The following is a 54,158-nucleotide window of genomic DNA, read 5'->3' as shown; positions in this document are numbered from 1 at the left end:
CGCCGGCGCCAGCGGGTTCGTCGCCTCGGACTTCCAGCAGAAGCTGCACCGCATCGGCCGCATCGCCTTCTACTTCCCGGACGTACACACCGCGCTGACCTCGGCCGCCCTGCTGGGCCGGGGTGACGTGGCGATCGGCATCTCGCACACCGGCACCACCTCCGACGTGATCGAGGTGCTGGAGCAGGCCCGTACCCGCGGTGCCGCGACAGTGGCGCTGACCAACTTCCCGCGCTCGCCGATCACCGACGTGGCCGACTTCGTGTTGACCACGGCGGCCCGGGAGACCACCTACCGTTCCGGCGCGACGGCCAGCCGGCTGGCCCAGCTCACCGTGGTCGACTGCCTCTTCGTCGGGGTGGCCGCCCGCAACCGCGCCCGGGCCCGCAAGGCCCTGGAGGCGACCGCCGAGGCGGTCCAGTCGCACCGGGTGGGTGCCAACCGGAGGCGGGCATGACGGCCGGTGCGGAGATGCCCGCACCGCCCGCCCGCCCGACGGTAAGGGTCGGCGCCCCCACCGAACGGCGTAACCCGCTCAGCGTCGACCTGGACCTGATGTCGACCCGGGACGTGCTCACCGTGATCAACGAGGCGGACCGGCGGGTGCCCGCGGCGGTCGCCGCGGTGCTCGACGAGATCGCCACCACCGTCGACCTGGCGGTCGCGGCCCTCCGCGGCGGTCACCGGGTGCACTACTTCGGCGCCGGCACCTCCGGCCGGCTGGGCGTGCTCGACGCGGCCGAGCTGGCCCCCACCTTCAACTCGCCCCGCCACTGGTTCTGCGCGCACCTCGCGGGAGGCCCGGACGCCATGTGGCGGGCCGTGGAGGACGCCGAGGACGATGACCGGGGCGGCGCGGTCGAAGCGGCCAGTTGTGTACGGGCCGGGGACCTGGTGGTCGGTCTGGCGGCCAGCGGACGCACGCCGTACGTCCTCGGGGCGCTTGCGTCAGCTCGCGCCAAGGGCGCTTCGACGGTGCTGCTCTGCGCCAATCCGGAGGCGGAGGCCGCCCGGTCGGTCGACGTGTTCATCGGGGTGGACACCGGACCCGAGGTGGTCACCGGGTCGACCCGGATGAAGGCGGGCACCGCACAGAAGTTGGTGCTCAACACGTTCTCGACCGCCGTCATGGTGCGCCTGGGGCGGGTCTACTCGAACCTCATGATCGATATGGTGGCCACCAACGCGAAACTCCGCGGACGAATGATCTCGATTCTGGTCGAGGCCACCGGCTGCTCGGAGGAGATCTCCCGGCAGGCCCTCACCGAGGCCGACGGAGACCTGAAGACGGCGCTCGTCGCGCTCGTCTCGGGCGCCGAGATCGACGCTGCCCGGGCCGCGCTGGCCCGCTCGGCCGACCAGGTGCGCGGCGCCCTCGCCCTGCTCGCCTCCTAGCGCCACCTGCCCCCGGGAAGCGAACGGGGCCTCGGATTGTTCATCTGGCCGGGGGGTAATACCACCCCCGTGGATGAACCGACCGGCCCACCGGTGCGTATCTGGCAGTGACCAGGATCGCATTGCGGTGGTGACCCGGGTCGCTGTGCCCCCGCGGCGGGCGGTGTTGCCATGGTGCGTAACCCGTACGTGGTGCCCAGTGACGAGCCACCCGGTGGGGTGCTGACAGCAAACATGGACCGTGCTCTCAGCTACTACTCAGGCATTCGTGACACTTTCGACTCACGACGAGGAATCCCCGACACGTCTCATCTGTTGTGTAGGTGTCAGCACCGATGGGCACAGCAGAAGTTACCAGGGGCTGACAGCTGTGGGGAATGGCAAGGAACCGGGCAACCGGCGCGAGCGAGGGGACCGTGGGCAACGTGGACAAGAACATCGGCATGCGAACCGACGAGGTTGCCGAGGAGCGCGACCTGGTCGGCGTCTACCTGCACGAGATCTCCCGGACGCCACTGCTGGACGCCGCCAAGGAGGTCGACCTCTCCAAGGCGATCGAGGCCGGCCTCTACGCCGAGCACCTGCTCGGTGAGGAAGCCGTTCCCGCCGGTGTCGACCGGGCCGACCTGGAGTGGCTGGTCGTCGAGGGCGAGCGGGCGAAGGACCTCTTCATCCGCGCCAACCTCCGACTGGTCGTGTCGATCGCCCGACGCTACGTGCGCTCGGGGATGCCCATGCTGGACCTGATCCAGGAGGGCAACACCGGCCTCGTCCGGGCGGTCGAGAAGTTCGACTACGAGCGCGGCTACAAGTTCTCCACCTACGCCACCTGGTGGATTCGTCAGGCCATCAGCCGGGCGATCGCCCAGCAGGAGCGCACCGTCCGTCTGCCGGTGCACCTGGTGGAGGACGTCAACCGGATGCGCAACGTGGCGCGGCAGCTGACCCGTGAGTTGGGCAGCGACCCGGAGCCGGAGCAGATCGCCACCGCCCTCGGCGTCACCGTCGAGCGGGTGAACGAGCTGCGCCGCTGGTCGCAGGACACCGTTTCGCTGGACACCCCGGTCGGCGACGACGGCGACACGAACCTCGGTGACCTGGTCGCCGACAGTGACGCGCCGTCGCCGGAGGACATCGTCCTCAGCGGCCTGGAGCGGCAGCGCATCGAGGGGCTGCTCAACCACCTCGACGACCGGTCCGCCGGGATCATGCGGGCCCGCTACGGGCTGGAGGACGGCCGGGAGCACTCGCTCACCGAGGTCGCGTCCCGGTTCTCGCTGTCCCGCGAGCGGATCCGGCAGTTGGAGATCCAGGCCCTCGGCCGGCTCCGTGAGCTGGCCCGGGCGGAGGGGCTGCAAGCAGCCTGACCTGCTGGTAACAACGGCGAACGGCCGGCGTCCGATAGGGGGACGCCGGCCGTTCGCCGTTACCGATCGTGGTTAGCGAACCCGGCCGTAACCCTGGATGGACATCATGTTCATGCCCCGCTTGAGCACGTTGCGACCGGCGCTGGGCGCGTCGATCACCTGGCCGTCGCCCACGTAGAGGGCGACGTGCCCGAGCCCGCTGTAGAAAATCAGGTCACCGGGGCGTAGGTCGCCCCGCCCGATGTGGGAGACGGCGCTCCACTGCATCCGGGTGTTGTGTGGCAGGGACTTCCCGGCCGCACGCCAGGCCGCCGAGGTCAGCCCGGAACAGTCGTAGCCGTTCGGTCCGTCGGCTGCCCAGACGTACGGCTTGCCGATGGCGCCGAACGCGTAGCGCACCGCCGTGCCGGCAGCACCGGACACGGCGGGCACGTTCTTGGCCTCGGTCGTCGCCGCCTTGGGCTCGGGTCGCTCGGTGGCGGCCCCGTACGCCTGCCGGCGCAGCTCGTACAGCTTGGCCAGGTCCTGTTCGATCTGCTTCTTACCCTTGGCGAGCTGGCGAGCCTGCGCGGCCTGCCGGGTAAGAGTGGCGTTCAGGCTGGCCTTCTCGTCGAGCAGCCGCTGCTGGTCGGCCGTGAAGCCGGAGATGCGCTCCTGCCGCTGGCGGGTCAACTGCTCGATCGTGCCGAGCCGGTCCAGCAGCGCGGCCGAGCCGCCGGGACGCAACAGGGCGTCCGCGGTACGCAGGCCGCCACTCTTGTACGCGGTGGAGGCGAGTTCGGCCACGTCGGCCCGGCTCTGCTCGACCTGCTGTTCCAGCGGGCCGATGCGGGTCTGTAATCGGGCCACGGCGGCCTCGTTTGTCTTGATCTCCTCACGCAGTTTGTTGTACGACTCGACGACCCGCTCCAACTCGGCCGAGGACGTCTCGATCCGGCGGGTCAGGTCGGCGGGCGACGGCTCGGCCTGGGCCACCGCCGTCGGGGCGATCAGCGCGGCCGACATGCCGACCAGCGCCACGGTGCGCAGCAGATTTCTCAGGGATGACAAGAGCGGAAGGCCCCTCTCCCACGGCCGTCAGGGGCTGCTGACGCCCTCGACGACACCGGCCGGGGCCATCCGGGCGGACGGCACTGGGCCGGACCGGCTCGCCCAACCTAACCCGGGACGGATGTCGCTCGCAGTTGAAGCAGGGGCGAAAGTTGGAAGAGTTGCGGGTCGTGCCCCTGGGCTGGGTGGCGTCATCGTGGCTGATGACGCCTCAGAACGAGGGCACATCGTCCTTTTCGCGCAATCCTGACGGATATACGACTTTCGTCGTTCCGGGCGTATGCCGCCGGAATCCTGGTCGGCATAACCGATAAAACCCGAAATGGATGCTGTTTCTCGGCGATGTCACCCGGGCGTGGGGAGCTGTCGGAAGCCGGTAAATGCCCAGGTCGACTGGCGGTGCCGCAACACAATGAGGGCCGGAGCCGGGAATCCCGTCGACAGGTGGCGATGACTGCCACCGACGGGCTCACTCGGCCAACCGTCCCCCGCGGGAGGAACCGTGAATCGTGAAGGCGCACAGACGCGACCGCCGCGAACGGTGCCGGGTGCCCGGTCGACCCTGCTGTACGCGCGGCCCGGCATCATCGTGACCGTCGACCGGTTCACCGTCGGTCGAAACAGTTACCGGGTCGCCGACCTGACCCATCTGCGTACCACCCGAGGCCCGCACGACCGGATCGCCGTCCGGGCCGTCGTCATCACCGCCAGCATGCTCGGCGGTGTCGGGGTGCTCCTCGGCTTCACCGGCGGTCTGCAACGCCTCACCGCCGAGGCGTACCTCATCCTCGGCGCGGTGTTCCTGCTCCCGGCCGCCCTCGCCCTGGTGGGAGATCGCTGGCGCCCACCGCCGCACGAGCTGTGGGGGTGGTACCGAGGATCGGAGGTGCTGTTGTTCAGCGCCGACGACGAACGGCAGTTCGGCCAGGTCACCCGGGCCCTGCTGCGGGCCCGGGAGGTCAACCGCTACGGCAGTTGGGTCGACCCGCTCGCCTCGGCGGACCCATGGCGGCCCCACCGCTGACGCAAGGGGCCGTGGGCCGGCGCCGGGGCGGCGTCGGCCCACCGGCCGATCGGCAAGCTCAGCTAGCTACCGGCTCCGGAGCCCGTTCCTCCTGCGGCGCGGCCACCCAGGCACTGACCCGGCGCTCGGCGTAGAACGAGACGAACGGCACGGTGCCGGCCAGCATCACCAGCAGCATCCGCTTCAGCGGCCAGTCGGCACGGCGGCTCAGGTCGAACGCGGCCACCAGATAGATCATGTAGAGGAAGCCGTGCGCCGGCCCCACCGTCTCCACGACGACCGGGTTGTCGAACGCGTACTTCAGGGGCATGCCGATCACGACCAGCAGGATCAGCACCACGCCCACGATCCAGGCGATCACGCGGTACCGGGTAAGGGCAGCGCCCACCTTCGTCCGTCCTTCCGAGCCCGGCTCAGCCGGGATAGTCACCGGGCCGTGCGCCCGGATTGGCGTTCAACCATGACAGGTAGTGGTTGTAGGCGGCCAGGTCGGTGTCCTCGACGACATCGCCGGTGGCCGGCACCCGGGACACCCGCACCGGTCGGCGTACCACCGGTCGGGACCCGGCGGTGACCACCGGGGCCGGCTCGACGGCCGGGTCTGCCGGCGGCGCGTCAGCCTCCGCCGCCCTGCGGCGGGCCAGCTTCACCTCACGCCACCACACGTAGACCACGAAGCCGGCGAAGATCGGCCACTCGACCGCGTACCCCCAGCTCAGGCTGTTGCCGGCAGCGGCCCGGCTGATCTGCCACCAGCCCAGCCCGAGGAAGCCCACAACCAGCACGACCATGGCCACGTGGCGCGCGATCCACGCCGGGGTCCAGAGCCGCCTCATGGCATCGAGGGTACCGGGGCCGCCGCCGGTCTCCGACACCGTGTCGTAGTTGTCGCCTCGCCGGCATGGTTTGGCAGCACCACGCCTGGGCAATCGTCTAGACGCCAGCCCAAACGAGATCAAGGGGGGCGATCATGACCGGATCGGTACGTGAGGACGGCTTCGCGTCCGGCGGCAGCGCGGATATGAGCCCGGAGCAGCGGGTGCCCGAGTGGGGCGGCGACCAGGTCGCCGACCCGGCCGGCGCTCCCGGTCTCGACGGCGATCTGCTCGGCATCGACCCGACGGAGCTGACCGACGAGGACCTGATCCGCGAGATGCACAGCCTGCACCGCACCCGCCTGGACACCCTGCGGCACGCGGCGGACTCCGCGCTCGCCAACCACCTGCGGCGTACGGCCGAGCTGGAGACCGAGTACCTGGCCCGCCACCCGGGTCGCGAGGTCGATCCCAGCCGCCTGCGGGACGCCTGATGCCGGCGCGGGCCGTGCGCGGCATGTCCGCGCCACCCGAGGTGGTCTTCAGCACGGCCACCGACCCCGACCGGGCCTCGGCCTGGCTGCCGGAGCCGCTGCGGGGCGACGGCAGCCCCGCCGCGGAGATCAGTGGTGAGGAGCTGCGAGCCCGGTGGGGCGACGGCGACGCCGACGACTGGTCCGCCGAGATCCGGGTCGAGCCGGCGGATTCCGGCGGCGCCCGGATCCAGCTCGACCTGGCCGACGGGTCGGACGGACCCGGTCCGGACCAGCTGGCCGACGAGGCCCTCGCCAATCTGGTACGCGAGGTCGCCGACAACCTCCAGGCCGGCTGAACCGGCAGCGCGGGACGGTTCCCGCACCACCACGACATGTGAGGAGATCGGGTGAGCGACACTGGCCTGCGGCAGAAGGCGGCCCGGCTGCGCCGGGCGTACGCGCCGCACGAGCACCGGCCGCTCGGCGGCTACCTGGTGGCGATGGGCGCCTACGCCGGGGTGACCGGGGCTATCGCCGGGCTGGTCAAGGCGACCGGTCGGCCGGTGCCGGAGCGTCCCGCCCCGTCCGACGTGGTGCTGCTCTCCATCGCCACGCACAAGCTGAGCCGGTTGCTGTCCAAGGACGCGGTGACCAGCCCGCTGCGGGCGCCGTTCACCCGCTACGACCGGCCCATTGGCAGCGGCGAGGTGATGGAGCAGGTCCGCGACTCGGGCAGCCCGACCCGGCACGCCATCGGCGAGTTGCTGAGCTGCCCGTTCTGCCTGGCGGTCTGGGTGGCCACCGGGCTGACCGGTGGCCTGGTGCTCGCGCCCCGCCTCACCCGCCTGGTGGCCACCGCGCTCACGGCGGTCGCCGCGTCCGACTTCCTCCAGATGGCGTACGCGACGGCGCAGCAGGCCGCCGAGGGTGGGCACGACGACGACTGACGAGCAGGACACGCGAAGAGGGGGGCCGGCAGACGCCGGCCCCCCTTTCTCGTACGCCTCAACGCTGCATGCCGGACCAACCGTGCGGCGACTCCGGCTCCCGCTCGTCCTCGTCCGCCCCGGTGACGATGTCCCGATCCACCGCCGTACGGTCGTGCTCGTTGGCGAAGTCCGGCTCGGGCGTGGTGTCCCTGCCCTTCGGGGGCTGACCCAGCGCTGGCACCTTCTCGTCGTGGTCCTCGTGGTGCGTCATGTCGGTGTCCCTCCTGCGGTCATTCACGCGATGGTGCCGCCCAGGTCGCTCACCCGATGGAACCGCCCAGCAGGTCGCTGGCCTCGTCCACCGAGTACTCGCCCTCGGGAAGCGCGTCGATGCGGGCGAGCAGGTCCGGCGGGAGCTCGGCGGCCACCGCCCGGCGATAGATCTGCGCCTGGGTGACCCGCTCCTGCGCCCGGTAGATGTCGTCGAGCAGGTCGTCGAGGGCCTGGGTGTCCGGCTCGCCGGCCACGGATGCGTCGTCGGTCACCTCGATCAGCTACCCGGGGCGGAATCGGTCAAACGTCACCCCAGTCGGCCCACCTGCCCACGGCGGCGCCTGTTCACCAGGGCAGTTCCCCTGCCTCGTCCTGGAAGGTCCCCGTCGGTCCGCCGGGGCCCAGGGTCGCCAGGCGCACCACCTGCCGGGCGCTCTCCGCTACTGGTCGCCCGATGCCGAAGGCGGCGGTCATGTCGGTGGCGGTGGGGCCCGGTTCGAGGGCGTTGAACTTGATGCCCGGCTGGGACTTGGCGTACTGCACGGTCAGCATGGTGGCCGCGGACTTGGACGCCGAATACAGCGCGACCGGTAGACCGAACTCCGGCCGCTCGGGATTGGTCACCGCCCAGAACGATCCGGCGCTGCTCGAAATGGTGACGACGTTGGGATTGGCTGACCTGCGGAGCAGGGGGAGCGCCGCCTCCGTGACGCGCACGATTCCCACCGCGTTCGTGTCGAAGGAGCGCAGGGCTGCAGGGCCGTCGAGTCCGGTTTCCAGGATGCCCGCGTTGTGCACCAGGACGTCGAGTCGGCCCTCGGCCGCGTCGATCGTCGCCAGTGCGCTGCGTACAGAGGCATCGTCGGTCACGTCGAGCTGGACGAACCGCGATCCGAGCGCCGCCGCGGCCTTCTCACCCCGCTCGACATCGCGCGCGCCGATGTAGACCTCGTGCCCCAACTCCAGAAGCTGTCTGGCGGTCTCGAAGCCAATGCCCTTGTTGGCCCCGGTGATCAGTGTGACGGTCATGTCCCGAACGCTAGCCACGGCCGGTCGACGTACCCGGAGCCCTCTTGAGACGGGGGTCTGACAGGACCCCCTCTGATCGCCCGAAGGTGCGATCGGCACCGTTTCAGGTCCTGGCGAGCTGGCCCGCCTGTGGCTCGCGGATGGCGGGTAGGCCGGCGGAGGCAAGGAGCGTCAGCTTCTCCGCGTCACTGGAGCCGGCGTCGGCGTGGTACACGACGAGCATCAGGCCCTCCGCTCCGGCGATGCCCAGCCGTTCGCGGTTGAGGGTCAGCTCCCCGACCTGCGGGTGGTTCAAGCGAATGGGCGTCCCGCGCTGTCCGCGTACCTCGTGGCGTGCCCAGAGCTGGCGGAATCGGGCACTCGCCAACGAGAGTTCTCCGGTGAGTTCGATGAACCGGGGGTCGTCGATGTCGGTGCCCACGGCCTGCCGCAGGTTCGCGACGAAGCACTCCGTCATGTTTTCCCATTCCGGATGCAGTGCCTGCTCGGCCGGGTTCAGGAACAGGTCCCTGAGTTGGTTGCCCCCCTTGGCGAGGCCCGGCGAGAGAGCCTGGGCGAGGCTGTTCGAGGCCAGGATGTCGAAGTACCGGCCCTCGATGAAAGCGGGCTGAACGAGGGAGCCCAGGAGCTTGAGCGCACCGGCCGGAACGGTTTCCCTGCGCGGTCGGCGTCTGCGCTTTCGAGTGGAGCCCGTGACAAGCGTCAGCAGGTAGGCCAGGTGCTCCTCGTCGAGCTGCAGTACGCGTGCGATGGACTCGAGCACCTGCACGGACGGGTTGCGGTCACGACCCCGTTCCAGGCGCAGGTAGTAGTCCGCACTCAGGCCGGCGAGCATGGCGACCTCCTCACGCCGCAGGCCTGGCACGCGTCGTACGCCCCCGTGCGGGATGCCGGCCTGCTGCGGTGTCACCAGCGCTCGGCGAGCACTCAGAAAAGCGCCAAGCTCGTTCGACATCTCACCCACAAATCGATCGTATGACCGGGCCGGACGGATAGCCGGGGTCCTGTCGCACCCTCGGCTCCCCGCTGCTGGCCCGCCTACCGACAGCGCCGCCCCCGACCTTGTGAGTCGGGGGCGGCGCCGGTGTCGGTGTGCAGGTCGCCTCTCGGCGAGTGGCACTACGCGGCTCCAGCCGGACGGTATTCCGCGAAGGCTATTTAGGTGAGGCCCGGGGACACTGGACACACCGACACCCCTGTCAACGAGCCGACCCCCGCTCGTGTTCCGTGGGCCGCGGTGTCGGCGGTCACACCGTCGTGGGCAGGGTGGCCCGACGGGCCCGGACGGCCGAGGCGAGGTGGTCGAGCACCTCGGCGGTGTCGTCCCAGCCGAGGCAGGCGTCGGTGACCGACCGGCCGTACTCCAGCTCCCGGGTCGGGTCGAGCTCCTGCCGGCCGGGCAGCAGGAACGACTCCAACATCACGCCGGTGATGCCACGCTGGCCGGCGGCCAGTTGGGCGGCCACGTCCGCGGCGACCAGCGGCTGGTTGCGGTGGTCCTTGCCGCTGTTGGCGTGACTGGCGTCGATCACCAGCCGCTCCGGCAGGTCGGCCGCGCGGAGCAGGTCGAGCGCACCGGCGACCGACTCCGCGTCGTAGTTGGGCCGGCCGCCCCCGCCGCGCAACACCAGGTGCCCGTCGGTGTTGCCCCGGGTGTGCATGATCGCCGGGGTGCCGGAGAAGTCGATGCCGGGGAAGACGTGCGGCACCCCGGCGGCGCGGATGGCGTCCACGGCCGTGCCGATGCTGCCGTCCGGGCGGTTCTTCATGCCGATCGGCATGGACAGGCCGGAGGCGAGTTGGCGGTGCACCTGGCTCTCCACGGTGCGGGCACCGATCGCGCCCCAGCCCACGGTGTCCGCGATGTACTGCGGGGTGATCGGGTCGAGGAACTCGCAACCCACCGGCAGGCCGAGGCGGAGCACGTCGAGCAGCAGCGCCCGGGCCAGCCGCAGACCGGTGTTGACGTCCCCGCTGCCGTCCAGGCCCGGGTCGTTGATCAGGCCCTTCCAGCCGACCGTGGAACGTGGCTTCTCGAAGTAGACCCGCATGACGATCAGCAGGTCGTCGGCGAGCCGGTCGGCCGCAGTCCGCAGACGCTGCGCGTACTCGAGGGCGGCGGCCGGATCATGCACCGAGCATGGGCCGACCACCACCAGCAGGCGGTCGTCCTCGCGGTCCAGTACGCGACCGACCGCGCGGCGGCCGGTCAACACGGCCGCCGCGAGCGGGGCGTCCAGGGGCAACTCGTGGTGCAGCAGGGCGGGCGTGGTCAGCGGTACGACACGGTCGATCCGCTGATCGCTGACCCGATCGGTCTCCGGAGTCGTCACGGTGGGCATCCTTCCGCCGACCGTGCCCGGGGCCGGTGCCCGGGACGAGCCGGCTGCTCGTACGCAAAAGGGCAGGAACGACAGCTCCTGCCCAGCCGGCTCGATCCGTGGTGACGTCAGTTCATGGTGAAGTCACCGGCGTGCGAGCCGGCTGCCTAAACCATCGATAGGAACGCGTCACCGGGCCAGCTTACCCGACCGGGCGCGGTGACCGGCCTGTCGTCCCAAGATGCGGGGCGAAGATCGCGTGCCGCGGGTGCGGTCGGGGTAACAGGGGTGCCATGACACACGAGCAGAGCGATCAGGACCGGGTGGAGTCCCGGGCGCACCACCTCCTGCCCGAGGAGACGGCGGTGGGTAGCGACGACCCGGAGGCGCAGGCCGAGGCCATCCTCGCCGACTCGGACATCCGCGAGGCGGACCAGAACGCCGCGCCGGACACGGTGCTGGAACGTCGTACCTCGGATCAGACCGTGGTCGCGGTCGAACCGCCGGACTGAGCGGTCGCCCCGCGCGCCCGGCGCGACCCCCGGTAGGTCTGGTCCCGCAGCCAGGCCAGCGGACCTGCCATCCGCAGTTCGGGTGGCAGGTTGCGCACCGGGTCGAACGCGAGCGCCGCGTCCTCCTCGGCGCCGAGCTGGGCACCGAGGCTGACCTGCCCGACCAGCCGCCAGGGCCCGACGGCCGACGCGACCGCGAGCACCAGGCGCGGGGTGTCGGTCCGGGTCGCGGCGGCCGCCGTGGCCAGGCTGCGACCGAGGTCTGCCGAGTCGGGGTCGGCCAGCGCGGCCAGCCAGAGGCGGCGTCGACCCGCGCGGTAGGAGGTGATGGTGCTGTACGTCCCGGTGAAACGGCGTCGGGGCAGTGGCAGGTTCCGCAGCACCGGAGCCGCGCCGCTGGAGCTGACCAACAGGTCGAACGGCCGGCCGCCGTCGCGGTGCAGGCGCAGGGCGAGGCCCAGCACGTCGGGCCAACTGCCGGGCGTGGGCGTTCCCTTGGAGAGCCGGATGGTGGTCCGGTACCGGCCGGGGTGGTCCAGCAGAGCGACCCCGGTGGGCGGTCCGGGCGTACCCCAGATCACCGTCTCACCGACGAACGAGCGACCGGCCGGATGCAGCAACCGGCCGCGGCGCAGCCGGCCGAGTGCGGTGCTGGCGCGTTCGACGGCGGTGGCGGCCCGGCCGGCGGACCGGGACGGAGGCGGGGTGACTGTCATTCCTCCCCGGTACCCCGAGCGGCGGCCACGATGCGGCCCTGGTCGGCTCGCCGACCGACCGCACGTCACCTTTCCGCCCCCGAGATCGGATAGCGTCGGGGCATGCCCGACAGCGGTTACCCCTGGCCCATTCAGACGTCCCGACTGGACAACGGCCTGCGCGTGGTGGTGAGCGAGGATCGCACCGCGCCCGCCGTGGCCGTCAACCTCTGGTACGACGTCGGCTCCCGGCACGAGCCGGCCGGGCAGACCGGTTTCGCCCACCTCTTCGAGCACCTGATGTTCGAGGGCTCGGTGAACGTGGCGAAGACCGAGCACATGAAGCTGATCCAGGGCTCCGGCGGCTCGCTCAACGCCACCACCAACCCGGACCGGACCAACTACTTCGAGACGGTCCCGGCCGAGCACCTGGAGCTGGCGCTCTGGTTGGAGGCCGACCGGATGGGCGGCCTGGTCCCCGCCCTCACCCAGGAGACGCTGGACAACCAGCGGGACGTGGTCAAGAACGAGCGCCGGCAGCGCTACGAGAACGTGCCGTACGGCGACGCCTGGCTGCGGTTGCTGCCGCTGCTCTACCCGCAGGGGCACCCCTACCACCACGCGACGATCGGCTCGATGGCCGACCTGAACGCCGCCGACCTCGCCACCTTCCAGGCGTTCCACCAGACCTACTACGCGCCGAACAACGCGGTGCTCACCGTGGTCGGCGACGCCACCGCCTCCGACGTGTTCGCGCTCGCCGACAAGTACTTCGGCGCGCTGCCCGCCCGCGACGACATCCCGCCGGCACCGGACGGCCGCAACGTCCCCGCCACCGGGCAGACGGCCGTCGAGTCGGTGAGCGCCGACGTGCCGGCGCCGCGGGTCTACATCGCCCACCGCAGCTACCCGTTCGGCAGCCCCGGGTACAACGTGATCACCGTGCTCGCCACAGTCCTCGGCAGCGGCCGGGGCAGCCGGCTCTACCAGCGCCTCGCCGACGGCGAGAGGATCGCGCAGCCGGACCTCGTCGGGGCGTACGGGGTGGACCTCGCCCACGCCCCGGCACCGCTGATCGCCACCGCCACCGCCCGCCCCGGAGTGAGCGCCGAGCGGCTCGCCGAAGGGCTGGCCGACGTCGTCGACGAGCTGGCCACCGTGCCGGTCACCACCGCCGAGCTGGACCGGGCCAAGGCGTTGCTCAGCACCGGGTGGTGGCGTCAGCTGTCTACTGTCGACGGCCGCGCGGACCTGCTCGGCCGGTACGCCACGCAGTTCGGCGACCCGGCCCGCATCGCCGACCAGTTGCCGGGCCTGCTCGCGGTCACCGCCGAGCAGATCGCCGAGGCCGCCGCCGACGTGCTCGCCACCGACCGGGTGACCCTGACCTACCTGCCCGAGGAGACCTCATGACGCTGATCGCCGACCGTCCCGGCCCGGGCGCGGCCCGCCCGTACCGGTTCCCGCCGGTGGTCCGCCGCGCCGTGGCCGGTGGTCAGGTCGTCGCCGCGCACCTGCCGGGGCAGAACCTCGCCGTGGCGCTGCTGCTGCTCGACGTGGGCGCGGGCCAGGAGCCGGTCGGCAAGGAGGGCCTCTCCGGTGTGCTGGCCAAGGCGTTGGAGGAGGGGACCGCACAGCGCGACGCCGCCGCGTACGCGCTCGCCGTCGAAGGGCTCGGCACCGCGTTGTCGACCGGTCTGGACTGGGACTCGTTCCAGGCCAGCGTGGTCATCCCGGTGGACCGGCTGAGTGCCGCCGTGGAGCTGCTCGCCGAGGCGGTCCGGACGCCCAAACTCGACCCCGCCGACGTACGCCGGGTCCGCGACGACGAGGCGACCGCGCTGCGGATGGACTGGGCCAATCCCGGCCCGCGTGCCGACGCCGCGCTGCGCGCGGAGCTGTTCGGCGCGCAGAACCGCTGGGGGCGGCCCATGCACGGCGACCCGGAGTCGGTCGCCGGGTTGGACGTGGAGGACGTGACGGTCTTCCACTCCGAGTGGTTCCTGCGCCCGGGCACCCTGATCGTCGCCGGTGACCTGGACCGGATCGACCTGGACGCGCTGGCCGCCGCCGCGTTCGCCGGCACCGGTGGTGGCCCCGCCGAGCGGGGCAGCCCCATCGAGGTGCCGCTGCACAACGGTCGGCGGATCATCCTGGTGGACCGGCCCGGCTCGGTGCAGTCCACGCTGCGGCTGGGCCACCCGTCACCCCACCGGGCGCACCCCGACCACGTGCCGATGACGCTCGCCGGCACGGTGCTCGGCGGGGCGTTCACGTCCCGACTCAACCACCTGCTGCGCGAGGTGCACGGCTACACCTACGGCATCCGGGGTGACTTCGCCGCGTCCCGGCGGTTCGGTCGGTTCGCGGTCAGCTCCGGCGTGCAGACGGCGGTCACCGCGCCGGCCCTGGTCGAGGCGGTCGGCGAGATCACCCGTACCCAGGCCAACGGGGTGACCGAGGACGAGCTGGAGGTGGCCCGCTCCTGGCGGGCCGGTCAGCTCTCGGTCGAGTTGCAGAGCCCTCGGGCGATCGCCTCCGCGCTGACCACACTGGTGGTGCACGACCTGCCGGACGACTACCACGCGCGGTTGCGTGAGTCGCTGCTCTCCGCCGACGTGGAGCAGGTCTCCGCGGCGGCAGCCACCCACCTGCACCCGGAAGCCCTCACCCTGGTCATCGAGGGCGACGCCGCAGCAATCCGCGCAGACCTGGAGTCCGCAGCCCTAGGAACCCTCCTCCCCTAACCCCCTTTCTCCATCACATCACGGCGTTCGCGCTACCTGTCGCGCCGTTGATCATGAAGTTGTTGTCACTCGCCGCGGCGTGTCGCGGCAATAACTTCATGATCGACGGGAGAGGGGTGGGGGAGCCGGGGTTGGGGGGAAGGGGGTGGGGTGTGAGGTGGGACCCGGGGGGTGGGAAAGGGGTCCCGGTTTCGGGGGTGGGGTCGGTAGCCTCGCGGGCATGAGGATCGGCATTGTGGGGGCCACCGGCCAGGTCGGTGGCGTGATGCGGCAGGTGCTGGCGGAGCGGGAGTTCCCAGCGGAGCAGGTGCGGTTGTTCGCCTCGGCGCGGTCCGCCGGGCGGGCGCTGCCGTGGCGCGACGGCGAGGTGACCGTCGAGGACGCCGCGACCGCGGACTATTCCGAGCTGGACATCGTGCTCTTTTCCGCCGGTAAGGGCACCGCCCGGGAGTTGGCACCCCGGGTCGCCGAGGCCGGCGCCGTGGTGATCGACAACTCGTCGGCGTTCCGGATGGACCCGCAGGTGCCGCTGGTGGTCGCCGAGGTCAACCCGCACGCCGCCCTGGACCGGCCCAAGGGCATCATCGCCAACCCCAACTGCACCACGATGGCCGCGATGCCGGTGCTGCGTCCGCTGCACGCCGAGGCGGGCCTGGTCGGCCTGGTCGTCTCCACGTACCAGGCGGTCTCCGGCGCCGGGCTGGCCGGTGTCGCCGAGCTGGACGAGCAGGTCCGCAAGGTGGCTGAGCACGCGGCCGGGTTGGCCTTCGACGGTTCGGCAGTGGAGTTCCCCGCGCCGCGCTCGTTCGCCCAGCCGATCGCCTTCAACGTCCTCCCACTGGCCGGTTCGATCGTCGACGACGGCTCCTTCGAGACCGACGAGGAGCAGAAGCTCCGCAACGAGAGCCGCAAGATCCTGGAGATCCCCGACCTGAAGGTCTCCGGCACCTGCGTCCGGGTGCCGGTCTTCACCGGGCACTCGCTCCAGATCAACGCCCGGTTCGCCCGGCCGCTCACCCCGCAACGCGCCCACGAACTGCTGGCCGACGCGCCCGGGGTGGCACTGACCGACGTCCCGACGCCCTTGCAGGCCGCCGGTCAGGACCCGACCTACGTGGGCCGGATCCGCGCCGACGAGACCGCGGAGTACGGGCTGGCCCTGTTCTGCTCCAACGACAACCTGCGCAAGGGCGCCGCGCTGAACGCGGTGCAACTCGCCGAGCTGGTCGCCGCCGAACGCCGCTGACCGGCGCGGTCGCCAGCACACCAAGCGCTCGCCGAGCCCTCGCCGTCCGTCGGCGGGGGCTCGGTGCCGTTCCGGGGCGGTCGCCCTGCCGTTCCGGGGCGGTTGCCCTGCCGATCCGGGCGGTCGCCCTGCCGTTCCGGGTTGCCCTGCCGTTCCGGTGGTCGCCCGCGGCGGCCGGCCGGTCGTGCTTGGATGGGTTGAAGACGATCGTCCAACCTGGAGGACACCATGCCGGATGACCGCACCCAGCAGGCGTTGACCGACCTGGTGGCCGACCACTCGATGGGCGTGCTCGCCACCATCAAGCGGGACGGGCGTCCGCAGCTGTCCACGGTGCTCTACTCCTTCGACCGGGACGCGGGCGTGATCCGGGTCTCGGTCACCGACGGCCGCGCCAAGACCGCCAACCTGCGCCGCGACCCGCGGGCCAGCTTCCACGTCAGCAGCGAGGACGGCTGGGCGTACGCGGTGGTCGAGGGTCGCGCCGAGCTGACCCCGCCGGCCAGCGAACTCGGCGACGAGACCGTCGAGGAGTTGGTGGCGCTCTACCGGGGGCTGAGAGGCGAACACCCCGACTGGGACGAGTACCGCCAGGCCATGGTCGACGAGGGGCGGATCGTGCTGCGCCTGCACGTCGAGCGGCTCTACGGGATGCCGCCCCGGGGCTGACGCCAGCGCTGCCGACGCGTGCCGCCCGTGGGCGGGTGTGCCGCTCCGTGGACGGTTACAGCGCCCTGCTTCACCGTCGTGGGAGACCCTTGATGGCGACCGGGCGGACCAGCGGACCGGCGTCGCCGCCTACGGTCTGGTCGGCGTGCTGGTCACGGTGAGCTGGCTGGGGCTGTACCACTACCTCGCTCGGCATCACGATCTGCTGGACCAGGCGGTGCCGAGTCGGTTCTTCCCGGCCGAACGGGCACGGGCCGCGATCGGCCTCGGGGGGTACGCGCTGGCGATCCTCGTCGGATTCCTGGCCAGCCCGCTGTTCGCGCTGGTGATCCTCCTTCTGCTGCCGCCGTTCTACAGCCTGACCAGCAGTGGTGTACGAGCTACGACGCCTGCGGCACCCGCGCGGATAGGCCGGGGCCGTGGGCGTTACCCCCTCCCGGGCGGCGGGTAGACGGGGCGTGCCGAACACCGAGAGGGGAGCACCATGACAACGGTCGGAGAGTTCATGACGACCCGGTTGGTGACGATGGACGGCAATGACACGCTCATCTCAGCCGCGCAGGAGATGCGTGACAGCGCGATTGGCGATGTGGTGGTGACCGATGGCGACAGCGTGGTCGGCATCGTCACGGACCGGGACATCACGGTCCGGGGTGTCGCGGAGAACATGGACCCGGGCTCGACCCGGTTGAACCAGATCACCACTCGCGACGTGATCACGGTGAGTCAGAACGACGATGTCGTGGCCGCCGCGGACCTGATGCGGACGTACGCCGTACGCCGACTTCCGGTGATTGACGACGGGCGCCTGGTCGGCCTGATTTCGATGGGTGACCTCGCGGTCGAGCGCGAACCGCAGTCGGTTCTGGCCGACATCAGCGCCGACGACCCGAACAACTGACCGTCCGCCGCGGGCACGCGCCGGCCCTCCCCCTGGGGAGGGCCGGCGCTGCGGTGTCCCCACCCCCCAATCCTCGGGTTGATCAAGAGGTTCGCGTCACGACACGCCGAAGGCGATGACGCAAAGCTCTTGATCACCGGCGCGGGGCGGGGCGGGGCGGGGCGGGGCGGGGCAGGGCGGGGCGCAGGGCGGGGCGGGGCGGGGCCGGGGGCTGCTCACCCGATTTGGGCGAGGTTGGTTGGGGGAGCGGCGGGGACCCGTGCGGGGACGTGCAACGCCGGCCGTCCGCGCGACGCGAGCGCGGTGGGTGGGATCCCCGGCCCGGCAACTGGGAGGAGTGGACCCGATGGTGGACGCGACCACGAGGTTCTTCGAGGACCTGGACCGGCGGGGGTACGAACCCCTGCTGGCCAAGACCTCCGGGACACTGCGGATCGACCTGCACGAGGGGGCGCAGACCCGGCACTGGCTGCTGAGGATCGATCACGGCCGGCTGAACGTCAGTCAGGAGGACCGGGAGGCCGACACGGTGATCGGCGCGAGCCCGGTCCTCTTCGACGACATCGCCTCCGGGCGCGAGCACGGCCTGGCCGCGCTGTTGCGGGGGGACATGACGGTGACGGGCGACGCTCGTCTCGTCGTCCAGGTGGAGCGGATCTTCCCGGGTTCCCCGGACGCCCGTGGCCCGCGTCGGCGTTTCGCCGGGGAGGTGCAGCACTGATGGGGCAGAGCAACACGGTCCGGATCCTGGACGGCAACACGTTCGTCGTCTGCGAGGACACCGGTGACATCGAGGCGACGCCGAGCGAGCCCACCGGGCTCTTCTCCATCGACACCCGGTTCCTGTCGACCTGGGTGCTGACCGTCAACGGGGAGCGACTCAACTCGCTCTCCTTCGACGACCTGCAGTACTTCGAGTCGCGGTTCTTCCTGGTCCCGGGGATGGCCACGCACTACGTGGACGCGAAGCTGTCGATCATCCGGGAGCGCGCGGTGGGCGGCAGCTTCTGTGAGCAGCTGACCATCCTCAACCACGACGAGAAGCCGGTCGACCTGGAAGTCCGGATGGACGCGGCGTCGGACTTCGCCGACCTGTTCCAGGTCAAGGACGAGATCCTCAACAAGAAGGGCGAGATCTACACCGAGGTCGAGTCGGACCGGCTGCGGTTGGGGTACCGGCGGGGGAACTTCCGGCGGGAGACGGTCATCTCGTCGTCGATGTCGGCCCGGTACGACAGCAAGGGCTTCGCGTACACCGTCCACCTGGAGCCCAACGAGCAGTGGAATGCCTCGATCGACGTCCAGACCCGCGCGGTCGGGCCCGGCGGCCGGGACCTGCGTTTCGGGCTACGCACACACGGCAACGAGCGGCTCGCCCTCCAGCACGACCTGGAGAAGTGGATCGCCGACGCACCCAAGGTCAACAGTGAGCACGGGCGGGTGGCCAGCACGTACCGTCGCAGTCTGATCGACCTGGCGGCGCTGCGCTTCTCGCCGCTGTCGCTGGGCGGCGCCACCCTGCCGGCCGCCGGCCTGCCCTGGTTCATGACCATGTTCGGCCGGGACAGCATCCTCACCTGTCTGCAGACACTGCCGTTCACCCCGCAGTTGTCGAAGACGACGCTGCGCATCCTGGCGTCCCTGCAGGGCAGCCGGTTCGACGACTTCCGGGACGAGGACCCGGGCCGGATCCTGCACGAGATGCGCTACGGCGAGACCGCGGCCTTCGAGGAGCAGCCACACTCGCCGTATTACGGCTCGGTGGACGCGACGCCGCTGTTCATCGTGCTGCTCGACGAGTACGAGCGGTGGAGCGGGGACGTCGCGCTGGTCAAGGAGTTGGAGCAGGAGACCCGGGCGGCATTGAGGTGGATCGACAACTACGCCGACCTGGTCGGCAACGGCTACATCTGGTACGAGCGACGCAACACCGACACCGGCCTGGAGAACCAGTGCTGGAAGGACTCCTGGGACTCGATCTCCTACTCCGACGGCACGCTGCCGCCGTTCCCGCGGGCCACCTGCGAGGTGCAGGGGTACGCGTACGACGCGAAGGTCCGCGCGGCGCGGTTGGCGCGCGAGTTCTGGGGTGACCCGGAGTTCGCCAACCAGTTGGAGCGGGAGGCGGCAGAGCTGAAGGAACGGTTCAACCGGGACTGGTGGGTGGAGGACGGCGAGTACTTCGCCCTCGCCCTGGATCCGGACGGCCGCCAGTGCGACATCCTCAGCTCCAACATCGGCCACCTGCTCTGGAGCGGGATCGTCGCCCCCGAGCGGGCGGAGAAGCTCGCCGCGCACCTGGTCGGGCCGCGGCTCTTCTCCGGTTGGGGGGTCCGCACGCTCGCCGAGGGGGAGACGCGGTACAACCCCATCGGCTACCACAACGGCACGATCTGGCCGTTCGACAACTCGTTCATCGCCTGGGGTCTGCGCCGCTACGGCTTCGCCGAGGAGGCCGCGACCATCGCCAACGGCATCCTGGACGCGGCCACCTACTTCGACGGCCGGTTGCCGGAGGCGTTCGGCGGCTACCCGAGGGAGCTGACCAAGTTCCCGGTGGAGTACCCGACGGCGTGCAGCCCGCAGGCCTGGTCGACGGGCACGCCGCTGTTGCTGCTGCGCACCATGCTCGGTCTTGAGCCGCACGAGGGTCACCTGTCGGTCGAGCCACGGCTGCCGGTGGGCATGGGTCGCATCGAGGTGCTGGACATCCCGGGTCGCTGGGGTCGGGTGGACGCGTTCGCCCGGGGTCGGCTGGACCTGAACAGACTCTCCGACTGACCGACTCGACCGCCGAACCGGCGGTGTCGCGCCGCCCGCGTCGCCGCCGGTTCGCCACCCAGCCGATCCCCAGCCCGGCAGGGTAGATTCTGCGGATGCCGGAGCTCGTGTACCCGCCCGTTATCGCCGCCGCCAAGACCCTGTTCCGGGTCCTCGACCTGAAGATCACCATCGAGGGCGCGCACCACGTACCCCGCACGGGCGGGGCGGTGCTGGCCAGCAACCACGTCAGCTACCTCGACTTCATCTTCGCCGGTCTGGGCGCGAATGCGTCGGGCCGGCTGGTTCGGTTCATGGCCAAGGACTCGGTCTTCACACACAAGATCTCCGGCCCGCTGATGCGAGGGATGCGGCACATTCCGGTGGACCGGCAGGCCGGTGCGGCCTCGTTCCGCGCCGCCGTGGGCGCGCTCAAGCGGGGCGAGGTCGTCGGCGTCTTCCCCGAGGCGACGATCAGCCGGTCGTTCACCGTCAAGGAACTCAAGAGCGGCACGGTCCGGATGGCCCGTTCGGCGAAGGTGCCGGTGCTGCCGGTCGCGTTGTGGGGCACCCAGCGCCTCTGGACCAAGGGTCGCCCGCGCACCCTGACCCGCCGGCACACGCCGATCACCATCCTGATCGGCGAGCCGATCAACCCGGCGGACTTCCCGGACCCGAACGTGTTGGCCGCCGAGCTGACCACCCGGCTCAGCGCCCTCGTCGACCGGGCGCAGCGGGACTATCCGGACACTCCGGCCGGCCCGGAGGACACCTGGTGGCAGCCCGCGCACCTGGGCGGCAGCGCGCCCACGCCGGAAGAGGCAGCCGCTCTGGACACCGCCGCCGAGCAACGCGCCCCCAGCGCCTGACGCCCAGGGCGTGTGTCGAAGTCCTCGCCGGGCCGTTGTCTGGCCCCGCCGCAGGCCGGCCAGGGGCTTCGGCACACGCCTGGTTGGCCGGATCGTTCCGCACCCGGGCAGAATGGTGTCTGCCGGCGCGCACGCCGTCCGACCAGGATCGACGTCATGAGCAGAGCAGCACTCGTCGTGATCGACGTGCAAGAGTCCTTCCGTCAGCGCCCGATCTGGGCGTACGGCTCCAACCCCGACCTGATCCGCCAGGTCGACCGGTTGGTGACGGCCGCCCGGCAGCGCGGAGACCTGGTGGTCTGGGTCCTGCACGCGGAGCCCGGCACGGGCGGGTTGTTCGACCCCGCCCTCGGCCACGTGCGGCTGCTCGACGGGCTGGTGCCCGCCGAGGGTGAGCCGACGCTGGTGAAGACCGCGCACAACGCGTTCACCACCACGAACCTCCAGCAGCTACTCACCCAGGCGGGCAGCACCGACATCACCGTCTGCGGCATCCGCACCGAGCAGTGCGTGGAGACCACCGCCCGGGTCGGCGCGGATCTCGGCTACCGGATGACCTTCGTCAGCGACGCCACGCTTACCTTCCCCATCCCACATCGGGACCTGCCGGAGACCGCCACGGTCGCGGAGATCCTCGCCGACCCGCGCACCCTGACGAACGAGGAGATCGTGACCCGCACCGAGTACGCGCTGGCTGGCCGCTTCGCGACCATCCGCAGCGTGGACGAGGTCGTCGGCGCGGCCCTCGCCGGGGGCTGACGTCGTGACCCGGGTCGTCTTCCTGCTGGTCCCACAGCTGCACCTGCTGGCCCTCGCCGGGCCGGCCCAGGTCTTCTCCAGCGCCGCCGACCTCGGGTACGACTATCAGCTGCACTACGTCGCGGAGCGCGAGCAGGTGCCCACCGTGCAGGGCGTACCGCTGGTCGCCGACACCCGGTGGCCCGAGCTCGCCCCGGACGACCTGCTGATCGTGCCCGGTTGGCGGCCGGCGGCGCACGGGCCGCAGGGGCCGGTGTCGCCCGGCGACCTGCGGCGGCTCGCCGACCACCACGCGGCCGGGGGCACGGTGGCCAGCGTCTGCGCCGGGGCGTACGCGCTCGGGCGGGCCGGGTTGCTCGACGGCCGGCGCTGCACCACCCACCACGAGGTGCAGGACGACCTGGCGCGCCGGCACCCGGCGGCCCAGGTCGTCCGCGACGTGCTGTACGTGGTGGACGACCGGGTGGTCACCTCGGCGGGCATCGCCAGTGGCATCGACGTGGCGTTGCACCTGGTGGCGACCCGGCACGGCCCGGCGACCGCCGCGAAGATCGCCCGCACGCTCGTCGTCTACGCCCGCCGCAACGGGCACGAGCCGCAGGCCAGCGCGCTGATGCGGCACCGCTCACACCTCTCCGACTCGGTGCACCGGGTGCAGGATCTCATCGACAGCCGGTACGCCGAGCCCCTGCCGCTGGCCGAGCTGGCCGCCGCCGGCGGGGTGGCCGAACGGACCCTGACCCGGCTGTTCCGGGCGAGCACCGGCCTCACCCCGCTCGGCTACCAGCAGTTGCTCCGGGTGGAACGGGCCGAGCACCTGATCGGCCACGGCACCACCGTGGAGGCCGCCGCGCGGGCCGTCGGCTTCACCGATGCCCGGATGCTGCGCCGCCTGCGAGCCCGCCCCACGAGGTCGGATCCGGTCTTGAGCGGTAGTAGTCGTCCCGGGAGTGGAACTCCACCGGCAACGAGCCGGGCAGCGTGATCCGGGTGTCGCCGGCGAGCAGACCGGGGCCGGCCCGCAGCAGCAGCACGTCGCGCTCCTGGGCCGAGAGGTCGACCAGTTGTGGACGATTGAGCCGGAACATGGCCACCGCCCGGCGGACCTGCCGGGCCAGCGCCACGACCTCGGCGGCCGCCCCGCTGAGGGCCAACGCCGGCTGCTGAATGGTGCGCAACGCGTCGCAGACGATCAGCAGCTGCGCCGGGGCGTCCTGCTCGGTCGCCGGCAGCTCCAACCGGGACGGCCACTGCCAGCGGATCTGACCGCTCATCAGCCCGTTCAGGCGAGCGGGCGGCCGGGCCCGGTGCGTGCCGTCGGCGACCAGCGACAGCTGCGAGCCGCTGCCCACCCAGCAGATCCGCTGATCGGTGACGGTCACCGCGACCGGCTCGGGCAGCTGCCAACGGCATCGCACCTCACTCGGCCCGAGCAGGTAGCCCGCGACCAGCAGCCGGTGTCGCCCGAGCACCCGCTCACCGGGCCTCGGTCGCAGGTTGTAGCGGCGGTCCAGGGCCGGGCCCACGTCGTCGTCCGGGGCGTCGAACCGGTGGGGACCGATGAAGAAGGGGGACGCGTCGGCGTGCATCGTCACGACCTTCCGGTCAGCTGGGCTGTGTACTGAAGCCTGGCGGACCGGAGCGCCCCTGTCATGACGCCTGTTAGGGGGTCGTCCGGTCGTGTGTCGCCTGTGACCGGTAGATGCCGATCTCCTCCGGGCGGACGAGACCGTCCTCGATCGCACGGGCGAGGAGTGCCGCCTTTGTGGCGGCTGGCCGCCCCGCCCGGGTGTACTTGATCCGCGCCCGGTCGACGTACTGCTTGACGGTGTGCTCGCTGATCTGCATCCGCCGGGCCACCGACGCCTTGGACATCGACTGGAACCAGAGCAGCAGCGCCTCACGCTCCTTGTCGGACAGCATCGGCCGGTCCGGCCGCGGGTCGCCGACCATCGCACCGGCCAGCGCCGGCGGCACGTACGGGCGGTCGCTCGCGGCGGCCAGCACCGTTTCCACGCAGTGTTCCCGGCCCTCGTGCTTGGCCAGGAACGCCACCGCCCCGGCGTCCAGCGCGGCGAGCATCGTCTGCGGGTCGGTGTGCTCCGAATAGACCACCACCCGCCGCCCGGCGGCGCTCAGCTCGGCCAACTTGTCCAACGCCATCCGCCCGTGCAGCCGCAGGTCGAGCAGGACGACGTCGGCGTCCGGCGCCGCCCGCAGCACCTCGTCCGGGTCGTCGCCGGTGGCGAGCACCGTCAGGCGCGGCTCGGTGGCGAGCCAGGCGCGGACCCCCTCGACCACCACCGGGTGGTCGTCGACGATCGCCACCCCGACCGGCCGATCGCCGGTCACCGCCGCCACCGGGTCTGCGCCCATCTGATGTTCCCGTCCCGTTCGTAGAGGTACTGCACCGGCCCCCCGTCGTCGTGCTCGCCGGGTGGCGGGCCGGTCGCCTCCGGCCCCTCCCGGTCCGGGGTGACGAGGCTGACCACCACCTCGTCCGAGCCGGAGACCACGGTCAGCCGTGCCCATCCCCGGGCGTCGGCGAGGGTGCCGGTGAGCGGGTCGGCCAGCTGGCGGCGGACCTCCACCGGCAGCGGGGGCGGGGTGCCGATGGTGACCAGGTCGATCGGTAGGCCGTTGCGTTCCGCCAGGTCGGCGGCGGCTCGCAGCTCGTGCAACAGCGGGTCGGGCACATCGTCGGACTCGGCGATCAGCCGGCGCAGCCGGGCGGCGGCCAGCATGCAGCGGCGCTGCACCTCCGGGTCGTCCGGGTCGGCCTGGCCGGCGGCCAGGTCACCGAGGACCCGCCCGGCCGCCGAGCTGACCAGCGCGAGCCGGTCCCGGCGTTCCCGAAGGCCCCGCTCGGCGGCATCCCGCTCGGCAGCCATCGCGTGGCCGGCGGCCGAGACGGCGGCCCGCTCCCGAGCCAGGCCGACGATGACCGTGCTGCCCACGAAGACCGCCACCGGCAGCGAGAACGTGCCGTAGACGTACATCACGTAGCGGGCCACGTCGGCCGGGTCGGGGCCGTGCCCGAGCACGGCGACCAGGGCGATCAACGCGTGCGTGCTGAGGAGCGCGATCAGCCCCAGGACGCGCCGACCCCACACCGCCAGCACGAAGAACCAGCCGAGGGTGCCCCACACCCAGTTGGCGGCCGTGAACAACTGCCGCTCACCGGCTGCGGCGAAGACCGCCGCATCGACGACCAGCAGCAGCGCGGCCAGCGGCCACGGCGGGAGCGGCGAGCCCTGTAGCAGTCGGACCCCGGCCACCGCGCCGGTCACGGCGACCAGTATCCAGGCGCCGAGCACCACCGTCGGCGCGGCGAGCTCCGCGCGGGCGGACAGCACCGCCGGAAGCGCGATCGCGACGTGCCAGGCCAACGCGATGGCGACGGCGGCGATCCGGGCACCCCGGTCGGACGCGTGCGCGACGGCGGCCGGCGCGCCGAGCGTCGCGGGGGAGACCGGCTCCCGAGGCGTCGGAACGCTCCTCCGGTGCGGTGCCTCCGGAGCGTCGGTGGGGTGCGCCGGGGTGTTCAGGTCAGCCGACACCGGGCCACTCCAGTCGAATCCGGGTGCCGGCGCCGACCGCCGAGTGCACGTCGGCCCGCCCACCGACCGTCGTCATCCGGCCGCAGATCGACTCGCGCAACCCGTACCGGTGCGGGGGGACGGTGGCCAGGTCGAAGCCGGGACCGTCGTCGACGACCTCGACCACGACGCCGATCGCGTCCCGGGTCAGCCGCAGCGTGGCCCCGGCGCCCGGCGCGTGGCGGACCACGTTGGACAGCGCGGCGTAGGCGCTCTCGCTGATCGCGTCGGCCACCCCGACCGGCACCGCGCAGGACGCCAGGTCCAGCCGTACCGCAAGCTCGGGCAGCCGGTCGACCACCGCCCGCAACCGTCCGTCGAGCGGCACCGGGCCGTCGCCGGCCACCGGGCCGCCGTCGGTGAGCGAGACGAGGGTACGCAGGTCGGCCGCGCACCGGTCGCGGAAGACAGTCGAGGGACCGGCCACCGCGCCCAGCCCCACCATGGTCAGCGTCCCGAGCACGGTGTCGTGCAGATCGCGGTTCTGTTGGCGTTCGGCCTCGCGGGCGGCACGCGCGACCAACGCCTCCCGGGTCAGTCGCTGGTGTTCGACGAAGGCGCGGTCCGCCCGGCCGATGCGTCGGCGCATGACCGCCGCCATCATCGCCGTGCAGGCGGTCTGCGCCAGCAGCGTGGCGGCGTGCGCCCGAGCTTCGGTGGGGTTGTCGGCCGCCTGCGCCCCGGTCACGTAGGTGGCAATCACGAGTAGCCCGGCCGGGATCGACCAGCGCGCCGGAGCGGTGGCCTGCGCGTTGATCACCGTGGTGCTGGCCAGCACGGCGATCCAACTCCCCTCGCCGGCTAGCACCTCGGGCGCCACCAGCACGGGAATGAGGAGGCAGGCCAGTGCGGTGACCGCCACGTCACCGGCGACGAGGGCGGGGCCGATGCCGTGGCGCAACGCGCGGTGTGCGTACCAGAGGGACCAGCCGGTCAGCACGCCCACGGCGGGCAGCAACACCGCCTGCTCGACCGGCGGGGTCTGCACCGACACGGCCACCGCTGCGGCGAACAGCCCGCAGCTCAGCCGCAGCAGCGCCGGCAACGTGGTGAAGATGAGGCCCAGGGCGCCGCCGGCAGGATTGTCCAGCGTGGTCGGCGGCACGGTTGGGGTGGCAACGGCCGGCATCGGGAAGTGTCCTTCCGACAACGACCCGGTCCGGGTCCACGCGGCGGTAGATCGACATCGGACAATAGCATGGGCGACGTCACGGGCCGGCCCTTTGTGTGCGGAGTGTCGCTAATGTGTCACTCTGCGCCGCGGGGCTGGAGGAGGCCCATCCGGTCGATCATTGGGGCCAGGCGCTGCGGCCGGCTGGAACCGGGCGGGCCCGTCGTCCGTCTCATCCCCGGGTGGAAAGGTGGTGAGCCGGATGCGTTCGTCCCGGACGGCACTGGCGGTGGCACTGCTCGGCATGGCGCTGAGTGGCTGCGGTGGCACGGACATCGGGCCGGGTGAGGCCGACGGGCCGGCTCAGATCGTCGATGGGTGGACCTCCTGCGCCAAGGACGCGCCACGGGCCGGCGAGACGTTCGCGGTGCCGAACACGCAGACGCCGGCACCGGCCGTGAAAGAGCCGGCGATCGGACGCATCGACCCCGCGTTCACCCCGGTCGCGGCCGTGATCTGCGGGCGGGAGATTCGGCCGGGGCCCAACGGCGGCCAGGAGCAGATCGCTACCGAGCGACGCGCCGAGCAGATCGCACCGCTGCTCAGCGCGCTACGCCTGCCCAGCGAGCAGACCGGCGGGGAGGTCGCCTGCACTCTCGACATGGTCATCCCGCCGTGGTTGGCCCTGCTGGACGACCGGGGACGCTGGCTGCGCCCCCACATCCCGACGGACTCCTGCGGTAAGCCGCGCGCCGAGGTGATCGACGCGTTGGCCGGGCCGCAGTGGACCACTGTGGACACCCGTACCATCCGGCAGATCGAATCCGCAGCGGCCGAGACCGCCGGATGCGCGCAGCAGTGGACGGACATGGTGTGGGTGGAGACCCGGAACGGCAGCGCCCGGCCCGGGTCCGGGCTACCGCCGGCCGCCGGGCCGCTGCGCCTCTGCGTCTACCAGGTGCCCGCGTCGCTCCAGGAGGGCGACAAACCGGCGGGCGACTTCGTGTACGGCGGGCCGCTGCCAGCCGAGCGTCAGGCGGGTGTGCTCCGGGCGCTGTCCAACCGTCGGGCGGTGGCCGACTGCGACATCCCGGCGACGCGCTTCGCGGTGCTGCGCCCGCTCGACGGGGCAGGCCCCGACCGGTACGTGGAACTCGACGGCTGCCGACGGTTCCTGGTCGCGCCAACGACGGGTGGGGCGCAACTCGGCCAGGGCGACGACGCGCTGGCCGCCCTGCTCGGACCCGTCTGAGTCGGCCCGACCGATCCGCGCCACCCGTTGAAGGACCTTCCTGTCGCTACTTCGACAGGGCCCGCTCCAGTTCGCTCTTCGACATCGACGAGCGGCCCTTGATGCCGCGCTGCTTCGCCTCGTTGTACAGCTGCTCCTTGGTACGACCCTGAGCGCCGCTGTGGGAACGCTTACCGCCACGGTGCCCGGACGACACGTCGTTGCGGGAGGACCGGCTCGCCGTCCGGGACTCGCCCGAGCGGGCCCGTTCCTTGTTGACCGTGCGGGCCGCGATCTCCTTCGCCCGGCCAGAGGAGGCGCCGCGCTGCTGCGCACTCTCCTTGATGTGCTCGTACTGTCGTTCTCTCTTCGGGCTTGATCCTGCTGGCATCGGTGCCTCCCACCTCCGCTGTCGAGTGCGGTCCAGACCCGGCTCGCGCTTCTGACTGCCATCGGCACTTCCGAGCCACGGCGTGGTGTTCACGCTGTCTGAGCACGATGCCCCGCCGTCCAGGGGGTCAAACGAGCGCGCCCGGGCCGATCCGGGCTGCACCTTCGGGGAGGCACCACTCGGCGTCGTATAGTTGTCGCCGCAGCCGACGCCTCGGCGTCGGTCAGTCAGCGTCCAGCAGCGGGCGCCCGGGCTCGGTTGGCGAGTCCGTGCGGCGCCCCGTGCTCGCGGTGCGCCATCACCACGCGCGCTGCCGTCGCCTTCCTGCAACTGGTACGCGCCCCGGGCACGAGGACCTTGAAGTCATGGCACAGCAGCCCATTGATCCCAATGCGGCGATCTCCGAACTCGGCCAGATCAAGCTCGGCGAAACCGATCTGTCCGGGGTGTTGACCCAGGTCTCCGAGCTGGCACGGCGCACGATCCCCGGTGCGCAGGAGGTGTCGGTGACATTGCTGAAGCAGGAGAGTGCGCACACCGCCGCGTTCAGCGGTGAGATGGCGCTGCGACTCGACGAACTGCAGTACGAGCATGGTCAGGGTCCGTGTCTGGAGGCGGCCAGAGACGCCGCCGTCGTGTCCGTCCCCAACATGTCCGAAGAGGTCCGCTGGCCCCAGTGGGCGGCCCAAGCCGTGCAGGGCGGAGCTCACAGCTCACTGTCGATCGGGTTCCCGATCCAGGAGTCCGTGCTCGGTGCGCTGAACATCTACGGGGCCGAAGCAGGTGCCTTCGACGACGACGCGGTCACCCTCGCACAGACATTCGCGGGGTACGCCGCCGTCGCCCTCGCCAACGCCCACCTCTACGACGCCACCGCCACCCTGGCCGCACAGATGCAGTTGGCCATGCAGAGCCGGGCCGTCATCGAGCAGGCCAAGGGCATCATCATGGGCGAACGCCGCTGCACCCCCGACGAGGCGTTCGCCGTCCTCGCGAAGGTCTCCCAGGACTCCAACCGCAAACTGCGGGAGGTGGCCGCCGCCCTGGTGGAGAGGGCCACCCGACCGCAGGGTGCCAAGCGTGACCGCGGTGGGTCGGGCAACCTGCCGTAGGTGAAGGACGGCCGCGCCGAGTGGCGGCCGACCGCCCAGCCGGTTATCGTCGAGGTTGGTCAAGCCATGCGCCAATCCTGTTACGGATTTCAACAGGAAGCGTGTGCTCCTATGACTGAGCGATCCTGGTCCTTCCAGAGCCACTTCGACAGTTTCCCGACGGCAGTCAGCCTCGGGCAGGTCACGCCAGCGGCGCTCGCCGGCAGCCAGCGGGACAGCCTTCCTGGTCTCGACTCCTCCGGGCCGTCGTTCCAGGTGACTCGCTACACCGAACCCACGAACCTGTCCGCGACCATCTCGGCCGACCGGATGGTCGTCGCCCCGGTGGGGTACGTGGACATGGACACCGCGCCACGCCTGGCGACTGCCCTGATGAACGCGATCGACAGCCATCCCGAAGTCTGCTGCGACCTGAGCGGCGTCGGCTTCTTCAGCGCCGCGGGTGTGCACGTACTCCTGGTGGCGCACGAGCGGGCGAACCGGGTCGGCTCCCGCTTCTCGATCAGAGGCGCTGCGGGAATCACCCAGCGGGTGCTGCGGATCACCGGGGTGGAGCGCCTGCTCCCGGGCCCCGAACCAGACACCGGTCCAATCGCGCGGCTCGGCTGATCGGCGGTTCAGGACCGACTTCCGCCATGCGGCGGCCACGGCCGGTGGGCACTTTGTGTGCAGCAGGCCCGTGGCGCGCCTACTTGTCGGTGACGTAGGTGCCCCGCTGCGGCACCGTCATCACCAGTCCACGCTCTCGCAGAAGACGTACCGCCGCGCGGACCGTGCCGCGAGCGACGCCGTACTCCTGCTGAAGGGTGGATTCACTCGGGATCGGTCGATTGGGTGGCAGTTCTCCGGTCTCAATCCGCTTGGCGATCACGTCTGCGAGCTGAACGTAGATCGGCGTCGGAGACAGTGGATCGATCATGGACGCAACCTAGGGGACGTCTATAGACGTTCAAACCTTCGGTACGTCTATAGACGTACAGGAACGTACAGCGCTACGGTCATCGTCGACAGGGTGACGCACCGTAGGAGGCCGGATGCGAAGTCCGTTTCGACGACTACCTGCTGTCAGTGGCGCTGACCTTGGCGCGGCGTCACCGTCCGGCATGGAGTTGGAAGCGTTGGCGCTACGTGTGCCGCTGCGGTGCGGATCTGCCCTGCCGGTTCCGGCACCGCATTCCGATCAACCGGAGGCACTGGCCCGGTGAAGACCAATGACGAAGCACGGACCCGTCCTGCCGCTGTGGCTGTGCGAGACATGCGATCGGCCTTGGCCCTGCGCTCCGCGCCGCGATGAGCTGCTGGGCGAGCACGCCGCGACGTCAATCTCGCTGGCCCTCTACATGGGCGCGTGCGTGCTGTCCGCCAGGAAGGACATGAGCTGGGCCCCGCCGGACGCCCTCCGGCGCCGCTTCCTGGGCTGGATGCCGTGACCGCGCTCAACTCCGGCGATGTGGTGCTGATCGGGTCGGCGTGTTCGGTGCAGTTCAGCGGCGACCGAGCGCTCCGGCTCCGGCTCGTCTCAAGCGGCAGCGTCGATCCGTACGACGGCTGGGTGTGGTTGACGGGCTACGTCCTCGACGCGAAGGGCAGAGCTACCGACAAGCGGGAGGTCTTCGTCCAGCGTGCAGGCATCGTGATCGAGCAGAAGCGTCCGGGTTCGCCGCAAGCGGGTCGGAGTGGGGTCCCAGCCTCGTCCCAGGCTCTCGTGAGCTTCGAAGCGCGGCAGTCTGCTCTCCGAGAACTAGGCGGGCCTACCTGCAGAACGGGTTAGCTTGCGGTACGCGGCGCCAGTCTGCCCTTTGTGAGGTCAGAGCTGTTGGACGATCTGGATCGGGTTGCCGTCCGGGTCGGCGGTCCAGGCGATCAGCAGGCGATCGAGCCACCGGTGCGGTGCTGCCAAGGCGGGTGCGCCGCTGTTCGTGAGATCGGCGTACGCGGCGGCGGTGTCGTCGGTCCAGAGGATCACGGCGGCCCGCTGGCCCTGAGGCACGGGGTCGAGCCCGTGATCGTCGCGGGTGGAGGCCACCGAGGCGACGCCGATCTTGTAGCCGTCGAGCACGAGATCGATGTGGATCGGCTCGCCCTCAGCCGGCACCCGGAAGGTCTCGGTGAAGCCGAGACCGGCGTAGAACTCGGCCGCGCGCGGAACGTCCTCAGAGAAAAGGATCACCTGGGGAGTGCGGAACATCGACACGTCCCGACGCTATCAGCGCAGTGGCTTCCCGCTATGCCCGCTGCTGTCGGCCCGGGCTAGAGGCAGATCCAGCAGTAGATGCTGTCTCCGCTCGTGCGTGCTCTGCGGGCGCGGAAGTAGTCGTACCGAACGCCCACAGGAGCCTCTGAGTCGGCTGCCATGCCGCGACTTGTCGGGCGGCCGAGAGGCCATACAACCCGGCTGCGAGGGGAGGCCGGCAGCCGGCGTGATCGTTCGGATCGGGAGCGAAAAGCCGCTGACCTGCGGCGTTTAGGGTGCGCCCGGCAGGATTCGAACCTGCGGCCTTGGGATTAGAAGTCCCCTGCTCTATCCGCTGAGCTACGGGCGCGTGTGGCGTGGATGTCGCGCCCAGAGGGTACCGCCGTCCCACTGCCCGACGGCGAAAAGGGTGCCCGCGTCCACGTTGCCGAGCAGAGTCTCACGTCCGCCGCCTAGCGGGCATCCGGGTTACCGCGGACCGGCCCGGCGGCGGACCGTACCTTTGGCTGGTGTTGCTGGATTCCGACGCCGAGAGCGACGTCGCCTACGAGCTGTGCCAGGTCGTCGGTCGCGCCATCCTGCCGTACCGGTCATCGGGCGACTTCGGTACCGCCTTCTTCTTTCAGGACGGCGACGACCCGGTGGGGGAGTCGCTGCTGACGGCGGCCGACCTGGTGGTCGGTTCGGGGGGTGAGTTGGGGCTGCGGTCGAGCGTCACCGAGCCGGCGGGGGTGGCCCCGGCCGTGATCTCGGAGGGCGAGGTCGTGCCCGGTTGGGCCCGTTTCCCGGGTGACGGGGTCGCGGTGTTGCCGACCGCTGGCCTGCACCGGTACGCCGGCGACGGCGGCTGGCGGTGGCGCGTCCAGCCGGTGCCGGCGGGGATCGCCGCCGGGCCCGAGGTGGTCGCCCGCCTCGGCGCCGAGGCCAGTTCCGCTTTCGTGCTGGCCCATGGGGTACGCGAGGACGGGTCGCGGCCGCTGGAGGTCGCGATCGAGCGGGTGGTCCGCGACGGGGACGCCGTGCTGATCACCACCGAGCTGCCGCCGGGGTACGTCGGCGCGCCGGTCTTCATCGTTCAGGCTGGCGCCGCCGGAGAGGTCTCCCCGTACTGCCTGGGCCTGGTCCTGCCCGGCGTCGGCGAGCATCCGGTGGCGACCTTCGACCGGATCCGTGCCGTCCTTCCGGCGACGCCCGGCGACGTCTGAGCTGCGGCGACGCCCGGCGACGTCTGAGCTGCGACGCCGTCCGGCCTGGTCAGCGGCCCGGCGCCGCCGCCCCCGCCGCGTCGGCCGTCTGCGTGTTGGTCGGCGCGGCGTCAGCTCGGCCCGCGTCGGTCGTTGCGGCATCAGCTAGGACCACGTCAGTCGGTGCAGCGTCAGCCGGGGCCGCATTAGTAGGTGCGGCATCAACTGGGGCCGCGTCTGACCGTGCGGCGTCGGTCGGCGTGGCGTCGGCCGGGGCGGTGGGGCCGGCGGGGAGGAACGCTTCGGCCCAGCGACCCACCTCGTCGAAGACCTTCTTCCGTACGGCGGGGCCGGAGAGCGTGAGGTCGTGCAGCCCGCCGTCGAAGCGGGCCAGTGTGACGTGGCGACCGAGGCGGGGCGCGTAGCGGACCATGTGCTCGACGTCCAGTACGGCGTCGGCCAAGGTCGCGTTGTCGTGCCACTTGGTGCCCCGGAAGGAGCGGGTCGAGCAGGCCAGCAGCACCGGCACCTGGATGTCCAGCCCGGCGCGGAGCCGGCGTTGCCCGGTGCGGATCGCGTTCAGCCAGCCGGCCCGGACCGGGAACCCGGCCAACGGCTTCCATGCCAGGTCATAGGTCCACTCGCCGCGGTGGTCGGAGTGGATGCTCTCGCCGTACACCGTGCCCAGCCCGAACGGGAGGATGCGGTGCGGCGCCCTGCGGCCCAGCCGGGACGCGGCGGCCGCGAGGGGTCGGCGCACCGCCCAGGGTGCGTTCAGGTCGAAGAAGGGGCTGTTGAGCACCAGGCCGTCGATGGTGCCGGTGTCGCGGCGGGCGTCCGCCCAGAGCGAGATGATCAGGCCGCCGGTGGAGTGGCCCATCGCCAGCAGGGTGTCGTGCCCGTCGTCCTTGCGGATGATCTCGGCGGCGGCGTCCAGCTCGGGAAAGTAGTCGCTGATGTCGTGGCAGAAGTTCGGGGTCTGGCCCGGGAGCAGACTGCGACCGTATTTGCGCAGGTCGAGCGCGTAGAAGTCCCAACCTCGCTCGGCGAAGAAGTCGGCCAGGTGAGTTTGGAAGAAGTAGTCGACGAAGCCGTGTACGTAGAGCACGGCCCGCCCGGTGGGGCGCTCGGCCCGCCGCCGGACCACTGTCGCGACAACGGGGCCCTCGTCGTCGGTGCCCAGGTCGATCGTCTGCCGCTCGTACGGCGGCCCCAACACGTCCGGTTCCACGAACGCGACGCTACGCCGCCAACCTACCCAGCGGTAGCCCGCGCCCGGGCGATGCCTGCCCCCGCTCGTTCCGCCCCGCTCGCCCCGCGTTGATCCGCTCGGCCCGCCCCGCGTCGCTCCCCGCCTCCCGCCTCGCTCGCCGCGTCGATCATGGAGTTGTGGGGGCCCGCAAAAGGGGTGGTTACGGATCTAACGCCCACCACAATTCCATGATCGACTGAGCGGCGGCGGGGCGGGCGGAGCGCGGCGTGGGTCAGGCCGTTTCGGCGTCGGCGCGGAGGGCCGGGTCGTCGGACTCGTCGGCCTCCAGCTGCGGCTGGGGGACGTCGCGCAGGTGCTTGTTGTGCCGGGGCTCCTGGCGGGTCTTGGCATCGTTGAGCCGACGCCGCAGGTCGTCACGGACGTCGTTGAGAGCGGCGTGCAGGTCCTCCTCAGCGGAGGTGGTGACGATCTTCTGCCGGCCGGCGATCCAGCACTCCAGGGTGACCTTCTGCCCGCGCGCCTCCCGGTCCTTCACCGACACCTCCAGCTCGGTGGCGTCAGCGTGGAAGCTGGCGAGCCGGGCGTCGAGAGTGGCGAACTGCTCGGCGATCCAGTTGCGGTCGCCCTGGGAGAACCCGGCGCCCACCCGCAGGCACTCAGCCACGGAGGCCGGGTTCGCCACGGCGCTCATCGCTGCGCCTCGGAAGCGTTCGCGGAGCCGATGGTAGTGATCGTCATGGCGCTGACCTCTCGTCGACGTGGAGCTGTCGGTGGTGCGTTGATCAAGTCCTTACCCAGTTCGGGCGGCCTGGGAAACCGTGGACGGCGGGTCGGGCGGGTCGGGCCTACCACATCCGGGCGTGATCAGGGCGTTGTCCACAGGTGGGTTCGTCATCCACAGGCCGGGGTTGGGCGCTCGCGATGGGTGCCCGTAGTGCCGATGCTCGGTGGCGAGTCGACTCGCGCTGGCAGGCCCCGATCCCCCTGGAGGGACGATGTTCGACACTTACGTGACAATCGTCGGCAATGTGCTGACCACGCCCGAGTGGCGGCGTACGACCCAGAGCAACACGCTGGTGGCCAACTTCAAGGTCGCCTCCACCGCCCGCCGACTCGATCGCGACAGCGGCCGGTGGGTCGACGGCAATTCGCTTCGCGTCCGCGTCAACTGCTGGCGCAAACTCGCCGAGGGGGTCGCCGCCTCCGTCATGGTCGGCGATCCGGTGGTGGTCTGCGGGCGGCTCTACACCCGCGACTGGACCGACGACGCCGGTAACCACCGCACGCTCTACGAACTGGAGGCGGTCGCCGTCGGCCACGACCTGTCCCGGGGCCGGGCCCGGTTCCTGCGCAACCGGCCGAGCATGACCACCAGCACCGTGGAGGACGCGGAGGCCGAGAGCCGGGTGCACGGCGAGCCCACCGAACCGGTGCCCGCCGGGCAGGCACCCGTGCTGCCCGACGACCGTCCGCTGGACGACGACTTCGAGCTGCCCGACTACGCCGAGCTGCGAACCAGCCCGTTCGGCAACGTCCCGGACGACGACGACAGCTCCCCGAGCGGCGGGGTCTCCTCGGGCAGTGGGGTCTCCCTGGGCAGTGGGGTCTCCTTGGGCAGTGGGCTTTTCGGTGACGGCGGAGCGCTGCCGAACGACGGGCAGGTCGGGCAGGCCGGGCAGGCCACCGTTCCGCCGGGCCTCGACGACGAGTTGGCCCCACCGCCCGAGGCGGACGACGACAACGCCGACGGTGACCTGGACATCGAGTTGGGGCCGGTGCCCGACGAGGGGCAACCGGAGCCGGCGCAGCCCGGTCGAGGGCGGCGCGGTCGGGGCCGGATCCCGCAGCCAGCCTGACCGAACGGCTCGACCGTCGCGGGTTGGGCGGCGAGCGAACTGGCCGAGATTCCGCGCGGTGCGGCACGACGGGGGCGGGGTGGCGGCGCGACCAGCGTCGTCACCCCGCGTGACGGGCTGTCGGCGGCTGGCCCGCCTGTTCGCTCCACGGGTTCTCGTGGCCGGTGCGGGACCGTGGGTTCGGCTGGTTCACGGGGTGCTCGTCTAGGCTGGCCGGCCGGAGGTGGTGCGGGTGCGACGGACAGCGCCGATGGCGAACGCGGTGGGGCTGCTGGCCGGGTACGCGCTGGACAGGGTGCTCGGCGACCCCCGCCGGTGGCACCCGGTGGCCGGCTTCGGGCAGGCCGCGGGTGCGCTGGAGCGCCGCCTCTACCGCCCAGACCGAACGGCGGGTACGGCGTTCACCGCGCTGGCCGTCGGCGGGCCGGTGTTGCTCGGGGCGGTCGCCGCGGCGGCTACCCGGCACCGGCCGGTGACCCGGGCGCTGCTCGTGGCGGCCGGCACCTGGACCGTGCTGGGCGGCCGCACGCTACGGCACGAGGCGACCATCATGGGTCGTACGCTGCGCGACGGTGACCTGCCCGCTGCCCGGCGACGCCTCGGTCACCTCTGCGGACGGGACCCGTCGACGCTGGGCGAGTCGGAGCTGGCCCGTGCCACCGTCGAGTCGGTCGCGGAGAACACCTCCGACGCGGTCGTCGCTCCGCTGCTCTGGGGTGCGGTCGCCGGCCTGCCCGGGCTGCTGGGCTACCGCGCGGCGAACACCCTCGACGCGATGGTCGGGCACCGGTCGACGCGCTACGCGCGGTTCGGCACCCCGGCCGCTCGACTGGATGACGCGCTCAACCTCGTGCCGTCCCGGCTGACCGGACTGCTCACCATCGCCGTCGCGCCGGTCGCGCACGGGGACCGCCAACGCGCCTGGCAGGTGTGGCGGCGGGACCGCAACGACCACCCGAGCCCCAACGCCGGCCAGTGCGAGGCGGCGATGGCCGGTGCGCTCGGGGTCCGCCTCGGTGGCCGCAACGTCTACTTCGGGCGCTCCGAGGTGCGGCCATTTCTCGGCGACGGTCCCCGCCCGGAGGCGCGGCACCTGAAGCGGGCCGCCCGGATCTCCGGCGCGGTGGGGCTGGCCGCCGTCGGGCTGGCCGCCGCGTACCCGGTGACCCTCGGTCGGCTGGTTGGCGCAGCGAGCAGGCGAGCGCTGATCGGCGCCGTGGGTCGGCGCGGGCTGGCTGGCGTGGCCGGAGGGCGCGGGCTGGGCGGCGTGGCCGGAGCACTCCGGCTGGTCGGCGCCGGCGAGAGCGGGCTACGGGCCGTCGGCAAAGGCGCGGCTGTCGGCACGGGCTGGGCTGTTGGCAAGGGTGGGGCAGGCGGAGTGGACGGGGGCGTCGGGGTGCTGCGGGGGAGCGGGCGGTGAGCGGCGGGCTGCTGGTCGCCGGCACGACGTCCGACGCTGGCAAGAGCGTGCTCACCGCGGGCATCTGCCGTTGGCTGCACCGGCAGGGCGTGAAGGTGGCGCCGTACAAGGCGCAGAACATGTCGAACAACTCCGCGGTGGTCGTCGGGCCGGACGGGCGCGGCGGCGAGATCGGGCGCGCCCAGGCCATGCAGGCCGCGGCGTGCGGGCTCGCACCCGACCTGCGGTTCAACCCGGTGCTGCTGAAGCCGGGCAGCGACCTGGCCAGTCAGGTGGTGCTGCTGGGCGAGGCGGTCGACACGATCACCGCCGGCACCTTCCGGCAGCTGCGTCCCCGGCTCGCCGAGACCGCCTACGGGGCGCTGGCCGAGCTGCGCGAGACGTACGACGTGGTGATCTGCGAGGGCGCCGGCAGCCCCGCGGAGATCAACCTACGGGCCGGCGACTACGTCAACATGGGGCTGGCCCGGCACGCCAACCTGCCCACCATCGTCGTCGGCGACATCGACCGGGGCGGTGTCTTCGCCTCGATGTTCGGCACCGTGGCCCTGCTCGACCCAGCCGACCAGGCGCTGATCGCCGGGTTCGTGATCAACAAGTTCCGGGGCGACCTCGGGTTGCTCCAGCCGGGTCTGGACATGCTGCGCCAGGTCACCGGCCGCCCCACGTACGGGGTGCTGCCCTGGGCACTGGACCTGTGGCTCGACGCGGAGGACTCACTGGCCTACGGCCGGGTGCTCGGCCGGCCCGCCGCCCCGCACGGCAGCGAATGGCTGGATGTGGCCGTCGTCCGCCTACCCCGGATCAGCAACGCCACCGACGTGGAGGCGCTCGCCACCGAGCCGGGGGTCCGGGTACGGCTCACCATCGAACCGGCCGAACTGGCCGCCGCCGACCTGGTCGTCCTACCCGGCTCCAAGTCCACCGTCGCCGACCTCGCGTGGCTGCGTGAAACCGGCCTCGCCGACGCGGTTGCCGCCCACGTGGCGGCCGGCAAGCCCTTGCTCGGCCTCTGCGGTGGTTTCCAGATGCTCGGCCGCGCCATCCATGACCCGGTCGAGAGCCGGCAGGGCAGCGTCCCAGGGCTCGGACTGTTGCCCATCGAGATCACCTTCGATTCGCGCAAGACCGTCCGGCAGTCGGTGGGCGCCGGCCACGGTGGCCTCCCGGTGCGGGGCTACGAGATCCACCACGGGTACGTCTCACACGCCGACCCCAGCCTGACCCCGCTGCTCACGGGCGACGACGGTGTCGGAGAGGGAGTTGTGCTCGGCGCGGTGCACGGCACGCACTGGCACGGGGCGTTCGAGTCCGACGAGTTCCGGCGGTGGTTCCTCACCGAGGCGGCTCGCCTGGCCGGCCGCAGCGGATTTCGGGTCGCACCGGCTACCAGCTTCGCCGCCGCCCGGGAGCGCTCACTCGACCTACTCGGCGACCTGGTCGAGGAACACCTCGACACCGATGCCCTCTGGCGTCTCATCGAAGCCGGCCCGCCCGCGGGCCTGCCCTTCATCCCACCCGGCTCACCGTCCTGACCCGGTCGGGTTCTGGCCCGGTCGCGTCTTGGCCTGGTCGGGTTCTGGCCCGGTCGCGTCTTGGCCTGGTCGGGTTCTGGCCCGGTCGCGTCCTGGCCCGGCCCGCCGTCTTGACCCGGCCGGGTTCTGCTGCGGCCGCGTTCTGGCCCGGCCGCGTTCTGGCCCGGTCGCGTTCTGACGCGCCCGCGTCTTGACCTGGCTCGCCGTTTTGGCCCGGTCACCGTCCGATGGGGAGTGCGCCGGGGGCATGATCGTGCTCGATCCTTGTTGTAGGGGCCTCGTCCACGCGAGGAGGGGCCTGTTTCCTGGATCTAGCGCGATCTTGAGCCGGTCGCCTGCTTGAGCCGGTCGCCTGCTTGAGCCGGTCGCCTGCTTGGCCCGGTCGCGTGCCTGAGCCGGTCGCGTGCCCGGGCGGCCTGAGGCGCAAGGTCGTGGGACTCAGGGGCGGATGTCGGCGGGGCGGTCGGTGGTGGGTAGGCCGGCGGCGAGCCAGGCGTCCACGCCGCCGATCATGTCGGTGGCCCGGCGCAGCCCGAGGGTCTGCAGGCTGGCGGCGGCCAGACTGGAGCTGTAGCCCTGCCGGCACGCCAGGACGATCTCCCGGTCGTACCCGGTGGCTTCCGGGATCCGCCAGGCGCTGGCCGGATCGAGGCGCCACTCCAGTACGGTCCGGTCGATGACGATCGCGCCCGGCAGGTCGCCCTGTTCGCGGCGCTGTAGTTCGGTACGGGTGTCGACCAGCAACGCACCGCCGCGGACCGCCTCGACGGTCTGCTGCGGAGTCAGTCGGTGCAGCCCGGCGCGGGCCTGTTCGAGTAGGGCGTCTATACCGGGGCTCATTACGTCTCGGAGCACCACCCGATCATGCCGATTCGGTGGCACCGCCGGCGGCGAACGGGCCGCCCGTCACCCGTCGCCGCCCCAATTCCCCCGGACGTGACGGTGGCCGGCCAGGGCGGTCAGCCGGACGTGTCATCGCGGCTCACTCTGGCCCCTCAACCGGCATGATCGACACGGCTTCACGGAAGTCGCGGTGTCCCGCCAACGGGGATACCGCGCCTTCAATGAACCCGAGTCGATCATCGGGCGACCGGGCGACCGGGCGACCGGGCGACCGGCCCGACGGGCCCACCGGCCCGACGAGCCCCACCGGCCCACCGGCCCGACGGGCCCACCGGCCCGACGAGCCCGACGAGCCCACCGAGCCCGACCAGCCCGACGAGCCCAACGGGCATACTTCGGTCATGCACCACGGGAGGCTGTGCTGAACCCGGAGACTGGCAGGCCGACCGTGGCGGTCGTCGAGGCGTACGCCGAATTGGCTCGTCGGGTGCTCGCGGGCCCGGCGCGGTTGGGGCGGACCCGGCTGGTGGCGGTCGACGGGCCGAGCGGCGCGGGCAAGAGCCGGTTCGCCGCGCGGCTCGCGGATGCCCTGGCGGGGCCGCTCGGCGGCCGACCGCCGGTAGTGCACACCGACGACCTGCTCGACGGGTGGGACGACCAGGTCACCTTCTGGCCCCGGCTCGACGAGGGGGTGCTCGCCCCGCTGCGGAACGGGAAGCCGGGCGCCTACCGGCGGTACAGCTGGGTCCGGCAACGCTTCCTGCCCCGGCCGGTTGCGGTGCCGGTGGCTCCGGTGCTGGTGGTCGAGGGGGTCAGCGCCGCCCGGGCGGTTGTCCGGCCGGAGCTGACGCTTGCCGTGTTCGTCACGGCGCCCGCGTCGCTGCGGCTGTCTCGCGCGGTCGCCCGGGACGGGCCGGAGATCCTGCCGGAGCTGCGCCGCTGGCATGACGGGGAGCGGGCGCACTTCGCCGTCGACGAGACCGCGACCCACGCCGACCTGTTGGTGGACGGCGCGCCGACATTGCCGCACGACGCGGAGCGGTACTACGTGCGGCTGCGCTGAGCGGGGCATGGACGTCGGCGACCGACTGCGGCACGATGCGGGGAGCTACGGCGAACGGGGAGCCACCATGACGGCAGCGGACGCGCCAGCGCGGCGTCGGATCACCCTCACCGGCATCAGCTCGCGGGCCTGGGAGCATCCGGCCGACCGGGGTGCCCTGGTCGCCCTGCGGGAGCTGCGCGGTTTCGACGATGTGGTGCGGGCGTTCTTCGGGATGTGGAACGAGCGGGGTTTCCGGCTGTCCGTGCTGGCCTCCGGCATCCGGGTCGACCACCGGCAGTACCCGGCGGTGTGGCAGCGCTACACCGAGGCCGCGGCGGCGCTCGACGTGGCCGAGCTGCCCGAGCTGTACGTGACCCAGTCGCCCTGGTTGGGTGCCGAGGCGGTCGGGTTGGAGCGGCCGTTCATCGTGCTGAACTCCGCGTGCGTGCAGCAGCTCGACGAGGACGAGCTGCGCTGTCTGCTCGGCCACGAGTTGGGGCACGTGGGCAGCGGGCACGCGGTCTACAAGACGATGCTCATGATCCTCACCCGGTGGGCGGCCAACCTGAGCTGGTTGCCGGTCGGCGCGATCGCGCTGCGGGCCATCATCGCGGCGATGCTGGAGTGGTGGCGCAAGGCGGAGCTGTCCGCCGACCGGGCCGGCCTGCTCGCCGGGCAGGACCCGGCCGCCGCGCTGCGGCTGCTGATGAAGCTGGCCGGCGGCGGTGACCTGTCCCAGGTCGACACCACCGCCTTCCTGGAGCAGGCCGCCGAGTACGCCGGCGGCGGCGACCTGCGCGACAGCCTGCACAAGATCCGGATGACCGCGTGGAGCACCCACCCGGTGCCGGTGGCGCGGGCGGCGCAGCTGCGCCAGTGGATCGACTCCGGGGCGTACGGGCGGGTGCTGGCCGGGGACTATCCGCGCCGCGAGGACGACAGCTCGACAAGCGTCTCGGAGGAGATCAAGGCGGCTGCCGAGTCGTACCGGGAGGAGTTCAGCCGGTCCACCGACCCACTGGTCGGGTTGCTGCGCCGGCTCGGCGACGGCGCGAGCGACGTCGGCGAGTGGGTGGGCGGCACCGCCGGTCGGGCCCGTTCCTGGATGGACGCCGCCACCGAGGCGGCGGGCCGCGCGCACCGCGCCGGCCGGGCCGCCCCCGGCGCGCGGGCCGGCACCGGCCCCGCGGACAGCGGTGACGGTACGGGCTCCGCCGGCACGCCCCGGTAAGGCCGGCATACGATGCCGGTCATGACCTCACCGATCATGTCCGAGTCCGAGGTGCGGGCCGCCGTCGAGCGGGAGATGCCCGGCGTCCGGGCCGACCTGGAGCGCCTCGTCCGCATCCCCGGCATCGCCTTCGAGGGCTTCGACCACTCGCACGTGGAACGCTCCGCCGAGGCGGTCGCCGAGCTGCTGCGCGGTTGTGGCCTGGACGTCGACATCGTGCGCTCCGGCGGCCAGCCGGCGGTGATCGGCCGTCGGGCCGCCCCGCCCGGCGCACCCACCGTGCTGCTCTACGCCCACCACGACGTCCAGCCGGTCGGGGACCGGTCGCTGTGGGAGTCCGACCCGTTCGAGCCGGTGGAACGGGACGGCCGGCTCTACGCCCGCGGCGCGGCCGACGACAAGGCCGGCATCATGGCGCACGTCGCGGCGCTGCGCGCGTACGGCGACGCGCTGCCGGTCGGCGTGGTCCTCTTCATCGAGGGCGAGGAGGAGTACGGCTCCGACTCGCTGGAGCAACTGCTGGCCGAGCACCGCGACGAGATCGCCTCGGACGTCATCGTGATCGCCGACTCCGGCAACTGGGACATCGGCGTACCGGCGTTGACCACCTCGCTGCGGGGCATCGTCAACTGCTTCGTCGAGGTGCGCACGCTGGACCACGCGGTGCACAGCGGCATGTTCGGCGGCGCCGTGCCGGACGCGCTCACCGCGCTGGTCCGGCTGCTGGCGACGCTGCACGACGACGCCGGTGACGTGGCCGTGGACGGGTTGGTCGGCCGGGAGGGCGCCACCGTCGACTACCCGGAGGACCGGGTCCGGGCCGAGGCCGGGCTCGCCGAGGGCGTGCAGTTCATCGGCACCGGCCGGATCACCGACCGGCTCTGGACCAAGCCGGCGCTGGCCATCCTCGGTGTCGACGCGCCGTCCACCGGCGAGGCGCCGAACGCCCTGGTCCCGGCCGCGAAGGCGAAGCTCAGCATCCGCCTCGCCCCGGGCGACGACCCCAAGCGGGCGTACGCGGCGGTGCGCGCGCACCTGGAGCAGCACGCGCCGTGGGGCGCGCAGGTGACTGTCACCTTCGAACACGACGGCGACCCGTGCGTGATCGACGCGTCCGGGCCGATGTTCGACGCCGCCCGTTCGGCCTTCCGGACCGCCTGGGACGGCACCGACCCGGTGGACATCGGCGTCGGCGGCTCGATTCCGTTCATCGCCACCTTCCAGGAGATGTTCCCGAAGGCGGCGATCCTGGTGACCGGTGTGGAGGACCCGCACGCCCGCGCGCACGGCCCGAACGAGAGTCTGCACCTGGGGGAGTTCGCCCGGGTCTGCCTCGCCGAGGCGCTGCTCCTGCGCAACGTGGCGGCGGCGGGCAGTTAGGTGTCAGAACGGCAACTTTGGGCCTGATCTGGGAGTTTACGGCGTGTCGGACGGTCAGCTGTTATAGCCTTTCGTACATGAGTACGAACGAGGTGATGGCCCGGTTGGGGGCCGCTGTCAGCGCACTGGGAGATGTCGATGTCTCCGCGTGGTCCGAGGACACGCTCAACGAACAGCTCGGTGAGCTCTCCGCCGCACTGGTCGCCCTCGACTCGGTGCTCTCCCGGGTCGCCGGCGAGGTCCGCGCCCGAGGGTTGCGCATCGAGGAGCCCGTCTCCGCCTGATCGGTCGTCCGCGTGAGCGGGCGGCACCCGACACCGCCCGGGCACGGCAATGCCCGGGCGGTGTCGGAGGTGACTGGCAGGATGAGCTGCGTGCGGTTCCTCGATCTGGCAGCCACCTCCGCCGCAGTCGGCGCCACCAGCGGCCGACGGGCCAAGGTGGAGCTGCTCGCTGACGCGCTGCGCCGGCTCGACCCTGACGAGGTCGAGGCCGGTGCCGGCTATCTCGCCGGTGAGCTGCGCCAACGGCAGACCGGGGTCGGCTACGCGAGCCTGCGTGACCTGCCGCCACCGGCCGCCGAACCGACCTTGACGGTGGCCGCCGTGGACGCGGCCATCGCGCAGATCGCCGCGGTGCACGGCTCGGGCTCGCAGGCCCGGCGTCGGGCGTTGCTCGGTGCGCTCTACGCGTCGGCGACGGCCGACGAGCAGCGCCTGCTCACCGGCCTGTTCAGCGGCGAGCTACGCCAGGGTGCCCAGGCCGGGCTCCTCGCGGACGCCGTGGCCCGGGCCGCCGACGTGCCGGTGGCGGCGGTCCGCCGGGCGCTGCTGCTCGCCGGTGACCTCCGGGCGGTGGCGGTGGCCGCGCTGGCCGGCGGGGCCGCCGAGTTGGCCGGGTTCGGTCTGCAGGTCGGCCGGCCGCTGGCGCCGATGCTCGCGCAGAGCGCCTCCTCGGTCGACGAGGCGCTCGCCGCGACCGGCACGCCGGCGGTGGTCGACGTGAAGCTCGACGGCATCCGCATCCAGGTGCACCGCTCCGGTGCCGACATCGCCGTGTTCACCCGCAGCCTCGACGAGATCACCACTCGGGTGCCCGAGGTGGTCGCCGCGGTCCGTGCCCTGCCCGGCCGGGAGTTGGTCCTCGACGGCGAGGCGATCGGCCTGGACGAGACCGGTCGTCCACTGCCGTTCCAGCAGACGTCGAGCCGGGCCGCCCGACGCACCACCCCCAGCACCACCGGGCGCACACCCGTGGCTCCGGCGGTGCTGGCGGCGGCTGCCAGCACGGGCGCGACAGTGCTCACCCCGTACTTCTTCGACCTGCTGCACCTCGACGGCGAGGATCTGATCGACCTTCCCGGCCGGGAGCGGTGGGCCGCCCTCGCCGGTGCGGTGGACTCGTCGCTGCTGGTCGGGCGGATGGAGGTCGACGACCCGGAGCAGGCCGCCACCGCGTTCGCCGCCGCGCTCGACGCCGGGCAGGAGGGCGTGGTGGTCAAGGCACCGGACGCGCCCTACGACGCCGGTCGGCGCGGCGCCGCCTGGGTCAAGGTGAAACCGCGGCACACCCTCGACCTGGTGGTGCTCGCCGTCGAGTGGGGCAGTGGCCGACGCAAGGGCTGGCTGTCCAACCTGCATCTGGGTGCCCGTGACGCGCGCACCGGCGAGTTCGTCATGCTCGGCAAGACGTTCAAGGGGCTCACCGACGAGCTGCTGCGGTGGCAGACCGAGCGGTTCCTCGGCCTCGCCGTCGAACGCGGCGACTGGGTGGTCCGGGTCCGGCCCGAGCAGGTGGTGGAGATCGCCTTCGACGGGGTGCAGACGAGTTCGCGCTATCCCGGTGAGATGGCGCTGCGGTTCGCCCGGGTGGTCCGCTATCGCGACGACAAGTCCGCCGCCGAGGCGGACACCATCGACGCGGTCCGTGCCATCCACGCCGGCCGTCCCACCGGCTGACCGGCCGGTCCCGCGCCGAGCCGCACACCTCGGTGCAGCGCGTCGGCCTCAGTCAGGCGGTCGGTGTCGGTTCGGCGGCCCGGTCCAGGGGAGCCGGGGTGGTGCCGATGCCGGCGGCCCGGCGGGCCTCCCGACGGGCCACCCAGCCGTAGCCGAAGAGAGCCATCACCGCGAAGAGCCACCACTGCACGACGTAGCCGAAGTTCTGCCAGTTGTTGGCGTGCCCGACCGGCACCGCCTTGAACACTGGATCGGCCGCCGGGGTCTGCTCGTCGAGCAGCAGGTAGGCACCGTAGACCGGGTAGGGAAGCTCGCCGGCCAGCCGCGACACCCCGATCCGCCGGATCTCCAGCAACCCGTCGCGTCGGGCCACCGCACCGGCGCCGCTCTCGGTCTCGTGCACCCGACCGACCACCGTCACGTCGCCGGTCGGCGCGGCCGGCACCGACGGCAGGGCCGTCGCCCCACCGGGTGCCGGCGGGATCCACCCCCTGTCCACCAGCAGCGCCGTGCCGTCGGTGAACACAAGCGGGGTGAGCACCTCGAAGCCGACCCGGCTGTCCACCGTCCGGCCACGGACCAGCACGGTGTTCGTGGGGTCGTACCGGCCGGTGACGGTGACCCGGGTCCAGACCTTGTCCTCGGCGGGGGCCGGACCGGCCGTCCCCGCGCCGCCGGTGGGAGCGCTCAGCGCGTCGGCGAGCGGCACGGGGGCCATCCGCTGGCCGGCGTCGATCCGCTCGTTGACCTCGGTGCGCCCCCGGTAGCGGTCCAGCTGCCAGTTGCCGAGGAACACCATGACGGCGGCCGCGACCAGGGTCAGCGCGAGAGCGCCCAGCCAGCGTGGGCTCAGCAGGAACCGGTACACGGCACCGAGGCTACTCGTATGACCGGCGCCACTGACCTGGACCGGGCCGGACCGGTCCGGGACCGACGCCCGGGGCCCTGCCAGGGCCGGGCCGCCCACCCCGGTTGGCGGTGCTCGCGCCTCCGGCCGGGCGGGTATCGTCACGCCGACGGATCGGCCTCGGTCGTCCCGTCGCGTACCCGCCGCCGCTCGCGAGGAGTCGATGATGACCGTCGTGCCGCGCCTGGTGCTCAGCGCGCCGTCCTCCGGGCACGGTAAGAACGCGCTGGCGATCGGGCTGCTCGCCGCCCTGGCCGAGCGAGGGGTCGACGTCGCCGGTTTCAAGCTCGGGCCGGACCACGTCGACGCCGCCTACCTCGGCCTAGCCTCCGGTCGGCCGGGTCGGGTGATCGACCCCCGGCTGGTCGGCATCGACCGGCTCGCCCCGCTGGTGGCGCACGGTGCCGCCGGTGCCGGGCTGGCCGTGGTGCAGGGCAGCATGGGGCTGTACGACTCGGTCGGTGGCCGTCCCGAGCAGGAGTCCACGGCCGCCGCGGCCGCCGCGCTGCGCAGCCCTGTGGTGCTCGTTGTCGACGTGGCCGCGATGGGTCAGTCGGTGGCGGCCCTGGTGCACGGTTTCCGGTCGTACGACGAGCAGTTGTGGCTCGGCGGCGTGATCCTCAACCGGGTGGCGTCGTCCCGGCACGAGGGGATGCTGCGCGAGGCGTTGGACGACGTGGGAGTGCCGGTCTACGGCGCGCTGCGTCGCCAGGACCTGCCGGCGGTGCTGCCGTCGCGTCGGCACGGTGTGGCGCCGGTGGTCGACGACTCGGCCGACGCCGTCCGCGCGGTCCGCCGGCTGGGCGAGGCCGTCGCCGCCACGGTCGACCTGGAACGGCTGCTCGGGCTGGCCCGCTCCGCTCCGCCGCTGCCGGCGCCGGCCTGGTCTCCCGAGGAGGCCCTCGGCACGTTCACACCCCCGGCGAACCGGCCGCTGGTGGCGGTGGCCGGTGGGCCGGGCGGCAGCTTCAGCCACCCGGAGACCACCGAGCTGCTCCGGGCCGCCGGCGCCGAGGTCGTCGTCGTCGACCCGCTTCGCGACGAGGCGCTGCCGGTCGGCACCCGCGCGCTTGTCGTCGGCGGCGCGCTGCCCGAGGCGTACGCCGAGCAGTTGTCGGCCAACCGGCGGCTGTGCATCGCGGTGGCCGAGTTGGCACGGACCGGGCGTCCGGTGATCGCCGAGGGCGCCGGGCTGCTCTGGCTGGCCCGGGAGCTGGACGGGCTGCCGATGTGCGGTGTCCTGGACGCGGTCGGCGTCAGCCGGGACGGGGTGGTGGCCGGCTACCGGGAGGCGACCGCCCAGACCGACAGTGTCGTCGCCGCCACCGGCACGGTGCTGGTCGGGCACAAGGCACACCGTGCGGTGCTCACCCCCCGCGCTGGTCAGCGCCCGGCCTGGAGCTGGGACGGCGGCGCGCCGGAGGGCTTCGTCTGGCGTAACGTGCACGCCTCGCAGCTCACCCTGCACTGGGCCAGCCATCCGGCGACGGCCGCCCGGTTGGTCGCCGCGGCGGCGGCTGAGCCGACGAGCGAGGTGGTGCCCGCGCAGCCCGGCGGGGTGTCGGTGTGATCGGTCAGGTGGCGGTGCGCCGGTTCCCGGCGTTGACCGTCTCCACCCCGCGTACCGAGGTGCGTCAGCTCACGGCGGCCGACGCGGCGGCGGCCGGGGAGATCTTCGCCGACAAGCTGACCCGGCGTTGGCTGCCGCTGCCCGGTGACTCCGGCCCGATCGACGGGCTGGCCTGGTGCACCGATCTGGCCCGGCAGCGGCGCGACAGCGGGGAGGGTGACCACTACGCGGTGCTCCGGCGGGAGGACGACCAGGTGGTCGGCTCGCTGTGGACCCGGCGTACCGACTGGGGCGCCCGCCTCACCGAGATCTCCTACGCGATGGCGGCGCACGCGCGCGGCTTCGGCTTCGCCGCCGAGGCGGTCGACGCGGTGGCCATCGCGCTGATCCTGGAGCACGGCTTCCAACGGGTCGAGCTGCGGGTGGCACCCGGCAACCTGGCCTCGCGCCGGGTTGCCGAGAAGGCCGGGTTCAGCTACGAGGGTCTGCTGCGTAACGCCGGTTTCGTCAGCGGCGGCCGGGTCGATCTGGAACTCTGGTCGTTCGTCGCCGCCGACCTGCGCTGAGCAGAGCGCACCGACCTGCAGACCGTCAACCGACGATGGCGTCCGACGGTGGGGTGAACTGGCGGGTCGGTGTGCCCTTCAGGCCGTCGCGCAGGGTCTCCGAAACCGCCTTGATCGGGATCTGGGACTGCCCGTCACCGACGGCGTTGAACGGATTGTCCGGGTCGGAGATGAAGCTCGCCGCAGCCAACTCCGGGGTGTAGCCCACGAACCAGGCGGACCGGGTGCTGTCGGTCGTACCGGTCTTGCCGGCCACCGGGCGTCCGACGGTGCCCCGCACGCTGTCGGCGGTGGACCAGCCGCCGCAGCTACCGCGCGCCGGGGTGTCTCCGGTCGGGCAGCGGGCCGCGTCGGTGGCCGCCCGCGCGGCGTCCGCGCTGACCACCTGCCGGCAGCGTGGCTTGGCCACTTCGCGGTGGAGGCCGCCCGGGGTGGCGTACGTGGCGGGCGTGCCGTCCCGGTTCATGATCGCTTGCACCGGGATGGCCTCGCAGTAGCGGCCGTCGGCGGCGATGGCGGCGTACGCGTTCGCCATCTCCAGTGGGGTGGCGTCGGAGACGCCCAGGGTGAACGCACCCCACTTCTTCGCCTTGTCCGGGGACGCGTGGTCCCGGTCGACGTCGGTGCGCCACCGCAGCCCGAGTTGTTCGGCCAACCGGACCGCCCGGTCCGCGCCGACCTTCTCCTCCAGCCACACGAAGTATGTGTTGACCGATTTGCCGAAGCCGGACCACATGGTCTGCTGGCCGGTCATGGCGCCGCTGGCGTTGGAGGGCGACCAGCCGTCGTAGACCTCGGACCGGTAGCGGTAGGGCGCGTTGAACGAGGTGGAGAGGGTCATGCCCGAGTCCAGCGCGGCCAACATCGGGAACATCTTGAACGTCGACCCGGCCTGGTAGCCGGCCAGGTCACCGCCGCCGAGCAGTGGTGCCACCGTGTTCGGGTAGTTGGCCTTCACCTTCGGCCCGGCCTCGGGGTTGGAGCTCTGTGGGTTCTCGGCCAGGTCCAGCGAGTACGTCCGGTTCACCGCCATGGCCTTCACCCGCCCGGTGCCCGGTTCGGAGACCACGATGCCGTTGGCGAACGGACTGCCGGTGGCTTCCTTGGTGCCGACGCTCTTCTCGGCCGCCTCCTGGATCTTCGGGTCGAGGCTGAGCACGATCCGGTAGCCGCCCCGGCGCAGGTTGTCCATCCGTTCCAGCCGGTTCGCCCCGAACGCGGGCTGCGCGCTCCACCAGTTCTTCAGGTAGTCGCAGGCGAAGCCCCAGCTGTTGTACTTCTCCATCACCGCGGCGCAGTCGTGCGGTGGGGTGGTCAGCTTGAGCCGGATCGGCTCGGACTTGGCCGCAGCGGCCGAGTCGGGGGAGAGGTAGCCGAGTTGGCTCATCCGGTCCAGCACGTAGTTGCGCCGCCCGGTGGCCTCCTTCTGGTCGGAGTCGGCCGGGTCGTACTCGGAGGGGGACTTGACCAGTCCGGCGAGGGTGGCGGCCTCGACCGGGGTGAGGTCCTTCGGGGTCTTGGAGAAGAAGATCTCGCTGGCCGCGTAGATGCCGTACGCCCGGTGCCCGAAGTACGCCGAGTTCAGGTAGCGCTCCATGATCTCTTCCTTGCTGATCTCCTTCTCCAGGTCCAGCGCCATCCGCATCTCCTTGACCTTGCGCAGGCTGGTCTGCTGGGTGGCTTCCTGGACCTCCTTGGGCGTGGTCGCGCTGTCCCGCAGGGCCATCCGGACGTACTGCATGGTCAGCGTCGAGGCGCCCTGGGAGCCGCCGGAGCGGGCGTTGGAGACGAAGGCCCGGGCCACGCCCTTCGGGTCGACGCCGTGGTGCTGGTAGAAGCGGGAGTCCTCGGCGGCCACGATCGCCTGCTGGATGTTCGGCGACATGTCCGACAGCTTCGTGTACTGCCGGTACTCCTCGTAGAACATGGTCAGCACGGTCTTGCCGTCCGGGCCGTAGACGTACGAGGTCTCGGCGGGCAGGGCGGTCTTCAGCAACCGGGTCTTCTGGTCCACGGCGTGCGCGGTGGCCTTCGCGCCGAGCCCGGTGAGGGCGACCAGTGGGTAGGCGGCGGCGGCGATCACGATTCCGGCGATCAGTCCGGCGCGCAGGAGAGGGACGAGTCGACCAGCGGCAGCAAGGGGTCGGTTGCTCACGTGGTCAAGTTATGACATTTCCGATTCGTACATGAGAAGAACTCTTAAACCGGCGAGTGGTGACGTGGCTTACGCCGGGATCGACTGTCCCACCGGCCACCTTCCCGGCAGGATCGCGGACATGTCTGATCAGCCGAGCGTGGTCGACCCACCCACCGGGGTCGAGCCGGACCTCGCGCACCACGGCGACGCCGAGGCCACCGCCGGCCTGATCGACCTCGCTGTCAATGTCCGTCGGGCGCGGCCTCCCGCCTGGCTGGCCGACCCGATCGCCGCGACCCTTACCGACCTGGCCCGCTATCCGGACCCGGCGCCGGCCCGGGCGGCGGTCGCCGCCCGACACCGCCGTCACCCGAACGAGGTGCTGCTCACCGCCGGGGCCGCCGAGGGGTTCGTGCTGATCGCCCAGGCGCTGCGCGGCGTTCGCCGCCCCGTGGTGGTGCACCCCCAGTTCACCGAGCCGGAGGCGGCGTTGCGGGCCGCCGGGCATCCGGTCGAGCGGGTGCTGCTCGACGCCGCCGAAGGCTTCCGGCTCGACCCGTCCCGGGTGCCCGCCGACGCCGACCTCGTGATGATCGGCAACCCGACGAACCCGACCTCGGTGCTGCACCCCGCCCAGACGGTGGCCGCGCTGGCCCGCCCCGGCCGGGTGCTGGTGGTCGACGAGGCGTTCGCCGACACCACCATCGCCCCCGGGCACCCGGGCGAACCGGAGTCGCTGGCCGACCGCCGCGACCTGCCCGGGCTGCTCGTGGTGCGCAGCCTCACCAAGACGTGGGGCCTGGCCGGCCTGCGGATCGGTTACCTGCTCGGCGCTCCGGAGCTGCTGTCCCGGCTGGCCGCCGTCCAACCGCTCTGGGCCGTCTCCACGCCGGCGCTGGCGGCCGCGTCGGCCTGCGCCAGCGCCGTCGCGGTCCAGGCCGAGCGCGCGATCGCCGCCGACCTCGCCGCCGACCGCGACCACCTGGTCGCGCGCCTCGCCGACCTGCCCGGTGTACGCGTCGTCGGCCGTCCCGCCAGCGCGTTCGTCCTGCTGCACCTGCCGGGCGCGAGCGCGATCCGGGCCGCCCTGCGCGAGCGCGGCTGGGCGGTGCGCCGAGGCGACACGTTCCCCGGGCTCGGCCCGGACTGGCTGCGGGTGGCCGTACGCGACCGAAACACCACCGACGCGTTCATCGACGTGCTGCGCGAGACCATGGAGGCATGATGCTGGAGACCACGATCGCGGCGATCCGCCCGGCGGACGAAGCGGCCATGGCCGCCGCCCGGGAGCTGCACGGCCGGCTGACCAAGCCGGCTGGCTCGCTGGGCGCGCTGGAGGAGCTTTCGGTACGCCTCGCCGGCCTGGCCGGCGCCTGCCCACCACCGCTGCCCGAGCCGGCCGCGGTGGCGATCTTCGCGGGTGACCACGGGGTGCACGCCCAGGGGGTGAGCCCCTGGCCGCAGGAGGTCACCGCGCAGATGATCGGCAATTTCCTGGCCGGCGGAGCGGTGGTCAACGCGTTCGCTCGGCAGGCCGGCGCCTCGGTCACCGTTGTCGACGTCGGCGTGGCCACCCCGCTGCCCACCGACCCGGCGATCCTCGACCCGGCTGTTCCCGACCCGGCTGTTCCCGACCCGGCGGTCCTCGACCCGGCGGTGCCGCGACTGGTTGTCGCGTCCGTCCGCCGGGGCACCCGCGACCTCACGGTGACCGCCGCGCTGACCCGGGACGAGGCGCTGGCGGCGGTGCAGACCGGCATCCGGATCGCCGACGAGCTGATCGACGCTGGCGCCGGCATCCTGCTCACCGGGGACATGGGCATCGCCAACACCACCCCGGCCGCCGCGCTGATCGCCGCGTTCACCGGCGTCGACGCGCTCGACGCCACCGGCCGGGGCACCGGGGTCGACGACCCGACGTACGCGCACAAGGTGGCGGTGGTGCGGGCCGCGCTGGCCCGGCACACCCCCGACCCGGCGGACCCGCTGGGGGTGCTGGCCGCCGTCGGTGGCCTGGAGCACGCCGCCCTGGCCGGGCTGATCCTGGGGGCCGCGGCGCGCCGCACGCCGGTGCTGCTGGACGGGGTGATCGCGGTCTCGGCCGCGCTCGCCGCCGCCGCGTTCGCCCCGGACGCGATCTGCGCCATGGTCGCCGGCCACCGCTCGGCCGAGCCCGGTGCCACGGCCGCGCTGCGCCACCTCGGCCTCGACCCGCTCATCGACCTGGGGCTGCGCCTCGGCGAGGGCACCGGCGCGCTGCTGGCGTTGCCCGTGGTCACCGGCGCGGTCCGGGTGCTGCACGAGGTGGCCACCTTCGACTCCGCCGGGGTGGCCGAGAAGTGACCACGCGCACCGAACGCGCCGCCCGCCTCGGTGGTGTGGCGTGACCTCCAATCCGTACCCCCTTGGTTTGCGCCTGCACGGGCGGCGGGTGGTCGTGGTGGGCGGCGGGGCGGTCGCCACCCGGCGGGTACCCGCGCTGCTGGACGCCGGTGCGGACGTCCTGCTGGTGGCCCCGGAGCTGACCCCGGCGCTGCGGGCCCGGGCCGACGCGGGTCGGCTGCACTGGGTGCAGCGTCGGTTCGTGCCCGAGGACCTGGACGGCGCCTGGCTGGTCCAGGTCGCCATCGACGACCCGGTCGCGGCGGCCTCGGTGAGCGCCGTCGCCGCCGAGCGGCGGATCTTCTGCGTCCGGGCCGACGACCGGACGGCCGCCACCGCCTGGACCCCGGCGGTGACCCGGCACGGCCCGGTCACCGTGGCGGTGCTCGGCGGCGGCGATCCCCGACGTGCGATGACCGTCCGCGACGCGATCCGCGACCTGCTCGCCGTGCGTCTGGCACCGGACGGGACCGCTCCGACGCAGAGCGGGCCCGAAGCTGTGACCGGTGCGACCGGTGCGACCGGCGGGCGGCAGTCCGGGCGGGTGGCGCTTGTCGGGGCGGGGCCGGGCGACCCGGAGCTGATCACCGTGAAGGGTTGGCGGCTGCTCACCGAGGCCGACGTGGTGGTCGCCGACCGGTTGGTGCCCGGGCTGCTCCTCGACGAGCTGCGCCCCGACGTCGAGCTGGTGGACGCCTCGAAGATCCCCTACGGCCCGTCCCGGGCACAGGAGGAGATCAACCAGATCCTGGTCGACCGTGCCCGGGCCGGCGCCTTCGTGGTGCGGCTCAAGGGCGGTGACCCGTACGTCTTCGGCCGGGGCGGCGAGGAGCTGCTGGCCTGCGCGGCGGCCGGCGTGCCGGTGACCGTGGTGCCCGGGGTGACGAGCTCCATCGCCGCGCCGGCCGCGGCCGGTATCCCGGTCACCCACCGGGGGGTGGCGCACGAGTTCACGGTGGTCTCCGGGCACCTGGCACCCGACTCGCCCGCTTCGTTGGTGCGCTGGGACGCCCTCGCCGGTCTGCACGGCACCCTGGTGATCCTGATGGGGCTGAAGAACCTCGCCGCCATCACGGCCACCCTCATCGCCCACGGTCGGTCACCGCAGACGCCGGCAGCGGTCGTCCAGGAGGCCACCACGGGCACCCAGCGGGTCCTGCGGTCCACGCTGGGGGAGGTGGCCGCCGCCGCGCTCACGGCCGAGCTGCGCCCGCCCGCAGTCGTCGTGGTGGGCGATGTGGTGAACGCCCTCGACAGCTGACAGGCGACCGAACGCGGGTCCGGGTGAAGAGCCACCGGCCGATGGTTCGTTCCGACCGTGCCGGCGACGCCGATCAGACGTTGGAACACCCCGGCAGGGTAGATCTTGGACAGTTTCCGTTACGTGGGCGGGCTCAACTGGTGGTTGCAACACCCCCTTTGGTGATTGTCGTTGGGGTGGTTATGGCGTCGAGGT

General features: G+C 72.2%; 56 protein-coding genes, 1 tRNA gene and 2 pseudogenes (1 of these 59 running past the window's edge). 37 read left to right on the top strand and 22 right to left on the bottom strand.

Features of this window, described 5'->3' with window-relative positions:
• From ACFYL6_RS06655 to ACFYL6_RS06645, 3 genes are all read left to right on the top strand, one after another.
• Window positions 1-457: the 3' end of a MurR/RpiR family transcriptional regulator gene (locus ACFYL6_RS06655; RefSeq protein WP_091405675.1), read on the top strand. The gene continues 458 nt to the left of window position 1, outside the view; only the last 457 of its 915 coding nucleotides appear in the window; its start codon lies beyond the left edge, outside the window; it ends in the stop codon at window positions 455-457.
• Window positions 454-1,395, top strand: coding sequence for an N-acetylmuramic acid 6-phosphate etherase (gene murQ / locus ACFYL6_RS06650; RefSeq protein ID WP_387168397.1), 942 nt, complete (start codon window positions 454-456; stop codon window positions 1,393-1,395). The genes ACFYL6_RS06655 and murQ overlap by 4 nt, the downstream gene beginning before the upstream one ends.
• 377 nt (window positions 1,396-1,772) lie before the next feature.
• Window positions 1,773-2,762 (top strand): RNA polymerase sigma factor RpoD/SigA, encoded by a 990-nt coding sequence (locus tag ACFYL6_RS06645; protein ID WP_196919428.1) that lies wholly within the window; start codon window positions 1,773-1,775, stop codon window positions 2,760-2,762.
• A 72-nt stretch (window positions 2,763-2,834) separates the two neighbouring features.
• Here ACFYL6_RS06645 and ACFYL6_RS06640 read toward each other — a convergent pair whose 3' ends face one another.
• On the bottom strand, window positions 2,835-3,812 hold the full coding sequence (locus ACFYL6_RS06640) for an NlpC/P60 family protein (RefSeq protein WP_387168394.1): 978 nt from the start codon (window positions 3,810-3,812) through the stop codon (window positions 2,835-2,837).
• A 502-nt stretch (window positions 3,813-4,314) separates the two neighbouring features.
• Here ACFYL6_RS06640 and ACFYL6_RS06635 point away from each other — a divergent pair.
• Entirely contained in the window at window positions 4,315-4,836 is a 522-nt protein-coding gene (locus tag ACFYL6_RS06635; protein ID WP_387168391.1) for a DUF6232 family protein, read from the top strand.
• Window positions 4,837-4,894: 58 nt separating this feature from the next.
• Here the strand turns inward: ACFYL6_RS06635 and ACFYL6_RS06630 are convergent, their stop codons facing one another.
• Window positions 4,895-5,224: a DUF3817 domain-containing protein gene (locus ACFYL6_RS06630; RefSeq protein WP_387168388.1), complete on the bottom strand. Its 330-nt coding sequence runs from the start codon at window positions 5,222-5,224 to the stop codon at window positions 4,895-4,897.
• Between the two features lie 25 nt (window positions 5,225-5,249).
• Window positions 5,250-5,672: a hypothetical protein gene (locus ACFYL6_RS06625; RefSeq protein ID WP_387168386.1), complete on the bottom strand. Its 423-nt coding sequence runs from the start codon at window positions 5,670-5,672 to the stop codon at window positions 5,250-5,252.
• A gap of 131 nt (window positions 5,673-5,803) precedes the next feature.
• On the opposite strand from ACFYL6_RS06625, the gene ACFYL6_RS06620 reads away from it, so the two are divergent.
• Genes ACFYL6_RS06620 through ACFYL6_RS06610 form a run of 3 tightly spaced genes read left to right on the top strand, consistent with a single transcriptional unit; the run spans window position 5,804 to window position 7,074 of the window.
• Window positions 5,804-6,145, top strand: a complete 342-nt coding sequence (locus tag ACFYL6_RS06620; protein WP_387169502.1) for a DUF6158 family protein — start codon at window positions 5,804-5,806, stop codon at window positions 6,143-6,145.
• Entirely contained in the window at window positions 6,145-6,483 is a 339-nt protein-coding gene (locus ACFYL6_RS06615) for an SRPBCC family protein (protein WP_387168383.1), read from the top strand. The genes ACFYL6_RS06620 and ACFYL6_RS06615 overlap by 1 nt, the downstream gene beginning before the upstream one ends.
• 51 nt (window positions 6,484-6,534) lie before the next feature.
• Complete coding sequence (locus ACFYL6_RS06610) at window positions 6,535-7,074, top strand: DUF1360 domain-containing protein (RefSeq protein WP_238661501.1); 540 nt, start codon at window positions 6,535-6,537, stop codon at window positions 7,072-7,074.
• 58 nt (window positions 7,075-7,132) lie between these two features.
• Here the strand turns inward: ACFYL6_RS06610 and ACFYL6_RS06605 are convergent, their stop codons facing one another.
• The 5 genes from ACFYL6_RS06605 to ACFYL6_RS06585 form a co-directional block, all read right to left on the bottom strand.
• On the bottom strand, window positions 7,133-7,327 hold the full coding sequence (locus ACFYL6_RS06605) for a hypothetical protein (protein WP_355028956.1): 195 nt from the start codon (window positions 7,325-7,327) through the stop codon (window positions 7,133-7,135).
• A gap of 49 nt (window positions 7,328-7,376) precedes the next feature.
• Window positions 7,377-7,610 (bottom strand): hypothetical protein, encoded by a 234-nt coding sequence (locus ACFYL6_RS06600; RefSeq protein WP_387169500.1) that lies wholly within the window; start codon window positions 7,608-7,610, stop codon window positions 7,377-7,379.
• A gap of 64 nt (window positions 7,611-7,674) precedes the next feature.
• Window positions 7,675-8,358 carry an SDR family NAD(P)-dependent oxidoreductase gene (locus ACFYL6_RS06595; protein ID WP_387168379.1) on the bottom strand — a complete coding sequence of 228 codons (684 nt, stop codon included), beginning with the start codon at window positions 8,356-8,358 and terminating at the stop codon, window positions 7,675-7,677.
• Between the two features lie 103 nt (window positions 8,359-8,461).
• Window positions 8,462-9,313, bottom strand: a complete 852-nt coding sequence (locus ACFYL6_RS06590; RefSeq protein ID WP_387169498.1) for a helix-turn-helix domain-containing protein — start codon at window positions 9,311-9,313, stop codon at window positions 8,462-8,464.
• A 292-nt stretch (window positions 9,314-9,605) separates the two neighbouring features.
• Entirely contained in the window at window positions 9,606-10,700 is a 1,095-nt protein-coding gene (locus tag ACFYL6_RS06585; RefSeq protein WP_387168375.1) for a 3-deoxy-7-phosphoheptulonate synthase, read from the bottom strand.
• Window positions 10,701-10,972: 272 nt separating this feature from the next.
• Between ACFYL6_RS06585 and ACFYL6_RS06580 the strand changes: the two genes are divergently transcribed.
• Complete coding sequence (locus ACFYL6_RS06580) at window positions 10,973-11,191, top strand: hypothetical protein (RefSeq protein ID WP_387168372.1); 219 nt, start codon at window positions 10,973-10,975, stop codon at window positions 11,189-11,191.
• Here ACFYL6_RS06580 and ACFYL6_RS06575 read toward each other — a convergent pair.
• Window positions 11,158-11,907, bottom strand: a complete 750-nt coding sequence (locus ACFYL6_RS06575) for a phosphodiesterase (protein ID WP_387168368.1) — start codon at window positions 11,905-11,907, stop codon at window positions 11,158-11,160. The genes ACFYL6_RS06580 and ACFYL6_RS06575 overlap by 34 nt on opposite strands.
• 102 nt (window positions 11,908-12,009) lie before the next feature.
• Between ACFYL6_RS06575 and ACFYL6_RS06570 the strand changes: the two genes are divergently transcribed.
• The 11 genes from ACFYL6_RS06570 (at window position 12,010) to ACFYL6_RS06520 (ending at window position 22,822) form a co-directional block, all read left to right on the top strand.
• A complete protein-coding gene (locus ACFYL6_RS06570; protein WP_387168365.1) occupies window positions 12,010-13,299 on the top strand; it encodes a M16 family metallopeptidase in 1,290 nt (429 codons plus the stop codon).
• The gene (locus tag ACFYL6_RS06565; protein WP_387168362.1) at window positions 13,296-14,633 is read left to right on the top strand and encodes a M16 family metallopeptidase; all 1,338 of its coding nucleotides are present in this window, start codon (window positions 13,296-13,298) and stop codon (window positions 14,631-14,633) included. Before ACFYL6_RS06570 ends, ACFYL6_RS06565 begins: the two co-directional genes overlap by 4 nt.
• 220 nt (window positions 14,634-14,853) lie before the next feature.
• Window positions 14,854-15,879 carry an aspartate-semialdehyde dehydrogenase gene (locus tag ACFYL6_RS06560; protein WP_387168359.1) on the top strand — a complete coding sequence of 342 codons (1,026 nt, stop codon included), beginning with the start codon at window positions 14,854-14,856 and terminating at the stop codon, window positions 15,877-15,879.
• A gap of 228 nt (window positions 15,880-16,107) precedes the next feature.
• A complete protein-coding gene (locus ACFYL6_RS06555) occupies window positions 16,108-16,548 on the top strand; it encodes a PPOX class F420-dependent oxidoreductase (RefSeq protein WP_387168356.1) in 441 nt (146 codons plus the stop codon).
• A gap of 145 nt (window positions 16,549-16,693) precedes the next feature.
• Window positions 16,694-16,999, top strand: coding sequence for a hypothetical protein (locus tag ACFYL6_RS06550; protein WP_387168353.1), 306 nt, complete (start codon window positions 16,694-16,696; stop codon window positions 16,997-16,999).
• A 33-nt stretch (window positions 17,000-17,032) separates the two neighbouring features.
• Window positions 17,033-17,449 carry a CBS domain-containing protein gene (locus ACFYL6_RS06545; protein WP_387168351.1) on the top strand — a complete coding sequence of 139 codons (417 nt, stop codon included), beginning with the start codon at window positions 17,033-17,035 and terminating at the stop codon, window positions 17,447-17,449.
• A 346-nt stretch (window positions 17,450-17,795) separates the two neighbouring features.
• Window positions 17,796-18,170, top strand: coding sequence for an SCP2 sterol-binding domain-containing protein (locus tag ACFYL6_RS06540; RefSeq protein WP_387168348.1), 375 nt, complete (start codon window positions 17,796-17,798; stop codon window positions 18,168-18,170).
• A complete protein-coding gene (locus tag ACFYL6_RS06535) occupies window positions 18,170-20,230 on the top strand; it encodes a glycogen debranching N-terminal domain-containing protein (RefSeq protein WP_387168345.1) in 2,061 nt (686 codons plus the stop codon). The genes ACFYL6_RS06540 and ACFYL6_RS06535 overlap by 1 nt, the downstream gene beginning before the upstream one ends.
• Before the next feature lie 95 nt (window positions 20,231-20,325).
• A complete protein-coding gene (locus tag ACFYL6_RS06530) occupies window positions 20,326-21,078 on the top strand; it encodes a lysophospholipid acyltransferase family protein (protein ID WP_387168342.1) in 753 nt (250 codons plus the stop codon).
• 156 nt (window positions 21,079-21,234) lie between these two features.
• Complete coding sequence (locus ACFYL6_RS06525; protein ID WP_387168339.1) at window positions 21,235-21,837, top strand: isochorismatase family protein; 603 nt, start codon at window positions 21,235-21,237, stop codon at window positions 21,835-21,837.
• Window positions 21,838-21,841: 4 nt separating this feature from the next.
• Window positions 21,842-22,822: a GlxA family transcriptional regulator gene (locus ACFYL6_RS06520; protein ID WP_387168336.1), complete on the top strand. Its 981-nt coding sequence runs from the start codon at window positions 21,842-21,844 to the stop codon at window positions 22,820-22,822.
• On the opposite strand, the gene ACFYL6_RS06515 is transcribed toward ACFYL6_RS06520, so the two are convergent.
• The 4 genes from ACFYL6_RS06515 to ACFYL6_RS06500 form a co-directional block, all read right to left on the bottom strand.
• On the bottom strand, window positions 22,704-23,426 hold the full coding sequence (locus tag ACFYL6_RS06515) for a hypothetical protein (protein WP_387168334.1): 723 nt from the start codon (window positions 23,424-23,426) through the stop codon (window positions 22,704-22,706). The genes ACFYL6_RS06520 and ACFYL6_RS06515 overlap by 119 nt on opposite strands.
• A gap of 73 nt (window positions 23,427-23,499) precedes the next feature.
• Complete coding sequence (locus tag ACFYL6_RS06510; RefSeq protein ID WP_387168331.1) at window positions 23,500-24,213, bottom strand: response regulator; 714 nt, start codon at window positions 24,211-24,213, stop codon at window positions 23,500-23,502.
• On the bottom strand, window positions 24,186-25,397 hold the full coding sequence (locus ACFYL6_RS06505; protein ID WP_387168328.1) for a hypothetical protein: 1,212 nt from the start codon (window positions 25,395-25,397) through the stop codon (window positions 24,186-24,188). The genes ACFYL6_RS06510 and ACFYL6_RS06505 overlap by 28 nt, the downstream gene beginning before the upstream one ends.
• A complete protein-coding gene (locus ACFYL6_RS06500; RefSeq protein ID WP_387168325.1) occupies window positions 25,387-26,565 on the bottom strand; it encodes a sensor histidine kinase in 1,179 nt (392 codons plus the stop codon). Before ACFYL6_RS06500 ends, ACFYL6_RS06505 begins: the two co-directional genes overlap by 11 nt.
• Window positions 26,566-26,809: 244 nt before the next feature.
• Between ACFYL6_RS06500 and ACFYL6_RS06495 the strand changes: the two genes are divergently transcribed.
• The gene (locus ACFYL6_RS06495; RefSeq protein WP_387168322.1) at window positions 26,810-27,799 is read left to right on the top strand and encodes a hypothetical protein; all 990 of its coding nucleotides are present in this window, start codon (window positions 26,810-26,812) and stop codon (window positions 27,797-27,799) included.
• A 46-nt stretch (window positions 27,800-27,845) separates the two neighbouring features.
• On the opposite strand, the gene ACFYL6_RS06490 is transcribed toward ACFYL6_RS06495, so the two are convergent.
• Window positions 27,846-28,169: a plasmid stabilization protein gene (locus ACFYL6_RS06490; protein ID WP_091405580.1), complete on the bottom strand. Its 324-nt coding sequence runs from the start codon at window positions 28,167-28,169 to the stop codon at window positions 27,846-27,848.
• Between the two features lie 365 nt (window positions 28,170-28,534).
• Between ACFYL6_RS06490 and ACFYL6_RS06485 the strand changes: the two genes are divergently transcribed.
• A complete protein-coding gene (locus ACFYL6_RS06485) occupies window positions 28,535-29,281 on the top strand; it encodes a GAF and ANTAR domain-containing protein (protein ID WP_387168319.1) in 747 nt (248 codons plus the stop codon).
• A gap of 111 nt (window positions 29,282-29,392) precedes the next feature.
• Window positions 29,393-29,890: an STAS domain-containing protein gene (locus ACFYL6_RS06480; protein ID WP_387168316.1), complete on the top strand. Its 498-nt coding sequence runs from the start codon at window positions 29,393-29,395 to the stop codon at window positions 29,888-29,890.
• Between the two features lie 79 nt (window positions 29,891-29,969).
• On the opposite strand, the gene ACFYL6_RS06475 is transcribed toward ACFYL6_RS06480, so the two are convergent.
• Window positions 29,970-30,200: a GntR family transcriptional regulator gene (locus ACFYL6_RS06475; RefSeq protein ID WP_387168313.1), complete on the bottom strand. Its 231-nt coding sequence runs from the start codon at window positions 30,198-30,200 to the stop codon at window positions 29,970-29,972.
• 292 nt (window positions 30,201-30,492) lie between these two features.
• Between ACFYL6_RS06475 and ACFYL6_RS06470 the strand changes: the two genes are divergently transcribed.
• The gene (locus ACFYL6_RS06470) at window positions 30,493-30,711 is read left to right on the top strand and encodes a hypothetical protein (protein ID WP_387168310.1); all 219 of its coding nucleotides are present in this window, start codon (window positions 30,493-30,495) and stop codon (window positions 30,709-30,711) included.
• Between the two features lie 377 nt (window positions 30,712-31,088).
• Here ACFYL6_RS06470 and ACFYL6_RS06465 read toward each other — a convergent pair whose 3' ends face one another.
• Window positions 31,089-31,469, bottom strand: a complete 381-nt coding sequence (locus ACFYL6_RS06465; protein WP_387169497.1) for a VOC family protein — start codon at window positions 31,467-31,469, stop codon at window positions 31,089-31,091.
• A 282-nt stretch (window positions 31,470-31,751) separates the two neighbouring features.
• Window positions 31,752-31,824: transfer RNA gene (locus ACFYL6_RS06460), tRNA-Arg, on the bottom strand.
• A gap of 160 nt (window positions 31,825-31,984) precedes the next feature.
• Between ACFYL6_RS06460 and ACFYL6_RS06455 the strand changes: the two genes are divergently transcribed.
• Window positions 31,985-32,680 (top strand): hypothetical protein, encoded by a 696-nt coding sequence (locus ACFYL6_RS06455; RefSeq protein WP_387168308.1) that lies wholly within the window; start codon window positions 31,985-31,987, stop codon window positions 32,678-32,680.
• A 270-nt stretch (window positions 32,681-32,950) separates the two neighbouring features.
• Here the strand turns inward: ACFYL6_RS06455 and ACFYL6_RS06450 are convergent.
• Together ACFYL6_RS06450 and ACFYL6_RS06445 are read right to left on the bottom strand one after the other, a co-directional pair.
• Window positions 32,951-33,890, bottom strand: a pseudogene (locus tag ACFYL6_RS06450) (alpha/beta hydrolase); the annotation flags it as partial.
• 253 nt (window positions 33,891-34,143) lie between these two features.
• On the bottom strand, window positions 34,144-34,563 hold the full coding sequence (locus ACFYL6_RS06445) for an HPF/RaiA family ribosome-associated protein (protein WP_387168305.1): 420 nt from the start codon (window positions 34,561-34,563) through the stop codon (window positions 34,144-34,146).
• A 304-nt stretch (window positions 34,564-34,867) separates the two neighbouring features.
• On the opposite strand from ACFYL6_RS06445, the gene ACFYL6_RS06440 reads away from it, so the two are divergent.
• From ACFYL6_RS06440 to ACFYL6_RS06430, 3 genes and pseudogenes are all read left to right on the top strand, one after another.
• Window positions 34,868-35,728 (top strand): single-stranded DNA-binding protein, encoded by an 861-nt coding sequence (locus ACFYL6_RS06440; protein WP_387168302.1) that lies wholly within the window; start codon window positions 34,868-34,870, stop codon window positions 35,726-35,728.
• Between the two features lie 250 nt (window positions 35,729-35,978).
• A pseudogene (locus tag ACFYL6_RS06435) lies at window positions 35,979-36,968 on the top strand (cobalamin biosynthesis protein); the annotation flags it as partial.
• Window positions 36,969-37,144: 176 nt separating this feature from the next.
• Window positions 37,145-38,683 carry a cobyric acid synthase gene (locus tag ACFYL6_RS06430; protein WP_387168299.1) on the top strand — a complete coding sequence of 513 codons (1,539 nt, stop codon included), beginning with the start codon at window positions 37,145-37,147 and terminating at the stop codon, window positions 38,681-38,683.
• 438 nt (window positions 38,684-39,121) lie between these two features.
• On the opposite strand, the gene ACFYL6_RS06425 is transcribed toward ACFYL6_RS06430, so the two are convergent.
• Entirely contained in the window at window positions 39,122-39,523 is a 402-nt protein-coding gene (locus ACFYL6_RS06425) for a rhodanese-like domain-containing protein (RefSeq protein ID WP_387169495.1), read from the bottom strand.
• A 193-nt stretch (window positions 39,524-39,716) separates the two neighbouring features.
• On the opposite strand from ACFYL6_RS06425, the gene ACFYL6_RS06420 reads away from it, so the two are divergent.
• The 5 genes from ACFYL6_RS06420 (at window position 39,717) to ACFYL6_RS06400 (ending at window position 45,140) form a co-directional block, all read left to right on the top strand.
• Complete coding sequence (locus ACFYL6_RS06420; RefSeq protein WP_387168296.1) at window positions 39,717-40,589, top strand: uridine kinase; 873 nt, start codon at window positions 39,717-39,719, stop codon at window positions 40,587-40,589.
• 67 nt (window positions 40,590-40,656) lie between these two features.
• Entirely contained in the window at window positions 40,657-41,802 is a 1,146-nt protein-coding gene (locus ACFYL6_RS06415) for a M48 family metallopeptidase (RefSeq protein ID WP_387168293.1), read from the top strand.
• A gap of 36 nt (window positions 41,803-41,838) precedes the next feature.
• Entirely contained in the window at window positions 41,839-43,182 is a 1,344-nt protein-coding gene (locus ACFYL6_RS06410) for a dipeptidase (RefSeq protein ID WP_387169493.1), read from the top strand.
• 77 nt (window positions 43,183-43,259) lie between these two features.
• The gene (locus ACFYL6_RS06405) at window positions 43,260-43,466 is read left to right on the top strand and encodes a hypothetical protein (protein WP_030333429.1); all 207 of its coding nucleotides are present in this window, start codon (window positions 43,260-43,262) and stop codon (window positions 43,464-43,466) included.
• 81 nt (window positions 43,467-43,547) lie between these two features.
• The gene (locus ACFYL6_RS06400) at window positions 43,548-45,140 is read left to right on the top strand and encodes an ATP-dependent DNA ligase (protein WP_387168289.1); all 1,593 of its coding nucleotides are present in this window, start codon (window positions 43,548-43,550) and stop codon (window positions 45,138-45,140) included.
• Between the two features lie 52 nt (window positions 45,141-45,192).
• On the opposite strand, the gene ACFYL6_RS06395 is transcribed toward ACFYL6_RS06400, so the two are convergent.
• Window positions 45,193-46,008, bottom strand: coding sequence for an SURF1 family protein (locus ACFYL6_RS06395; protein WP_387168286.1), 816 nt, complete (start codon window positions 46,006-46,008; stop codon window positions 45,193-45,195).
• Window positions 46,009-46,213: 205 nt separating this feature from the next.
• Between ACFYL6_RS06395 and ACFYL6_RS06390 the strand changes: the two genes are divergently transcribed.
• Window positions 46,214-47,617 carry a cobyrinate a,c-diamide synthase gene (locus ACFYL6_RS06390; RefSeq protein WP_387168283.1) on the top strand — a complete coding sequence of 468 codons (1,404 nt, stop codon included), beginning with the start codon at window positions 46,214-46,216 and terminating at the stop codon, window positions 47,615-47,617.
• Window positions 47,614-48,183, top strand: a complete 570-nt coding sequence (locus ACFYL6_RS06385; protein WP_355008924.1) for a GNAT family protein — start codon at window positions 47,614-47,616, stop codon at window positions 48,181-48,183. Before ACFYL6_RS06390 ends, ACFYL6_RS06385 begins: the two co-directional genes overlap by 4 nt.
• 25 nt (window positions 48,184-48,208) lie before the next feature.
• Here ACFYL6_RS06385 and ACFYL6_RS06380 read toward each other — a convergent pair whose 3' ends face one another.
• Window positions 48,209-50,338, bottom strand: coding sequence for a transglycosylase domain-containing protein (locus ACFYL6_RS06380; RefSeq protein ID WP_387168280.1), 2,130 nt, complete (start codon window positions 50,336-50,338; stop codon window positions 48,209-48,211).
• 121 nt (window positions 50,339-50,459) lie between these two features.
• Between ACFYL6_RS06380 and cobC the strand changes: the two genes are divergently transcribed.
• The 3 genes from cobC to cobA are packed head-to-tail and all read left to right on the top strand — an operon-like array spanning window position 50,460 to window position 53,963.
• Window positions 50,460-51,545 (top strand): Rv2231c family pyridoxal phosphate-dependent protein CobC, encoded by a 1,086-nt coding sequence (cobC, locus tag ACFYL6_RS06375; RefSeq protein WP_387168277.1) that lies wholly within the window; start codon window positions 50,460-50,462, stop codon window positions 51,543-51,545.
• Window positions 51,545-52,663, top strand: a complete 1,119-nt coding sequence (cobT, locus tag ACFYL6_RS06370) for a nicotinate-nucleotide--dimethylbenzimidazole phosphoribosyltransferase (protein WP_387169491.1) — start codon at window positions 51,545-51,547, stop codon at window positions 52,661-52,663. The genes cobC and cobT overlap by 1 nt, the downstream gene beginning before the upstream one ends.
• Window positions 52,664-52,703: 40 nt before the next feature.
• Window positions 52,704-53,963, top strand: a complete 1,260-nt coding sequence (cobA, locus tag ACFYL6_RS06365; RefSeq protein ID WP_387168274.1) for a uroporphyrinogen-III C-methyltransferase — start codon at window positions 52,704-52,706, stop codon at window positions 53,961-53,963.
• Window positions 53,964-54,158: the final 195 nt, after the last annotated feature.

This window comes from Micromonospora sp. NPDC007208, from assembly GCF_042869175.1.
Classification (GTDB): domain Bacteria; phylum Actinomycetota; class Actinomycetes; order Mycobacteriales; family Micromonosporaceae; genus Micromonospora; species Micromonospora foliorum.
Note: the sequence above shows the minus strand (reverse complement) of the source record. Positions and strands in the feature narration are given on the sequence as shown.

What these genes read in the sequence shown, in the direction of transcription:
- murQ (WP_387168397.1), top strand. Translation starts at nt 454, where the DNA reads ATGACGGCCGGTGCGGAGATGCCCGCACCGCCCGCCCGCCCGACGGTA.
- ACFYL6_RS06645 (WP_196919428.1), top strand. Translation starts at nt 1,773, where the DNA reads ATGGCAAGGAACCGGGCAACCGGCGCGAGCGAGGGGACCGTGGGCAAC.
- ACFYL6_RS06625 (WP_387168386.1), bottom strand. Translation starts at nt 5,672, where the DNA reads ATGAGGCGGCTCTGGACCCCGGCGTGGATCGCGCGCCACGTGGCCATG.
- ACFYL6_RS06615 (WP_387168383.1), top strand. Translation starts at nt 6,145, where the DNA reads ATGCCGGCGCGGGCCGTGCGCGGCATGTCCGCGCCACCCGAGGTGGTC.
- ACFYL6_RS06605 (WP_355028956.1), bottom strand. Translation starts at nt 7,327, where the DNA reads ATGACGCACCACGAGGACCACGACGAGAAGGTGCCAGCGCTGGGTCAG.
- ACFYL6_RS06595 (WP_387168379.1), bottom strand. Translation starts at nt 8,358, where the DNA reads ATGACCGTCACACTGATCACCGGGGCCAACAAGGGCATTGGCTTCGAG.
- ACFYL6_RS06590 (WP_387169498.1), bottom strand. Translation starts at nt 9,313, where the DNA reads ATGTCGAACGAGCTTGGCGCTTTTCTGAGTGCTCGCCGAGCGCTGGTG.
- ACFYL6_RS06585 (WP_387168375.1), bottom strand. Translation starts at nt 10,700, where the DNA reads ATGCCCACCGTGACGACTCCGGAGACCGATCGGGTCAGCGATCAGCGG.
- ACFYL6_RS06580 (WP_387168372.1), top strand. Translation starts at nt 10,973, where the DNA reads ATGACACACGAGCAGAGCGATCAGGACCGGGTGGAGTCCCGGGCGCAC.
- ACFYL6_RS06575 (WP_387168368.1), bottom strand. Translation starts at nt 11,907, where the DNA reads ATGACAGTCACCCCGCCTCCGTCCCGGTCCGCCGGCCGGGCCGCCACC.
- ACFYL6_RS06570 (WP_387168365.1), top strand. Translation starts at nt 12,010, where the DNA reads ATGCCCGACAGCGGTTACCCCTGGCCCATTCAGACGTCCCGACTGGAC.
- ACFYL6_RS06565 (WP_387168362.1), top strand. Translation starts at nt 13,296, where the DNA reads ATGACGCTGATCGCCGACCGTCCCGGCCCGGGCGCGGCCCGCCCGTAC.
- ACFYL6_RS06560 (WP_387168359.1), top strand. Translation starts at nt 14,854, where the DNA reads ATGAGGATCGGCATTGTGGGGGCCACCGGCCAGGTCGGTGGCGTGATG.
- ACFYL6_RS06555 (WP_387168356.1), top strand. Translation starts at nt 16,108, where the DNA reads ATGCCGGATGACCGCACCCAGCAGGCGTTGACCGACCTGGTGGCCGAC.
- ACFYL6_RS06545 (WP_387168351.1), top strand. Translation starts at nt 17,033, where the DNA reads ATGACAACGGTCGGAGAGTTCATGACGACCCGGTTGGTGACGATGGAC.
- ACFYL6_RS06540 (WP_387168348.1), top strand. Translation starts at nt 17,796, where the DNA reads ATGGTGGACGCGACCACGAGGTTCTTCGAGGACCTGGACCGGCGGGGG.
- ACFYL6_RS06535 (WP_387168345.1), top strand. Translation starts at nt 18,170, where the DNA reads ATGGGGCAGAGCAACACGGTCCGGATCCTGGACGGCAACACGTTCGTC.
- ACFYL6_RS06530 (WP_387168342.1), top strand. Translation starts at nt 20,326, where the DNA reads ATGCCGGAGCTCGTGTACCCGCCCGTTATCGCCGCCGCCAAGACCCTG.
- ACFYL6_RS06525 (WP_387168339.1), top strand. Translation starts at nt 21,235, where the DNA reads ATGAGCAGAGCAGCACTCGTCGTGATCGACGTGCAAGAGTCCTTCCGT.
- ACFYL6_RS06515 (WP_387168334.1), bottom strand. Translation starts at nt 23,426, where the DNA reads ATGCACGCCGACGCGTCCCCCTTCTTCATCGGTCCCCACCGGTTCGAC.
- ACFYL6_RS06510 (WP_387168331.1), bottom strand. Translation starts at nt 24,213, where the DNA reads ATGGGCGCAGACCCGGTGGCGGCGGTGACCGGCGATCGGCCGGTCGGG.
- ACFYL6_RS06500 (WP_387168325.1), bottom strand. Translation starts at nt 26,565, where the DNA reads ATGCCGGCCGTTGCCACCCCAACCGTGCCGCCGACCACGCTGGACAAT.
- ACFYL6_RS06495 (WP_387168322.1), top strand. Translation starts at nt 26,810, where the DNA reads ATGCGTTCGTCCCGGACGGCACTGGCGGTGGCACTGCTCGGCATGGCG.
- ACFYL6_RS06490 (WP_091405580.1), bottom strand. Translation starts at nt 28,169, where the DNA reads ATGCCAGCAGGATCAAGCCCGAAGAGAGAACGACAGTACGAGCACATC.
- ACFYL6_RS06485 (WP_387168319.1), top strand. Translation starts at nt 28,535, where the DNA reads ATGGCACAGCAGCCCATTGATCCCAATGCGGCGATCTCCGAACTCGGC.
- ACFYL6_RS06480 (WP_387168316.1), top strand. Translation starts at nt 29,393, where the DNA reads ATGACTGAGCGATCCTGGTCCTTCCAGAGCCACTTCGACAGTTTCCCG.
- ACFYL6_RS06475 (WP_387168313.1), bottom strand. Translation starts at nt 30,200, where the DNA reads ATGATCGATCCACTGTCTCCGACGCCGATCTACGTTCAGCTCGCAGAC.
- ACFYL6_RS06470 (WP_387168310.1), top strand. Translation starts at nt 30,493, where the DNA reads ATGACGAAGCACGGACCCGTCCTGCCGCTGTGGCTGTGCGAGACATGC.
- ACFYL6_RS06465 (WP_387169497.1), bottom strand. Translation starts at nt 31,469, where the DNA reads ATGTTCCGCACTCCCCAGGTGATCCTTTTCTCTGAGGACGTTCCGCGC.
- ACFYL6_RS06445 (WP_387168305.1), bottom strand. Translation starts at nt 34,563, where the DNA reads ATGAGCGCCGTGGCGAACCCGGCCTCCGTGGCTGAGTGCCTGCGGGTG.
- ACFYL6_RS06440 (WP_387168302.1), top strand. Translation starts at nt 34,868, where the DNA reads ATGTTCGACACTTACGTGACAATCGTCGGCAATGTGCTGACCACGCCC.
- ACFYL6_RS06425 (WP_387169495.1), bottom strand. Translation starts at nt 39,523, where the DNA reads ATGAGCCCCGGTATAGACGCCCTACTCGAACAGGCCCGCGCCGGGCTG.
- ACFYL6_RS06415 (WP_387168293.1), top strand. Translation starts at nt 40,657, where the DNA reads ATGACGGCAGCGGACGCGCCAGCGCGGCGTCGGATCACCCTCACCGGC.
- ACFYL6_RS06410 (WP_387169493.1), top strand. Translation starts at nt 41,839, where the DNA reads ATGTCCGAGTCCGAGGTGCGGGCCGCCGTCGAGCGGGAGATGCCCGGC.
- ACFYL6_RS06405 (WP_030333429.1), top strand. Translation starts at nt 43,260, where the DNA reads ATGAGTACGAACGAGGTGATGGCCCGGTTGGGGGCCGCTGTCAGCGCA.
- ACFYL6_RS06400 (WP_387168289.1), top strand. Translation starts at nt 43,548, where the DNA reads ATGAGCTGCGTGCGGTTCCTCGATCTGGCAGCCACCTCCGCCGCAGTC.
- ACFYL6_RS06390 (WP_387168283.1), top strand. Translation starts at nt 46,214, where the DNA reads ATGACCGTCGTGCCGCGCCTGGTGCTCAGCGCGCCGTCCTCCGGGCAC.
- cobC (WP_387168277.1), top strand. Translation starts at nt 50,460, where the DNA reads ATGTCTGATCAGCCGAGCGTGGTCGACCCACCCACCGGGGTCGAGCCG.
- cobT (WP_387169491.1), top strand. Translation starts at nt 51,545, where the DNA reads ATGCTGGAGACCACGATCGCGGCGATCCGCCCGGCGGACGAAGCGGCC.